Source organism: Pseudomonas sp. GW456-E7, assembly GCF_059424105.1.
This window is the reverse complement of record NZ_JBWKZB010000002.1, coordinates 230,687-285,819: the sequence shown is the minus strand read 5'-3', so window position 1 is coordinate 285,819 and position 55,133 is coordinate 230,687. Positions and strand designations below refer to the sequence as shown.

Annotated in this window: 52 protein-coding genes, 1 tRNA gene, 1 pseudogene and 1 riboswitch (2 of these 55 running past the window's edge); of the genes and pseudogenes, 21 read left to right on the top strand and 33 right to left on the bottom strand. The window is 58.9% G+C overall.

Going from position 1 to position 55,133, the window contains the following annotated elements; translation table 11 throughout:
- Positions 1-719, top strand: partial view of a LysR family transcriptional regulator gene (locus AC07YV_RS02790; protein ID WP_102699026.1) — the 3' portion only. 217 nt of this gene lie to the left of the window's left edge; only the last 719 of its 936 coding nucleotides appear in the window; the start codon falls outside the window, past its left edge; it ends in the stop codon at positions 717-719.
- On the opposite strand, the gene AC07YV_RS02785 is transcribed toward AC07YV_RS02790, so the two are convergent.
- Together AC07YV_RS02785 and AC07YV_RS02780 are read right to left on the bottom strand one after the other, a co-directional pair.
- Positions 720-1,004: a type II toxin-antitoxin system RelE/ParE family toxin gene (locus AC07YV_RS02785; protein ID WP_102699025.1), complete on the bottom strand. Its 285-nt coding sequence runs from the start codon at positions 1,002-1,004 to the stop codon at positions 720-722.
- A complete protein-coding gene (locus AC07YV_RS02780) occupies positions 994-1,233 on the bottom strand; it encodes a CopG family ribbon-helix-helix protein (RefSeq protein ID WP_095966249.1) in 240 nt (79 codons plus the stop codon). The genes AC07YV_RS02785 and AC07YV_RS02780 overlap by 11 nt, the downstream gene beginning before the upstream one ends.
- A gap of 203 nt (positions 1,234-1,436) precedes the next feature.
- Between AC07YV_RS02780 and fos the strand changes: the two genes are divergently transcribed.
- From fos to AC07YV_RS02755, 5 genes are all read left to right on the top strand, one after another.
- Complete coding sequence (gene fos / locus AC07YV_RS02775; protein WP_102699024.1) at positions 1,437-1,853, top strand: fosfomycin resistance glutathione transferase; 417 nt, start codon at positions 1,437-1,439, stop codon at positions 1,851-1,853.
- A gap of 64 nt (positions 1,854-1,917) precedes the next feature.
- Complete coding sequence (locus AC07YV_RS02770; RefSeq protein ID WP_102699023.1) at positions 1,918-2,556, top strand: LysE family translocator; 639 nt, start codon at positions 1,918-1,920, stop codon at positions 2,554-2,556.
- Positions 2,557-2,635: 79 nt separating this feature from the next.
- On the top strand, positions 2,636-3,982 hold the full coding sequence (locus tag AC07YV_RS02765; RefSeq protein WP_102699022.1) for a sensor domain-containing protein: 1,347 nt from the start codon (positions 2,636-2,638) through the stop codon (positions 3,980-3,982).
- A 118-nt stretch (positions 3,983-4,100) separates the two neighbouring features.
- Positions 4,101-4,259, top strand: coding sequence for a KGG domain-containing protein (locus tag AC07YV_RS02760; RefSeq protein WP_007976786.1), 159 nt, complete (start codon positions 4,101-4,103; stop codon positions 4,257-4,259).
- A gap of 73 nt (positions 4,260-4,332) precedes the next feature.
- On the top strand, positions 4,333-4,836 hold the full coding sequence (locus tag AC07YV_RS02755) for a DUF4142 domain-containing protein (RefSeq protein WP_102699021.1): 504 nt from the start codon (positions 4,333-4,335) through the stop codon (positions 4,834-4,836).
- 3 nt (positions 4,837-4,839) lie between these two features.
- Here AC07YV_RS02755 and AC07YV_RS02750 read toward each other — a convergent pair whose 3' ends face one another.
- Positions 4,840-5,250 carry a low affinity iron permease family protein gene (locus AC07YV_RS02750; RefSeq protein WP_102699020.1) on the bottom strand — a complete coding sequence of 137 codons (411 nt, stop codon included), beginning with the start codon at positions 5,248-5,250 and terminating at the stop codon, positions 4,840-4,842.
- Positions 5,251-5,404: 154 nt separating this feature from the next.
- On the opposite strand from AC07YV_RS02750, the gene tam reads away from it, so the two are divergent.
- The gene (gene tam / locus AC07YV_RS02745) at positions 5,405-6,175 is read left to right on the top strand and encodes a trans-aconitate 2-methyltransferase (RefSeq protein ID WP_102699019.1); all 771 of its coding nucleotides are present in this window, start codon (positions 5,405-5,407) and stop codon (positions 6,173-6,175) included.
- A gap of 291 nt (positions 6,176-6,466) precedes the next feature.
- On the opposite strand, the gene AC07YV_RS02740 is transcribed toward tam, so the two are convergent.
- The 4 genes and pseudogenes from AC07YV_RS02740 to AC07YV_RS02725 form a co-directional block, all read right to left on the bottom strand.
- Positions 6,467-7,195: a class I SAM-dependent methyltransferase gene (locus AC07YV_RS02740; RefSeq protein ID WP_102699018.1), complete on the bottom strand. Its 729-nt coding sequence runs from the start codon at positions 7,193-7,195 to the stop codon at positions 6,467-6,469.
- A 24-nt stretch (positions 7,196-7,219) separates the two neighbouring features.
- Positions 7,220-7,480, bottom strand: a pseudogene (locus AC07YV_RS02735) (type II toxin-antitoxin system HicB family antitoxin); the annotation flags it as partial.
- Positions 7,481-7,554: 74 nt separating this feature from the next.
- Entirely contained in the window at positions 7,555-7,824 is a 270-nt protein-coding gene (locus tag AC07YV_RS02730; RefSeq protein WP_102699017.1) for a short-chain dehydrogenase, read from the bottom strand.
- Positions 7,825-8,286: 462 nt separating this feature from the next.
- A complete protein-coding gene (locus tag AC07YV_RS02725; protein ID WP_102699016.1) occupies positions 8,287-9,831 on the bottom strand; it encodes a Fic family protein in 1,545 nt (514 codons plus the stop codon).
- A gap of 725 nt (positions 9,832-10,556) precedes the next feature.
- On the opposite strand from AC07YV_RS02725, the gene AC07YV_RS02720 reads away from it, so the two are divergent.
- On the top strand, positions 10,557-11,414 hold the full coding sequence (locus tag AC07YV_RS02720; protein ID WP_146025342.1) for a hypothetical protein: 858 nt from the start codon (positions 10,557-10,559) through the stop codon (positions 11,412-11,414).
- A gap of 222 nt (positions 11,415-11,636) precedes the next feature.
- Here the strand turns inward: AC07YV_RS02720 and AC07YV_RS02715 are convergent, their stop codons facing one another.
- The 4 genes from AC07YV_RS02715 to AC07YV_RS02700 form a co-directional block, all read right to left on the bottom strand.
- Complete coding sequence (locus AC07YV_RS02715; RefSeq protein ID WP_102699014.1) at positions 11,637-12,941, bottom strand: SIR2 family NAD-dependent protein deacylase; 1,305 nt, start codon at positions 12,939-12,941, stop codon at positions 11,637-11,639.
- A 284-nt stretch (positions 12,942-13,225) separates the two neighbouring features.
- Positions 13,226-13,597, bottom strand: coding sequence for a 4-fold beta flower protein (locus AC07YV_RS02710; protein ID WP_102699013.1), 372 nt, complete (start codon positions 13,595-13,597; stop codon positions 13,226-13,228).
- Between the two features lie 57 nt (positions 13,598-13,654).
- Entirely contained in the window at positions 13,655-15,043 is a 1,389-nt protein-coding gene (locus AC07YV_RS02705; protein WP_102699012.1) for a UvrD-helicase domain-containing protein, read from the bottom strand.
- A complete protein-coding gene (locus AC07YV_RS02700) occupies positions 15,030-16,748 on the bottom strand; it encodes an ATP-dependent nuclease (RefSeq protein WP_102699011.1) in 1,719 nt (572 codons plus the stop codon). The genes AC07YV_RS02705 and AC07YV_RS02700 overlap by 14 nt, the downstream gene beginning before the upstream one ends.
- Positions 16,749-17,304: 556 nt before the next feature.
- On the opposite strand from AC07YV_RS02700, the gene AC07YV_RS02695 reads away from it, so the two are divergent.
- A complete protein-coding gene (locus AC07YV_RS02695) occupies positions 17,305-18,648 on the top strand; it encodes an RES family NAD+ phosphorylase (RefSeq protein ID WP_102699010.1) in 1,344 nt (447 codons plus the stop codon).
- A 349-nt stretch (positions 18,649-18,997) separates the two neighbouring features.
- Here AC07YV_RS02695 and AC07YV_RS02690 read toward each other — a convergent pair whose 3' ends face one another.
- Positions 18,998-19,645: a TetR/AcrR family transcriptional regulator gene (locus tag AC07YV_RS02690; RefSeq protein WP_019692559.1), complete on the bottom strand. Its 648-nt coding sequence runs from the start codon at positions 19,643-19,645 to the stop codon at positions 18,998-19,000.
- A gap of 349 nt (positions 19,646-19,994) precedes the next feature.
- On the opposite strand from AC07YV_RS02690, the gene AC07YV_RS02685 reads away from it, so the two are divergent.
- Positions 19,995-20,801 carry a hypothetical protein gene (locus tag AC07YV_RS02685; RefSeq protein ID WP_102699009.1) on the top strand — a complete coding sequence of 269 codons (807 nt, stop codon included), beginning with the start codon at positions 19,995-19,997 and terminating at the stop codon, positions 20,799-20,801.
- 409 nt (positions 20,802-21,210) lie between these two features.
- On the opposite strand, the gene AC07YV_RS02680 is transcribed toward AC07YV_RS02685, so the two are convergent.
- The 12 genes from AC07YV_RS02680 to AC07YV_RS02625 all read right to left on the bottom strand — a co-directional run bounded on the left by AC07YV_RS02680 (position 21,211) and on the right by AC07YV_RS02625 (position 35,224).
- Positions 21,211-21,284: transfer RNA gene (locus AC07YV_RS02680), tRNA-Gly, on the bottom strand.
- A 277-nt stretch (positions 21,285-21,561) separates the two neighbouring features.
- Positions 21,562-22,446, bottom strand: coding sequence for an alpha/beta fold hydrolase (locus tag AC07YV_RS02675; RefSeq protein WP_007979844.1), 885 nt, complete (start codon positions 22,444-22,446; stop codon positions 21,562-21,564).
- 312 nt (positions 22,447-22,758) lie between these two features.
- Positions 22,759-23,451 (bottom strand): pseudouridine synthase, encoded by a 693-nt coding sequence (locus AC07YV_RS02670; protein WP_102699008.1) that lies wholly within the window; start codon positions 23,449-23,451, stop codon positions 22,759-22,761.
- 34 nt (positions 23,452-23,485) lie between these two features.
- The gene (locus tag AC07YV_RS02665) at positions 23,486-23,704 is read right to left on the bottom strand and encodes a cysteine-rich CWC family protein (protein WP_007979840.1); all 219 of its coding nucleotides are present in this window, start codon (positions 23,702-23,704) and stop codon (positions 23,486-23,488) included.
- Positions 23,691-25,184: a sensor domain-containing diguanylate cyclase gene (locus AC07YV_RS02660; RefSeq protein ID WP_102699007.1), complete on the bottom strand. Its 1,494-nt coding sequence runs from the start codon at positions 25,182-25,184 to the stop codon at positions 23,691-23,693. Before AC07YV_RS02660 ends, AC07YV_RS02665 begins: the two co-directional genes overlap by 14 nt.
- A 211-nt stretch (positions 25,185-25,395) precedes the next feature.
- Positions 25,396-27,174, bottom strand: a complete 1,779-nt coding sequence (atzF, locus tag AC07YV_RS02655; protein WP_102699006.1) for an allophanate hydrolase — start codon at positions 27,172-27,174, stop codon at positions 25,396-25,398.
- 25 nt (positions 27,175-27,199) lie between these two features.
- Positions 27,200-30,844: an urea carboxylase gene (gene uca, locus AC07YV_RS02650; protein WP_102699005.1), complete on the bottom strand. Its 3,645-nt coding sequence runs from the start codon at positions 30,842-30,844 to the stop codon at positions 27,200-27,202.
- Positions 30,845-31,148: 304 nt separating this feature from the next.
- Positions 31,149-31,790 carry an urea amidolyase associated protein UAAP2 gene (locus AC07YV_RS02645; protein ID WP_102675317.1) on the bottom strand — a complete coding sequence of 214 codons (642 nt, stop codon included), beginning with the start codon at positions 31,788-31,790 and terminating at the stop codon, positions 31,149-31,151.
- Positions 31,791-31,801: 11 nt separating this feature from the next.
- Positions 31,802-32,527, bottom strand: coding sequence for an urea amidolyase associated protein UAAP1 (locus tag AC07YV_RS02640; RefSeq protein ID WP_015093897.1), 726 nt, complete (start codon positions 32,525-32,527; stop codon positions 31,802-31,804).
- Between the two features lie 13 nt (positions 32,528-32,540).
- Positions 32,541-33,329, bottom strand: coding sequence for an ABC transporter ATP-binding protein (locus AC07YV_RS02635; protein WP_102699004.1), 789 nt, complete (start codon positions 33,327-33,329; stop codon positions 32,541-32,543).
- Positions 33,326-34,141 (bottom strand): ABC transporter permease, encoded by an 816-nt coding sequence (locus AC07YV_RS02630; protein ID WP_102699003.1) that lies wholly within the window; start codon positions 34,139-34,141, stop codon positions 33,326-33,328. The genes AC07YV_RS02635 and AC07YV_RS02630 overlap by 4 nt, the downstream gene beginning before the upstream one ends.
- A gap of 15 nt (positions 34,142-34,156) precedes the next feature.
- Positions 34,157-35,224: a putative urea ABC transporter substrate-binding protein gene (locus AC07YV_RS02625; RefSeq protein WP_102699002.1), complete on the bottom strand. Its 1,068-nt coding sequence runs from the start codon at positions 35,222-35,224 to the stop codon at positions 34,157-34,159.
- A 60-nt stretch (positions 35,225-35,284) separates the two neighbouring features.
- Positions 35,285-35,385, bottom strand: a riboswitch (guanidine-I (ykkC/yxkD leader).
- A 283-nt stretch (positions 35,386-35,668) separates the two neighbouring features.
- Here AC07YV_RS02625 and AC07YV_RS02620 point away from each other — a divergent pair.
- Together AC07YV_RS02620 and AC07YV_RS02615 are read left to right on the top strand one after the other, a co-directional pair.
- Positions 35,669-35,920 carry a hypothetical protein gene (locus AC07YV_RS02620; protein ID WP_102699000.1) on the top strand — a complete coding sequence of 84 codons (252 nt, stop codon included), beginning with the start codon at positions 35,669-35,671 and terminating at the stop codon, positions 35,918-35,920.
- Between the two features lie 167 nt (positions 35,921-36,087).
- Positions 36,088-36,555, top strand: coding sequence for a hypothetical protein (locus tag AC07YV_RS02615; RefSeq protein WP_102698999.1), 468 nt, complete (start codon positions 36,088-36,090; stop codon positions 36,553-36,555).
- 121 nt (positions 36,556-36,676) lie between these two features.
- Here AC07YV_RS02615 and dspII read toward each other — a convergent pair whose 3' ends face one another.
- Positions 36,677-37,789 (bottom strand): enoyl-CoA hydratase/isomerase DspII, encoded by a 1,113-nt coding sequence (gene dspII, locus AC07YV_RS02610; RefSeq protein ID WP_102698998.1) that lies wholly within the window; start codon positions 37,787-37,789, stop codon positions 36,677-36,679.
- A gap of 132 nt (positions 37,790-37,921) precedes the next feature.
- Here dspII and ung point away from each other — a divergent pair, with 132 nt between their 5' ends.
- Positions 37,922-38,614 (top strand): uracil-DNA glycosylase, encoded by a 693-nt coding sequence (gene ung, locus AC07YV_RS02605; RefSeq protein ID WP_008050720.1) that lies wholly within the window; start codon positions 37,922-37,924, stop codon positions 38,612-38,614.
- 100 nt (positions 38,615-38,714) lie between these two features.
- Here ung and AC07YV_RS02600 read toward each other — a convergent pair whose 3' ends face one another.
- Genes AC07YV_RS02600 through AC07YV_RS02585 form a run of 4 tightly spaced genes read right to left on the bottom strand, consistent with a single transcriptional unit; the run spans position 38,715 to position 42,752 of the window.
- Positions 38,715-39,749 (bottom strand): AbrB family transcriptional regulator, encoded by a 1,035-nt coding sequence (locus AC07YV_RS02600; protein ID WP_102698997.1) that lies wholly within the window; start codon positions 39,747-39,749, stop codon positions 38,715-38,717.
- Positions 39,742-41,256: a tripartite tricarboxylate transporter permease gene (locus AC07YV_RS02595; protein WP_008050724.1), complete on the bottom strand. Its 1,515-nt coding sequence runs from the start codon at positions 41,254-41,256 to the stop codon at positions 39,742-39,744. Before AC07YV_RS02595 ends, AC07YV_RS02600 begins: the two co-directional genes overlap by 8 nt.
- A 1-nt stretch (position 41,257) precedes the next feature.
- Positions 41,258-41,716: a tripartite tricarboxylate transporter TctB family protein gene (locus AC07YV_RS02590; RefSeq protein ID WP_102698996.1), complete on the bottom strand. Its 459-nt coding sequence runs from the start codon at positions 41,714-41,716 to the stop codon at positions 41,258-41,260.
- 58 nt (positions 41,717-41,774) lie between these two features.
- Complete coding sequence (locus AC07YV_RS02585) at positions 41,775-42,752, bottom strand: Bug family tripartite tricarboxylate transporter substrate binding protein (protein WP_007979806.1); 978 nt, start codon at positions 42,750-42,752, stop codon at positions 41,775-41,777.
- Between the two features lie 442 nt (positions 42,753-43,194).
- On the opposite strand from AC07YV_RS02585, the gene AC07YV_RS02580 reads away from it, so the two are divergent.
- Positions 43,195-43,866, top strand: coding sequence for a response regulator (locus tag AC07YV_RS02580; protein WP_007979804.1), 672 nt, complete (start codon positions 43,195-43,197; stop codon positions 43,864-43,866).
- Positions 43,859-45,247, top strand: coding sequence for a sensor histidine kinase (locus tag AC07YV_RS02575; protein ID WP_102698995.1), 1,389 nt, complete (start codon positions 43,859-43,861; stop codon positions 45,245-45,247). Before AC07YV_RS02580 ends, AC07YV_RS02575 begins: the two co-directional genes overlap by 8 nt.
- Positions 45,248-45,363: 116 nt before the next feature.
- On the opposite strand, the gene AC07YV_RS02570 is transcribed toward AC07YV_RS02575, so the two are convergent.
- Positions 45,364-46,185 carry an HDOD domain-containing protein gene (locus AC07YV_RS02570; RefSeq protein ID WP_102698994.1) on the bottom strand — a complete coding sequence of 274 codons (822 nt, stop codon included), beginning with the start codon at positions 46,183-46,185 and terminating at the stop codon, positions 45,364-45,366.
- Positions 46,186-46,219: 34 nt separating this feature from the next.
- Positions 46,220-47,161 carry a CAF17-like 4Fe-4S cluster assembly/insertion protein YgfZ gene (gene ygfZ / locus AC07YV_RS02565; protein ID WP_102698993.1) on the bottom strand — a complete coding sequence of 314 codons (942 nt, stop codon included), beginning with the start codon at positions 47,159-47,161 and terminating at the stop codon, positions 46,220-46,222.
- 149 nt (positions 47,162-47,310) lie between these two features.
- Here ygfZ and AC07YV_RS02560 point away from each other — a divergent pair, with 149 nt between their 5' ends.
- Together AC07YV_RS02560 and AC07YV_RS02555 are read left to right on the top strand one after the other, a co-directional pair.
- Positions 47,311-47,565 (top strand): FAD assembly factor SdhE, encoded by a 255-nt coding sequence (locus tag AC07YV_RS02560; RefSeq protein ID WP_007979797.1) that lies wholly within the window; start codon positions 47,311-47,313, stop codon positions 47,563-47,565.
- The gene (locus AC07YV_RS02555; RefSeq protein ID WP_102698992.1) at positions 47,549-48,001 is read left to right on the top strand and encodes a protein YgfX; all 453 of its coding nucleotides are present in this window, start codon (positions 47,549-47,551) and stop codon (positions 47,999-48,001) included. The genes AC07YV_RS02560 and AC07YV_RS02555 overlap by 17 nt, the downstream gene beginning before the upstream one ends.
- Here the strand turns inward: AC07YV_RS02555 and nadB are convergent.
- Positions 47,970-49,586, bottom strand: a complete 1,617-nt coding sequence (gene nadB / locus AC07YV_RS02550) for an L-aspartate oxidase (RefSeq protein ID WP_102698991.1) — start codon at positions 49,584-49,586, stop codon at positions 47,970-47,972. The genes AC07YV_RS02555 and nadB overlap by 32 nt on opposite strands.
- Before the next feature lie 552 nt (positions 49,587-50,138).
- Here nadB and rpoE point away from each other — a divergent pair.
- The 4 genes from rpoE (at position 50,139) to AC07YV_RS02530 (ending at position 53,910) form a co-directional block, all read left to right on the top strand.
- Entirely contained in the window at positions 50,139-50,720 is a 582-nt protein-coding gene (gene rpoE / locus AC07YV_RS02545; protein WP_003172477.1) for an RNA polymerase sigma factor RpoE/AlgU, read from the top strand.
- Positions 50,721-50,751: 31 nt separating this feature from the next.
- Positions 50,752-51,339, top strand: a complete 588-nt coding sequence (locus AC07YV_RS02540) for a sigma-E factor negative regulatory protein (protein ID WP_102698990.1) — start codon at positions 50,752-50,754, stop codon at positions 51,337-51,339.
- Between the two features lie 8 nt (positions 51,340-51,347).
- Positions 51,348-52,307, top strand: coding sequence for a MucB/RseB C-terminal domain-containing protein (locus tag AC07YV_RS02535; RefSeq protein ID WP_102698989.1), 960 nt, complete (start codon positions 51,348-51,350; stop codon positions 52,305-52,307).
- Positions 52,308-52,485: 178 nt separating this feature from the next.
- The gene (locus AC07YV_RS02530; RefSeq protein WP_102698988.1) at positions 52,486-53,910 is read left to right on the top strand and encodes a DegQ family serine endoprotease; all 1,425 of its coding nucleotides are present in this window, start codon (positions 52,486-52,488) and stop codon (positions 53,908-53,910) included.
- A gap of 77 nt (positions 53,911-53,987) precedes the next feature.
- Here the strand turns inward: AC07YV_RS02530 and AC07YV_RS02525 are convergent, their stop codons facing one another.
- Positions 53,988-55,133, bottom strand: the 3' portion of a protein-coding gene (locus AC07YV_RS02525; RefSeq protein ID WP_102698987.1) for a M48 family metalloprotease. It continues 288 nt past the right edge of the window; 1,146 of the gene's 1,434 nt are visible here — the last part of the coding sequence; the start codon falls outside the window, past its right edge; the stop codon is at positions 53,988-53,990.

Below are 55,133 nucleotides of genomic sequence, written 5' to 3'. Positions count from 1 at the left end.
TGGTGGCACCGCTGGCCGAAATCCTGGCCCAGGTGCAAGCGCTGCTGGCGCCGAACGCCTTTGATCCGGCTACCGCCAGGCGCACCTTTCGCCTGGCGATGTCCGACTATGGCGCCGCCATTGTCCTGCCGGGACTGATCCGGACGTTGCGCCGCGATGCGCCGGGTATCGACCTGCAAATCAGCCATGGCAGCCGCGAAAGCATGCTTGACGGCGTGCTCAACGGTGATATTGACGTCGCCATCGGTGTGTTCCCGGAAATGCCCAACGAATTGCGCAGCACCCTGCTGTTCGAAGAGCACTACGCCTGCCTGGTGGACCGCAGAAGCCTGCCCGCCGACGGTGTGCTCGACCTGCCCACCTACCTGGCTCGACCCCATGTGCTGCTGGAAATGCGCGGCAGCGGCACCCCGGAAATCGAGCGGGCGCTGACGGCATTGCGTGAACGTCGTCGTGTGGCAGTCAGCCTGCCGCACTGGAGCGTGGCCCCGGAATGCATCAGCGGTACTGATCTTATTCTGACGGTGGCCTCGCGTGGTCTGCGCGATATTGATGAACAGTCGTTGATCGTCGTGCCGCCACCGTTTGATATTCCTTCGTTCACCTTTGTGTTGGCGTGGCATAAACGGCGGGGCGCAGACCAAGCGTTGAACTGGCTGAATGAGCGGATTGGTGCAGGTGCAGACGGGGTTTGTTTTCGGGGGGATGATTCGCTGTAATCACCAATGGATGGGGGGAAGGCGACGAGTGTGGAAGACCCTGAGCACTTGCAGACGACCTTGGCGAACTCGATACGGAATCAGATAGGGGCGGTCGGGCAAAATCCATTCACGAGTACCGGGCAATCGACCTTCCCGACCTGTCGCCGGAAAGCGCGCAAGGTGATCGACACTGGCGAGAATGGCTTGTACGAAATCTGCTGCTGCCTTTGGATTCTCTATCGCAATGTAAGCGGCTTCTTCATCAAGGTTCTTGAGTGCAGTACGCAGCCACTCAACGCGCATTGCTTACCCACTTATCAGCAATCGCACTGACCTCGTCTGACGAGGCGAAGTCGCCGGCATCGGCTTCTTTCAGCGCTTTCTGAATTTCTTCGATTTGCCATGCTTCCCTGGCGAGATACTCGCGCAAGGCATCGACTGCGAGGAACGACTTGCTGCGGCCAGTGGCCTTGGAAAGACTGGCGAGGGTATCGGCGATTTCGTCTGGCAGGCGCAAGGACATGGTGGACATGGCGGTCTCGATGTAGTGGTTTGTAATACAACATACTACAGTGTCGTGCAGGGGGGAGGCCGCCCCGTTCGTCTGTCGTAACAAATGGTCTTGCGGTGGTGTTGAATCTTTCCATCTGTCGCGTGCAGATTCAGGCGTTTTCGCTGCCAACCTCATAGGTGAAACCTGCGTCGCACCTGAAAACCTCAAAGGTCTTTAACCCCATGCTCACAGGCCTCAACCACCTGACCTTCGCCGTCACCGACCTGAACCGCAGCGTGGCGTTCTACCGGAACCTCCTGCAACTGCACCTCGACGCCACCTGGGATACCGGCGCCTACCTGTCGCTGCCGGGGTTGTGGTTGTGCCTCTCCCTCGACCCGCAACGCGATCCCGAGCCCGCCGCCGAGTACACCCATTACGCTTTCAGCCTCGATGCGGCGGATTTTCCGCGTTTCGTCGAGCGCCTGCGATCCGCCGGGGTGCAGGAATGGCGCGACAATCGCAGCGAGGGCGCATCGTTCTACTTCCTCGACCCGGATGGCCACAAGCTGGAAGTCCACGTGGGTGATCTGGCATCGCGCCTGATGGCCTGCCGACAGCGGCCGTATGCGGGGATGAAGTTCTTCGACGATCTGTAAGTCGATGTTGCGGGACCTGATATAGACTGGCCACCATTCCCCCAGCAGTACAAAAGGACTCCCCATGACCCCATCGTTGCTAATGGCCGTGCTTGCCTCGGGTTTTATCTACGGCATCACCCCGGGACCGGGCGTGCTGGCGGTGTTTGGCATTGGCGCGGCCCATGGGCGACGGGCCGGGGCGGGGTTTCTGTGCGGGCATTTGCTCGGCGATGTGGTGTGGTGCAGCACGGCGTTGATCGCGATTGTCGGTGCGCGGGAGATCGGCAGTACCGCGTTCGACGTGCTGGGTGTGCTCAGCGGCCTGTACCTGTTCTGGCTCGGCTGGCGTGCGGTGCGCGCCCGGCGCAGCAATGGCGATACGCCACAGGGGGCGGCGCGGCAGCCGTTCTGGCATGGCATTCTGTTCGGTCTGACCAATCCCAAGGCTTATCCGGTGGCGGTGGCGACATTTACAGCGCTGTTGTCGAGCCGCGCGGAACTGCTCAACTGGTCAATGCTGCCAGCACTGATCGGCCTGAGCTTTGTCGGTGGATTGCTCGCTTACGCTATTCTCATCGGCATCGTTGGGGCGCGGCGGGTGCGCACTTTGTATCAACGTCATGAACTGGCGATCACCCGGTTGTGCGGGGTAATGTTCATCGGCTTTGCCATCAACGCGCTGGTCCATGCGTTGCCGGGGCTGATGCCGAACAAGGCTTGAATGTGATCACAAGGAAGCAAGGCCGACCGGGCAGGGATGATTGATGAGCGCTGCATTATCGGGACACCCACGCTGAACCATGGAAAACCGGAACTCCGCGCCACTGGCGAGCTATATCGATCTGTTGCTGGACGCCGTTTGTGCGGTGGACAAGCAAGGCCGCTTCGTCTTTGTCAGTGCGGCGTGCGAGCGCATTTTCGGCTACAGCGCCGATGAAATGATCGGTCAGCTGATGATCGACATGGTGCACCCCGCAGATCGCTTGCGCACACTCGATGCCGCCCGGGAAATCATGGGCGGCGAGCCCAAGCTCAACTTCGAAAACCGCTACCTGCGCAAGGATGGCCAGGTGGTGCACATCCTCTGGTCGGCTCGTTGGTCCGAGGTCGACCAGTTGCGCATTGCCGTGGCGCGCGACATCACCGAGCGCAAGCAGGCCGAATCCCGGCAGGCCGCGTTGTATGCGATATCCGAAGCGGCCCACGCGGCGGAGGATCTGCTGGCGTTGTTCAGGCGCATCCACATGATCATCGGCGAGTGGCTGCCGGCGCTGAATTTTTCCGTGGCGCTGTACGACGAGCACTGTGCGCAGTTGAATTTCCCTTATCACGTCGATGACCAGGAGCCACAACCCGAACTGCCCGGGACCATGACCGGGCGGGTGTGCACCGAAGTGATCCGCACGGGGCAGCCGATCCTGTTGACCCCGGACCTGTGCACGCCGCCTGTCGGCTTCGAAGCGCTGATGGCCGGGCAGAACGCACCGTGCTGGCTGGGTGTGCCGCTGAACTCGCAGAACGGCACCATCGGCGCGTTGATCGTCAAAAGCGTTCCGGGTGGCGAGCGCTACACCGAGCAAGACAAGGAATTGCTGCAGTACGTCTGCGCCCAGGTCGCGACGGCCATCGAGCGCAAGCAGCTGCATGCCCGCCTGCAACACATGGCCCAGTACGACCAACTGACCCAGTTACCCAACCGTGAACTGTTGCGCGACCGCCTCAAGGCGTCACTGCAATTGGCCCGCATGGACGGCGGGCGCATGGCCCTGCTGTACGTCGACCTCGACCGTTTCAAGCAAGTCAATGACACCCATGGCCATGCGGTCGGCGACATGCTGCTGCAATCGGTGGCCAACCGGCTCAAGGGCTGCGTGCGGGAAACCGACACCGTGGCCCGCATTGGCGGCGATGAATTCGTGGTGTTGCTGCACCGCATCCATGCCGCAGACGATACCGACATCGTGGTCGGAAAAATCCGTCAGGTCCTGGCCCGGCCCCTGCGTCTGGACGGGCACAACCTGAGCATCCATCCAAGCATCGGCGTCGCCCGATACCCCGATCACGGCACCGAAGAGAAACAGTTGTTCCGGCATGCCGACGAGGCGATGTACTGCGCCAAACGTGAGCATCACCTGGGAATGGCCTGATAGTCCGTACACCGTTCGTCGTACTGTCCACGCATTTTTCTAAACCTTTTGGCATGCGCAAATTCAGATTCTATGCGGGCGCCAGCTCGCCGCGACTACCACCAAGAGGAAGAGAATCATGCCTAATTCAAGAAACTCGAACTCGGGAAACTTCGCCAACGATCGAACGAAGGCGTCTGAAGCCGGTCGCAAGGGTGGGAAAACCACCACCACGACTGTCGATAAAGAACCTGCGAAACCCGATATGGGCCGCAAACCCGGACAGAAATCCAAGTAATGGATGCAGGTGGTTTTGATTGAGAAGCGGGGGCGCAAGCTCCCGTTTGAATTTGAAAAAGGAGGGCGCGACCATGAAACGGATGGCCACCCGATTATGTAATGCCAGTTTTGCCACGTTACTGGGCCTGTTTGCCAGCAACGTCTTCGCCCAGTCCCCTGCTGAATTCATCGACGATGCGTCGGCCCAGGGCATGGCTGACATCGAGGCCAGTCGCCTGGCACACCAGAAGTCCGAGTCCAAAGAGGTCAAGGACTACACCATCGTTGTCATCAACGACCGCACCACGGCGAACCAGCACCTGGCGAAAATCGCCAGACAACTGGATCTGCCGGTAGCGCCGCGGGAAGAAATTGTCGAAAAGGCCAAAGCCCTGATGCCACAAGTCATGGATGGGGCGACCTTCGATGAGGCCTATACGGCCAGCCAGGTGAAGACCACACAGCAAGCCATCGAACGGTTGCAGCAGGAGGCGCAGAGCACCGACGTGCCGCAAATCAAGGCGTTCGCCGAAGAAACCCTGCCCAAATTGCAAAATCATCTGCAAATGGCCAAGGCCCTGCAAGCCAAAAGCTGATCATCAGCAATTCTTCAGGTTTTGCTGACCTTTTTCCTGGACGACGGTGCCGTCCAGGTCAATGGTCAGGCCTTCGCCAAGGCTGCGGTAGTGCTTCCTCAGCTTCTCCAGCTCCTTGAGGTCCAGCGCTTCAAGCCCGAGCATCGCGTTCTGCGCCTCTTTCGTCACCCTAAGCAACTCATCGACCTTCAAATGCAAAATGTCCGTGTCACGGTTCTGTGTGTTCTGGATCAGGAACACCATCAGGAACGTGATGATCGTGGTCGAGGTATTGATGATCAGCTGCCACGTATCGTTGAAATGAAAAATCGGCCCGCTCAGCCCCCACAGACAAATCAGAGTGATCGCCCCCAGGAACGTCTTGGGGCTACCGGCCCAGAGGGCGAGTTTCTGCGCGATTTTTGCGAACTTCATGACCGTGTTCCTTATAGGGAGGACGCCTGAATTTGTGACAGCGACGGTGGGATGAAAATTCGACATGATTGAAAAGGTGAATTTCTGAAACCTTTGGCGGTGCTCGCCGCGGTATCGTAGCGACCCGAGGACAACGCACCGACAGGAGAACGCAATGAGTTGGTCCGCCAAACAGTACGTCGCTTTTGAAGATGAACGCACCCGTCCCGCCCGTGACCTGCTGGCGGCCATCCCCGCCGGGGATGTGCGTTCGGCCATCGATATCGGTTGTGGCCCCGGTAACTCCACAGAGTTGCTGGTCGAGCGTTTTGCCAGCGCCACGGTCCGAGGGCTGGACAGTTCGACCGACATGATCGAGGCCGCGCGCAAGCGCTTGCCGCAGGTGCAGTTCGACATCGCCGACATCGACACCTGGAACGACGCAGGCCCCTTCGATGTGATTTTCGCCAACGCTGTATTGCAGTGGGTTCCGGATCACGCAAGCTTGCTGCCGTCGCTGGTGAGCAGGCTGGCGCCCGGAGGCAGCCTGGCCGTCCAGATGCCTGACAACATCAATGAGCACTCGCACCGTTTGATGCGTGAAGTCGCCGCTGATGGTCCATGGGCCGGCAAGCTGGCAGGCGCCGCCGGGCAGCGGACCGAGATATCCGATGCCAGTGGTTATTACTCGATACTCAAGGCCTGTTGCTCGCGCGTCGATGTGTGGCGCACCACCTACCATCATCCGCTCGCAGGCGGCGCATCTGGCGTGGTGGAGTGGTTCAAGGGCAGTGGCTTGCGGCCGTTTCTCGATCCGCTGGACGAGGCGGAGCGGGCGCAGTATCTGAAGCAATATCAGGCGGCAATCGAGCAGGCGTATCCTGCATTGGCCGACGGTTCGGTGCTGTTGCCGTTCCCGCGACTGTTTATCGTCGCGACGCGCTGATGTGAAAAAGGGACAGTTGATGAGCGTCACCTGTCCCTTTTATCGCTTGGAACAATCACGGCAGTTTGTTTTTTTTCGAGCGTCGGGCGCTCAAGTATTCAAAAGCAAACGAGGCAAAGCCGAACAACCCGATCAATGAAATGATCATGATTCCCAACTCTGAATTGTGCATGTCGATCTCGGGGCGATGGATGAGCCGGGAGAATAAGGGATCTATTTCCGGGCTCAACGCCGCGCTACGGTTTCTTTATTCCCGTGCCGGGATCTATACGCAAAAGATACGCGCGTGGCTCAGCGCTGAACGCCGACCAACATCATCATCGGCCGCTCGCGCTCTTCGGCCAGCGCCGGTTGCGCCGCCACCTCGGCATCGCTCGGCCCCCATTCATTGACATGGCGGATGCTGAAACCCGCTGCAATCAGCAGGTTGAACAAGGTACCAAGGGTGCGATGCTGCTTGATCACACCGTCGGCCAGCCAGTGGGTCACGCGCTCGCCTTCACGCTGATAACCGTCCACCGGCCAACCCTTGCGGCCCTCGGCATCGATGATCCAGCCAGGATTACGCGGTGCCATGAAGATCGGGTGCTCGATGGAAAACACGAACGGCGAACCGGGCTTGAGCGCCGCGTGGACATTGGCGAACAACCCCGGCAAGTCCTTGATGTAGTGCAGCGCCAGGGAGCTGTAGGCCAGGTCGAAACCGCCGGCCGGCAGATCGAGGGCTTCCAGGTCGGTGCGCTCATAACGGATGTTTGATGCGGCGGTGGTTTTGCGTGCCTGCTCCAGCATCTTTTGCGAAACATCCAGCCCGAGCACGCTGTCAGCGCCTTGCTCACTGGCCCAACGACAAAACCAGCCGTAACCGCAGCCGAGATCCACCACCTTCAAGCCCTGCATGGGCGGCAGCATGGCCTTCAGCGCCGACCATTCCGGCGCGGCATCGAGACCGCCGATGGAGCGGGCCATCTGGCTGTAGCCGTGGAAGAATTGAGGGTCGTCGTAGATGTTTTGGGTCATTTTCCGGCTGCTCCGGTGATGTCACTTGTCCAAATTGATTTCCAGCAGCACCCAAGTACAACCGGCGTACTTTGGATTGGTAGTGTGCAGGGCAACGCTGTTGGCTGAAGGGAGGGGCGCACCATCCTCGATGAGCATCTCGAAATGCCCCTCAATGGCTTGTTGAGCCATGGTTATTGCATCTTCCAGATCTTCACCGGCGCTAAAACAACCTGGAACATCCGGGACTTCCACTCCCCACGCATGTTCGTCGTCGCCCATGGAAATCGCAATCGGGTAAAGCATATTCATCGTCCTCCATGGAAAGTCTGATGGGGTATGAAACGCAATGGGCGCCTTGAAAGGCGCCCGATGGGCTATCAGGAAGGCTCGGCATCCATGCGTCGAGCGATAACATCCAACACATCGCAACCGTCGCGCAACGGCACGCAGCACAGTAATGCGAAGTCACTGAGTACAACTGTGTCAGAGGTTAGGTCACCGCGCATCGCGAGGTTTTCAAGTAGCTGCGTCACGGCGCGAATTCTGTAGCTGGCGGTGCTGAGTAGGGAGTGCAGGGGTTGGGTTGTGTTGACGTAGAGGGAGGGAAGATCGTCGGCGTTGCTGGTTAAAGCCATGAACTCTTTCATGAGTATTGCTCCACTTAGTTGAGGTCTACCAGCCGATCGTCGCCAAACGAAAGGGTGGCAACTGTACGCAGGTTGGCGAACCGGAGTGGAAGCCGGCAGACCCGAAGGTCTCCCGCGCACAGCTGCCAAAAAACGACAACTCTACAGATGCAATAACGCCTGCAAGCAAGCCAGTGCGCTTTTGCATTCCACTTCAGGTCGCCAAACCCGATACGCCATTTTTGGCGCGCTCGGACTATAGGCCTCGTGGCAAAAGCACAGCAATGCGCAAGTGTACGGACATTTCCCAGTGTCGTGTAGGACGTTGCTTTTTCTAGCGTTGATGTCGGTTTGGCCCTTAAAAGTGGGACCTTAACGATAGTGTTGGCAGGGGCATCACTAAATTCCGCATACAAAAAAACCGGCCACTCGGACCGGTCTTCTTTTCAGCTGCAGTTGCACGCCATCCAGTTCTACCGAAGATCACTCTTCAACAGCTCCCATCACTCGATCCTCAAACGCGGAGCGCACTGCATTCACAACACGTTGCGCCATGCCTTCATCTTCAAGCTGCGGGTATCCTTTCTTCAGCTTTCCGGACACCACCCAGCCATTCTCCTTGATCGAACGGATGATGCGGTTGGCATCCTGATCCGGCATTTCGAGCACTTCTTTGAGTTGTTCCTGCGCTCGCTGAAAGATCATTAAAACTCGTGCTTCATCCGCCATTTCCGTACGAATCGTGTGCTCGACGACGCGAGCGGTGTACAGGACGTGTTCGGTCAGGTCTGGGTAGCGCCAGGCAAAGCCTGCGTCTTTGTATTCATCGAAGATGAAGTTGCTGGGAGTGCCGTCTTCGTAAGTCACGAGTTCACCAAACCCATAGGCCGCCGCGTAACGGCGCATAAACGGTCGTGAAAACACCTCGAGCGTACGGTCGTAGCCTGCCCTGAAATCGATCGAACTGGTGATAGTAGCTGACACGGGCAGGATCACGCCGTCGGGCACTGCCTTGTCCCTGATCAAGGTGTCGTTGATCAGGAAGCGATGAATCCGGCCGTTGCCGTCACGCATGGGATGGATGTACACGAAGCCGAATGCAAGCACTGCGGCGCGTGCCACGGACTCGGCACCCCGCGTTGCGATCTCGAACTCGTTGAGGCCTTCCAGTAGAGGGGCAAGTTCTTCAAAGTGCGGGGCAATGTAATGCACGATGTCCTCGCGCATTGTGGCCTGACCTACAAATACCGGGGAGCGCCGCAAGCCGAGCCCAATGGCATCTCGCCCCAGAATGCCGGCTTGCAGGGAACGCAGGCTGTCATTGCTCAATGGGGCTTCGATATGGCCGCAGTGCTGGGCAATGACATGCGCAAAGCGCTGGATGCGATCAGCCTGGTCGGCCTCTTTTTCGATGAGAAAGCTGGCTCGTGACTCCTTGAACGTCAACCAACTGGCCGTACGCATCAAGATATCGGCACCAAAGGTTCGATCCAACTCCTTCAACGCCGCGCCGAGATCGAATTGCAGAGCCTCTTTGACTGCCGTCGTACGACGAACCAAAGGGCAAAAGCCGGGTGTACCGGGCAGGTTGTTTTTGACTCGCCAACGTCGAACTCGTGGTGGTTCACTACGGGTGAGGTAGTCCTGCGCAGAAAGTGCATCGACATAGCCACCGTTGGTTACGTCTGGCACATCCAGACTTTGCCCTGTCAGCCATTCGTAGAGAAACCCCGTGCGGCGAGCATATTGGCCAAAAGGCTCTCGCCGGCACCAGGCTTCGACAGGGTCGGGGCCGGTCTTTGCAAACAAGCGAGCAAAGAATTCGAGATGGATCTCTTCGTACTTGAGGCCGAATTCGAAATGCCCTGAGAAATCGTCGGCAGGCCGGTAGCTCGGGGGATACTGATTCTGCGTATGCCCGCTGCTTTCGCGACTGACACGTGTCGTGCCAATCGTCGATTCGACGCGCAGTGGCTGTGCCAGAACGATGTCGTACTGGTTTGCGAGTGCCTTTAAACCGACCTGCATTCACGAAATCCTTACTGAGGCGATAAAAACGCTAACAAATAACTGATCTTACGCGAAAACGTTAATTTCTCGGGGAGTGAAAGGGCTAACGGTCTCCGAAATTCGCTAACAAATCACCATCATGTGAAAAAAACGCTAACGGGACTTTTATAGTAGCCGCTTCTGCACAGGAGCGCTTTGCGTATGGGGGGCGCCAGGTAAGTTCGGATGAGGAGGAGTCCCTATACCAGCGATTCCCCCCAAATCGCGGGCATAAAAAAACCGGCCACTTGGACCGGTTTTTCTGTCTCTGCATCCCCCGTCAAAACCATCCTGACGTGAGACAAAAATTCGATTGGAGCGGGTGAAGGGAATCGAACTCTTATTGGTCAAAAAACCTCGAAAGCGTGTATTCGTGTAGTCCCTTTTGGATCCCGAATCCTCGTAATCTGCGGCAATCCGGCCAGATCCTTGCGGTGCACCAAGGTGCACGACGTTCCCACAACCTCTCTGAGCCACCGCTGAGAGGAAGCATCTATTCACACCCTCGTGTTGAGCTGCGACCTCACCAAAATTGATGATATGGGCCCTCGCCACTCACCCTCCCGGCAGAAGCAGCGTCCTCTCGAACCGAGCCAGCGAGCTAGGCCGATGGGTAGTCCCATCACAACCATGCAACGAGATGTGATGGTAGAATGATGGCGTTTCAGTGGCTTAAGATACACCGTCTATATAAGGGATTTAGCATGGGCCCAGATGTAACTACAACATACGAACGGATTGAACAGCTCCCCGGTGACATTAATTTTATATATACCGAATTTGATAAGGAGATCAGGCCGAATTCGGATTTGCATAGATATCTTGAGTTGTGTTGCAACGTAGTTGAAAGAAAAACTTCTCTAACGTTATCCGAAAGCCTTGAATTGCATCATGCTCAACGGATACTCGTTGCTATTGTGGATTGTTATAAACTGCTCGCGGATGCCAAGGAAAGATCAGCATTCAAGGGGTTGATTGCCCAGATCGAAGCTACTCCACTTGCCCCGAAAACGCTGGGTGGTTCTCATGGGCTAAATGCGGTATTTGAGCTAGAGTTTCTTCAGTATCTGCGGCATAGAAACGTTAAGGCTAGGCTTGGAGAGCCTGACATTGTAGTTTCAACTCCCCTAGGTGAATATTATATTGCTTGTAAGTCTATAAATTCGCTGAATAATATAGAGGCGAATTTAGAGAAGGCAGCTTCTCAAATTGCAAAGAGAGGGGTGGGGGTTGTTGCATTGAATTTTGAACCTCATGTTTATTATGATGGTGTGATGACTGTTAATGACCCTGCTGAAGTTGTGGTGGCTCTCGATGGGAATGCGAGTGACGTATATAAAGATTATGAGCCACTTTTTAATCGTAAGCTTTCGGCAGGCTGCTTTGATGGTATTACCATTCAAGTGTGTTGCGTTGCGAATGTAGTGGGTGAGCTCACAGATCTGAATACTATGATTCATAATGTGTACTATTTAAGGTCTAGTATTCAGTCTCAAGACGCCGTAGCAAGGTTTACGTCCTTTTGGTCGGCTATGAGAGGCGTGAACAGCTATTCTCGCTAATTTAACTAGGGTCGATCGAGTCGGCCCTAGTTAAAAATACAGTTGTCATTAAGTTTTTTGGGCTTGGGTCTAGTTCTGTGGTGGTTAACATTCTCTTTGTTGGGCGATGGATAATGTGCTCTTCAAATGTATAAAGTATATTGTTTAAGGTATTTCTTTGGTCGGAGTTACGTTGATCCAAATTAACTGATATTTAATATTCGTATCGACAGGGTTTAGTCGTCAGGTTGCAGAATTAACAATGCTCTGCGCATCTGCATCCAAGCTTTGATCTTCTACAAAGGTCTTTATCAAGGCTCTGTTGCTCGCATTGATTGACGACCATCCTGCTTGCCAAAGCTCGTAAGCTTTCCATGAGTAACCAAAGTATTTATCTTTGCTCATGGTTTCCATGGAGCGTTTAACAGCCCTCAGATATATTGACTTTATGGAGGTGTCGCGGATTTCAAAAAAAGAACCAAGGTATATCAGCCAGCTTGCAAGATGCTCATACTGTTCCCATGCCCCACTTTCCAAAGTCATTTCTTTTTTTCGTTTTAATATTTCGCCAATCACTTCAACTACGCGCTTATTATCAAGGCTTAATCCTTTGGCAGAAAGCGATGATATAAAGCGGAAGAAAGAGTCTTCCAGTTTGACGAATGAGTCCTTAAATGAATGCCTTTGGTGAATAACTTTGTCAATTGATCTGTGTGAGCGTGCAATTATATTTTTTACGGTAGGTATGCTCCGATTGAGTTTTCCAAAGAAGTGCTCAATTTCGATCTCGTCGATAACTCTAATTCCAAAGCAGTGGAAATAAAAATCCTTTATGTTCTGTTCGATGGGGCTCCTGGATACGAAGAATAGGTTTGAACCGATAACGTGGTTTTTTGAAAAGTTTTTATAGTCGCTTATGATGCGTTTTAGATTGGTGTCAGCTAATGAATAGCCAAGGATTACAACGGTATTCTCATGTAGGATAGTGCTTAGCTTTCTAGAAAAGTAGGAGTCGCCATTCATGAATTTGAAGTAGTCGTCGGAGGTTACTACCATGTTTTGTGGTGAGTCTATGGAGCCGTGTACATGGTAGATTTTGACTTCTGCAGATGATCTTGGTATAGGGAGTCCTGGGGTAATGCTTTGAACTCTCGTCTCTCCAGCCAATAGTTCAGCTAACTTATCATAGTTCGTCGTAATGACTCTGAAAGAATGCTCTTCAAAAAATTTTTGAGTCTCTTCAATGTCTCCGTCAATATCAAGTGATTCGATTATTTTTGCTATTTCAAGGTTTATGTCACGTTTTTCTTGAGTGAGTTTTAGCGAAATAACTTGCGCTGCTTCTTCCAGGCTTAGTGGTGAATTTTTTGGTGGAAATAGAGCCGGTTTAGGGTTGTTTATTGGGGGTAATAGATCGCAGAGATCTTCCAGGAGGTTCTTCCAGCCCGGAGCATTACCATCGGAAACCGATTTGGAGAAGCCCGTTCCCGTGAATAAGCATAGGCGATTGCTCGCTGCGGCGTAAGCAATTTCATACATGCTGCTCATGTCGTCTATCCTTGAGGTTTAAGTTTTTGAAAGAAGTATGTGTGATTTATATAGGGTGAATAGCTGGGTATTGATTTAATCTGCAATTATTTTTTGGTTGGGGCTTTGGTGTAGTTTACCTCAGAGGGTGTGAGCTCTCTCCGACCGGCAAGCTCCCAACCCGCGCACGTCACTGCCGCGCCTCTGAGGAAGTCTTCGCCCTGAAAGCGGGGGGAGTGCCTGCGTCGTCCAAAGCTGTGCATCAGTGCCCAGCGTACCGCCCATGGATTGCAATCTTGATCGGCCTACACCCGCCCAACAGCCCCACTTTTTAAGAAATCCTCCAAGGGTTCCTGGCTATAGCTACTGCTGAGACCTGGACGAGCGTAAGCAGCATAGCGAGCGTATTTGGCATATTTCGCGTACTTGGCATACTTTGCAGGAGCAGCATACAGCGCGTAAGGGCACTGGCCGCCGATCGATCCCGCCCGTTGCCCTCGTCGGTTATAAAGCACTCCATTAACGAACCAGCCGATGTGCTGGCCGTTCCAGCCGTAAAGGTTTTCTTCAGCAACATATGCCACGGCATGGCCTGACCAAAGATAAATAGACATCTCGTTGTCGTCGGCAATGTACGCTACTGGTCGACCCCGACCGTCATAAAGTGTTTCTTCCATATTACTCCCCTACATGTCATGTGCAGCGCTAATAAATAGCGCTAATGGTTTCATCCGCTAAAGGTTCGGCAGAGGGAATTCCAGAATGGGAGCTTTGCTAGAGATCGTGAGGGTGTGCCTGGCTCTGGAAATGGCAACGTAGAAGGACTTGGCAGCTGCAGATTTTTGCCTTGTGTAGTGGATCGCGTCGGGAATCAACACGTGGTCGAACTCAAGCCCTTTGAGGAGCAGGGGAGTTGAAATTGTCCTAGCCACCGGTGCTCTTCCTGTCTTGCTTAGGCGCTGCCTTACTGCTTCCGACGCAGCGACAAGGCTCTGATGCCTGCCATCCATGATTTCACTTAATGCCCGCCTAGTATCACCGATGAGCTCCCCTCGGAATGTTCTCGATAGGGGGTGACTCCTTTCCAGCTTCAACACCTCCAGAGCACTTTCAGCTGAACCATTAATCGACAGTATCGCCCAGGCGGCAGATATTTCGATATCGAGGATGGCATCGGATGGATGCCCTGGCGCTGCCGGAGCGCGAGTGATCGCATCATCAATTAGTGATCTCAACCCATCGGCGCGTGCTTGTGGCGCAAATACTGACATATCCCAAATTTCTGCAAAATCCATCAAACGCTTCGCCGCTATTTCTTCAATCGATTGAAAAGCGCCTTTGGTGCTCTTGGCCAACTCATTGCAGGTGTTTCTCCAGCAGTTTATCGCTGCCGTGGAGCCGGCTCTGGAGTTGAACTCATCAAAGAACAACGACATATCAAATGCGTTATTGCTCTGGATGTATTTAATGGGCCCCTCTCGCAGATCGATTGGTTCCCCTGTCATCAGCCTCTGCCGAGTTTCCGCAATCCACTTACCCAGCTCGGTATTTGCTGTGGCCCAACGGTGGGGTATTTGAAGTTCATAAGCGTGCGTGAAGTAACTGGCGACGGAGTCGTTCCAGCCGATTTTGGTTTCGACGAATTCAAAGATGCCCTGCATGGGATCCCCGAAAATAACGGTCGGAACGATGCAGGAGAGCCAGCCAGCAATCAAATGCTGGTACTGCTCGCAGTCTTGATATTCGTCTATCAGCACGCGGTCGTAGGAGGCCTTGATGACCTCTTGGACGACAGGGCTTTGCAGGATCGAAGCCGCCCCACGGTATACGTCATCCCAATTGGGCTTGTTGGGATGAAGTGCAGGCCCTCCTGAACGACCGGGGAACGCCTGGACGTACTGGCGAGCCCACGATGCAATGGTGTCTACGACAACCTTGTCGCTGGGCACGTGCATTCGCTGGAGGCGAGCCCGGATTGCATGAACGCCTGCATGCGTGTGAGTCAGTACTAAGGTTCGGCGCCCTAGGGCGGCCACCTTGGCGATCAGTTCCGTTTTCCCATGGCCTGCTGGAGCCACGACGGCCCGACGGCTGAGCGTGAGAATGGACTCAGGCGTTACCATAAAGCCAGCTCTCTACGGTGTGGAGGCATATGCCTATGGGCGACGCATGTGGGTTGTCGATAATTTGCATCACGAGAGCGGACATAGCGCGACCGCGCTCAGCATTTTTGAACCAGCTTTTTTCGGCGGCTAGATCGCTTAGGCGTAGCCGAGGGTTTGGGCAGACGCCGACCAGATCCCAATCACAAAAACAGGCGTCGACATCAAGGCCTTCAAAGGTCTTTTCTAGGTGATCCACTAATGTGGGCACGCTGATGAAGTCAGCTACCAGGTCGAGCAAGCCGTCAATTTGGGCATCAGTGGCTGATTGGAACACCGCCCGCTCCGTATTCAGACCACCCCCATACTCGATGACGCGCACGCCTTGAACTTGTAGTTTGGTAGCAAAGTGAGCGTCCAGTTTTCGATCTGAATCTCTGAACAGACCCACTTCGTATCCGAGTGCTCGGAGCGCGAGTGCCAAGGGTGGGCCTGCTGATCCTCCTCCATCAACAATGGCCGCGCCGAGTTGCTCGATCGGAACTCCATCGTGTCTGTCGGGGTAGCGCTCCCTCAATCCAAGCATCATTCCCAGTTCTGTTGCACCTTCACAGAGCAAAATTTTCCGGGCGAATAGAGCCCGTGGGGCCCCCTTCAAAACTCGGGAAATATCTCCGCTTGCCAGGGCATGTTTGATGTCTGCAACCGCCTCGGGCGAGCGGGAAACAATGAACAGAGAAGGTGGAGGCAGCTCAGCCAGGACGACATCGGAGTGAGTGGTCATGAGAATTTGGCCTTTCGCCAGATGCGCCTTCTCTGCCTCCTGTTGCCATTTTTTGAGCTGCGCCATTGCGCCAAGGACGCGGTGTGGCTCTAGGCCTTGCTCCAGCTCATCAACGAGCACAATGGCGCCTTCGCTGATAGCTGAACGCTGAACAGCCAATGTCGCCAACCGCCTGGTTCCAAGGCCTGCCAATCGCAATGGTACCGAGCCGTCATGCAACGCGATCGAGCTGGAGTTGAATCCACCTCGCCCAAGCTCAAGGTCGGGGCAGTAGGCTTGGTTGATGTACGCGCCGAGTGAGCGGGCAGCCGTTTCGGCAGAGGCCGCAGCTTGGGCTAACTCTGGGATGGAGCCCAGGTTGGCACTTTGACGAGCAGAACGATAAGCATGAGCCAGCATCTGCGCGGTCTCATCGTTGGCCTCAGTCATCTTGGAAAGCACTGAGCCTTGGGCCCAGGTCAGATGGCGTGCTTCGTCACCGGCCAGTCTGACAAGGCAAAACATTGCCCTGTCCCTGTTCGAAAGGATTCTTGGAACTGGATAGCGATCGCAGACCAGAGACCAAACGGGTTCCATGGTCGCATCGACCGAAAGTCTTACAGTCAGGACTGGGGTGTCGGCGTCCTCGGGCTCATCGTTGAGCTCTCCCGTTGGGGAGAGGCCACGAAGATACAGGCCGAAGCGACCATCAGAGAGCAGGGCGCGGGACAATTCGCCGATAGTGACTTCCACTTCGATGTCTTCAGCGGTGTTCGCGTGGTGAAAGTCGGCCTCGTTGAAGGTCATCCATCGTGGGGATAAGGCTGCCTCCACAGCGTCCAGCACGGTTGTTTTCGCGCTGTCACCGACGCCGATTAGGCAACAAATGGACTGTCCCATCAGCTTCCATTCGAGATGCTTGATGCCCCTGAAATTCTTTACAGTCAACTGCTCAACGCGCATCCATCACCCGAGAAGTGGCCTAGTGCGATCAAGGTTAGCTGAGGTCAAACATAACTCAATGTTTGGCTTATTGTTTTTCAGAGTCGCATGCCACCAGAGTCGGGTGCCGCTCCGTGGCCAAAGCGACTATGGTTGATCGTGTCTTGGTGGAGGCTGCAACGGCAGTCTAGGGATAGCCCAATCAAGCGTCACTCAACCAGCGGCACAATCCGCTGCAAAGTCCCAGGACTCGAAAGCCTCGGAGAGCCCTCAATCTCATACACGCAGTGCTCAATCACGCGAACTCCTTGCGCCTGCAGGTTCCTGACGAAGGCAGCCCCCGGCCTTTCAGGTCGAACTCGATCAGCATGTCGATTCCTTGAGTGGGCTCAGTATTCGAAGATGGCAGCATCCGGATCGGGTATCTGGCAGACGCAATGGAGGGCATCCTGTCCCCTGTGGAGGCAGAGCTTATTCCTGAGCAATCTGGGTCTTGAGCCGTTTGGATGGTATTCCAATCGTGGTACTTCAGCCATCATGCCCGTCTTTCTGAACAGGCTCAGGTATTGCCAGCACCATGCGAGAGGAAAAGTTGAAGTACAGCGATGCCACCAAGGTGGTGTGTTATGAGTGCGTGCACGATATCTACCTAGGTCGGCAGATTCGGCGCAATGGAACGTCTTCCCAGTGCAGTCTGTGCGACTCGAAGCGCAAGTGTGTACCTCTCGCTGAGATCGTCGAGCGGGTTAATGAAATCCTTGGCACCTATATCACTGAAGGTGAGCACGTTTGGCGTTGGAGCGAAGGGCGCATCCAATACCAGGAAGGGGATAGCATCGACTATTGGGTCAGCGAAATCTTTGGCTGTGAAGACCACGAGCCCATCGTTGATGCGGTGTGCAGTCGCCTGACGTCCTACAGCGACGACATCCAGTATTCCAGACAACGTTTCAGCTTGGATGACATCGGCCACCAATGGTGTGAGTTTCAGGAAGGGATGAAGCATGGAATCCGCTTCTTCAACGAGAGTGCAAAGGCGTTCCTAGGCTGGATCTTCAAAGATTTGGACAAGTACTCAGCGTCATCTGATGAGCATGCTGTGGTGCGATTGCTCACACCTGAAGATTCTCCATCGATCTACCGCGCCCGAACCTGCATGAGCTCCGAAAGCGTCTCCGAGATCACAGCTGATCCTGCGCGTAATCTCGGTGCGCCTCCGAAGGAGCGAGCAGGTGAAGGCAGGATGAACCCCGCAGGTGTTCCGGCTTTCTACGGCGCCTTCGAGCGCAAGACCTGTGTCGCTGAGCTACGCCCCCCGGTTGGCGGCACTGTCGTGAGCGGTGAGTTCAGGTTGGTCAGGGAGGTCAAGGTTTTGGATTTCGGGCGCTTCGAGAAGGCAGACCTTGGGCCCACGCCAAGCTTATTTGACTCCAAATACCATTCCAAATTGGGGCGACGGGATTTCCTGAGGTATCTGCATGACGCAATCACGGTGCCGGTGCTCCCTGGAGCAGAGCGCGACTATCTGACCACTCAAGTCATCGCTGAGTACCTGGCGACCCATTGTAAGCCCCGTATTGACGGTGTGATCTTCAAATCGGTGCAGGAGAGCGCCGGCAGCAACATCGTGCTGTTCTCGCACGTTGCCTGCGCTGCCACCGCTTCGATGGGAAGGGTTCGGAACGGCTATATGGTCAGAGGCCCCAAGGAGTCCAATGGGCCTTGCATCGAGTATGTCAGTGACAGCCTCGTCTACCACGGGATCAGGCAGGTGAAGTACGACACAGATGATCAGGCGCTGCCGGAGGACAAGCCGTTGCCGTTGCCGTTGCCGTTGCCAGTGCAAGGCGCGCTGACTCCACCAAGTGGCGCGCATTCGCTTCCGGCAGGTATGGAGGGGCTGCTGGAAGGGGATTTCTGATTGTATCTAGGTCTGTGGTCTGAGGGTTCGGGGGAGCCGGGCCTTAGGAGCCTCTATCGTCGTTGCTGCGTATGCCGTTAGCTCTGGACTGGTCTTGTAGACGTTCATGGCTTGGCGGTTCTCCTGTAGCCATAAGCGATCTTCTGCCTGGAGTAAGAGCTGCGTGGGTTGTGTGGGCTGTGTGGTTTGTTACGGGTTGTGTGGCCTAGGTGGGTTGTACGGGCCTAGAGGTGGGCTGAGCGGCTTGGCTTCAGGGGGGGAGGCTCTCGGCAGGGCCGGAGGGCATGGGTAGGCCTGCGGTGTATGGACTGATCGTGCGCTTGCAGGCCTTTTGCTGATCCGTAGGATTTCAGTGCCGGAGCGATCGCAGGAAGGCGTCCACGGTGCGCTCCACGATCTGCTCGATCTCCTCTCGGGCAAGCGGCTCGCTGTTGGCTCTGATCTGTTTCAAGAGAACCCCGCCATTGAGCGTCTCCATGAAGTAGCGGGCGTCAGTCTCAGGCACTTGAACTGCCAGGATGCCTCGGCGTGCCAGTTCGGCGAGATAGTCGCTAATGACAGTCATAGCTGGCCCCTGGATAACCTCGTCAAAGCGGTAGGCAAGCACGGGGAACCGTCGACCTTCCATGAAGACCATACGCAGGAAGTCGGCTGCCGTCGGGCCAGACCAGAAGCACGCAAACTCTGTAGCGATCTGCATCAGTCCATTCCTAGGGTCGGCCAGCGCGCGCTCATCGGTCGGCACGTGCATAACCGGGAAGGCCTTCCACATCCGCTCTGCAACCGCCACGAACAGCGACTCCTTGCCCTCGGGGAATCGGTTGTACAGGGTCTGGCGGGTCACCGCTGCAGCTTTGGCAATCTCCTCCATACTGGCTCCCTCGTACCCGTGCTCGATGAACATTCTGCCCGCAGCAGCGAGAATTCTGACAGGGCGTGATGCGCTTTCGCCTGGGTTGAGCAAGTCGTCGACGGGGGAGGAAGTGGCCACGTTCATTTCGGATACCTGTGCAGAGTACGTTAAGTGTTACTGAAAGAGATGCGATTCGCCACCCATGTTTTGTGTGATTAGCTTTACTGGGTTGTAAAGTAAAGCTGATTGGGCTGCGGGGTTTGGTGGGTGGTGTTAGTTGTTGTTGGATTATTTGGACAGGAGCGCTGTTTGATCATCTGCCGCTTCGGGTTTGGTTTCGGCTTGATGCTTGGGCTTGACGCTCTGCTCGGGCTTGAAGGTTGGTGGATCGCGCTGAGGGTACCCGTAACGGAGAGATTTTTTTTCGGATAGGTACCGACACCTCACGGCTGAGGCCTTATCATCGGCTTATCAATTAATTGAGGTTTTGAAAATGGATGTTAAAGCTCGCGCCGCTGCAATCGATGTGTGTGAAGACATATTGCGTGAGGACTTTAAATATAACGAGGAACACGGTACCTGGTGCAGTATCAATCGGATCATCGAGAGTCTGCTGGGACGCACCACTGAGCTTGCTGATGTCTACGTCGAGCTGTATGCCGAGCTGGCTGAACAGCCCAGGGCGCTGAAGTCATTCTTCGACGTCTTCACAACCACGGTGTACTCCTGGAATCCTAAAAAAATCAAAGAAGCTCGTGAGGATCGCGAGAAACTCAGTGAGTTGAATGTTCGAATTGCAAAAGTTTCAGAGTTACTCTCGGAGTTGCTCTCGCGGCGCACCGAGGTTAAAGAGATGTCCAGTTTTAGTAGTGATACCTACTACCATATTATGGATGTCGTTGAAGAAGCTTCTGAGGATAATGGGCTTTTCAGGTCTCATGTGAAGAGCAAGTTGGATAAATTGACCTATCAGTATGATCTCAAATATTGGCCTTCCATAACTAAGGTGGTGGCGCAAATTGGTATCAATGCGGCCAATGCAGTAACAGTTGCTGATGACTCCGCTGCAAGTGCAGCAACAGAAGCTCGTCGCCCTGGACTGGCTGACTTCTTGAAAGCGTTTGAAGCAGAACTCGATAGGAACACGGTGAAGAATATCGGCTTTATTCCCGATAATTTTTCACTGACCGATAGTTCTATGGCTTCGTTGGTAAACTGCGGGCTTAGATTGGGAGTCGAAGAACTGATCGAAGCCAGCTTTGTAAAGCGCTACCGCCAACGTGAGCGTGAGCGTGGTTAGGAGCGCGATCGGAAGGTGGGGAGCGACTGAACATTGGAATGGATGCTGCTGGTCGTTTGGAGCCCTGTCGACGTCCAGGTAATTTTTGAGGGGGGAGGGCTGGCCATTCCGCTCGCTGACTTTCGGAATTCTGGGTCGGCTTCCGGACGGCATTCTGGGACGCACGATGATGAGCTGGTTGCCGATCCAGGCTTGGTACGGAAATGAGCTTTTTAGGGTTTATTGGGTGACCCGAGGAGGGCGATGGTTTGTCGATTCGTCATTTTGGACGGAGTCGACGGTGCACCAGATTTTGGTGTCTCTAGGGGGGATGCTGGGGAGTTGGGATCGAGGCGCTGCAATGAGGCTTCGAGGGGCTTCCTGATTGGGGGGTAGTCTCCTGGAAGGCCCGGAAACACTGGCTGGAAGGTGGAGCGGGTAGAGGGAATCGAACCCTCACCGATAGCTTGGGAAGCTATAGTTGTACCATTCAACTATACCCGCTTTTTCTTGCCTTCACGGTGCACTAAAACGGCATGTCCAATAAGAACCCTCGTTATCAGCATGGGAAGCTGGAGTAATGCCATTATACGACACCCGCTCAGAGCGCTGACTTTGTACCAGATACGGCCGGCGATTTGAAGTTTTTCTTTACGTGGGGCGGGTTTAACGCGATGTACCGACAAGGCATGGTGCGCATGGCGGTCGATCGCGGGCAAGCCTCGCGCCAGCAGAATACGTTTGATTCAGCAGGGCGGGGCTTGCTCGCGATGACTCTGTTTCAGAGTGCCAATGCATGGTGGTCCTGGACGTAGTGGTAACGCGGTCGGCTATCGTGCTGGGCCGGTTTCAGGAACCCCATCAGTGCGTTGCGGCTGTCTCGGCAGGCGGCTTTGTGCTCCATGTCGAGAAAGTGGCCGGTGGCCTGAAGGGTCGTGAAGGTGGCGTGCTGCACGTGGTTGGCGAACAACCGTGCGCCATCGGCGGCGGTGTATTCGTCCCATTCGCCGTTCATGAACAGCACCGGCACGTTGATTTTTTCCGCCGCTTTGAAAAAGCATTGGCGATCGCTGTGCAGCAGGTCGCTGATGTGGAAGTGCATCTGCCCGTATTCATGATCGGCCAGGCTGCTGACGTGCCGATAGTTGAAGCGCTTGAACAGGGTCGGCAGGTGTTTGCCGATGGTGCTGTTCACCAGGTTGCCGACCCGGTCGCCATCCCGGCTGCCGAGGTAATCGACGCCGCGCTCGAGGTAGTCGAGCATGTGCGCGTTGATCTCCGGGGAGAACGAGCTGATCACGGCTTTTTCGATGCGCCGTGGCCGTTGGGCCAAGGCGACCAGGGTCGCGGCGCCACCCCAGGAAAACGACAGCACGTGTTCGGCGGCGAAGTGGTCGATCAGCTCCAGGAGGATCTGCCCTTCGACTTCCTTGGTCAGCAATTTCTCGTGCAGGTTGTGGGCTTTTGACCGGCCCGCGTAGGGCTGGTCGTAGCAGACGACGTTGAACTGCGGATGGAGGTTTTTCACGGTTTGTGCAAACGACGCAGTCGTGGCCATCGAGCCGTTGACCAGGATAATGGTCTTCTCTGCGGCGTCTGCGCGATAGAACTCCGTGTAAACCCGATACTGACCCTGTATATCCAACACAGCGATTTCTGGCCTCATGTCATAAGACTCCTGGCAAGCGGGTATGCGCGCAATAGAGATTGCACGAGCTTTGTGACAGGTAGGCATACGCCTGGAATTTGAGAGGCCCATGTCGATCCATTGCAGTCCGGTCGACGGGTATTGTTATTGGCGGGCAGTCTGCCGGGTGAGGCCGGAACCCTTGGGTTCCTACCGGCAAAAAGTTTCTTAGAAGTATGGGGTGACTCATCGGTCACATTTCGGCCGACGTCCTGATTCAAGCAGGGGTCACGTCATCGCGCAAGTGCCTTTGGTAAATTGTTCGACAACTTCTGCTCAGCGGTCGCCTGCTTAGATCAATCCGATCTCTTCAGCGCTCAGTGGGCGGTATTCGCCCGGTTTCAACCTGTCGTCGAGCACCAGCGGGCCCATGCGTTCGCGGTGCAGGCGCATCACCTTGTTGTTGAAGTGGCCGAACATGCGCTTGACCTGGTGATACCGGCCTTCGACGATGCTCAGGCGTGCGCTTTTCGGCCCGAGCAGTTCCAGCCCGGCGGGTTGGGTGGTGAGGTCTTCGAAGGCGAAGTACAACCCTTCATTGAACTTGATCGCGTATTCGGGGCCGATGTCCTGTTCGGTTTCGACGTAATAGACCTTGGGCAGTTTGGTCTGCGGTTGGGTCAGGCGCCGCGACCAGCTGCCGTCGTTGGTGATCAGCATCAGGCCGGTGGTGTTGAAGTCCAGGCGCCCGGCGATGTGCAGCTCGTCCTTGTCCGGCTCATGGATCAAATCGAGCACGGTCGGGTGCTGCGGATCCCGGGTGGCGCTGACGCATCCGGCGGGTTTGTGCAGCATGAAATGGCGCAGGGGTTTACCGACTTGCAGCACGTCGCTGTCGACTTCGACGCGGCTGAACTCGCGGACTTCACTGTGTGGGTCGCTGACGACTTTTCCGTCGATCCTGACGCGTTTTTCCACCAGCAACAGGCGCACCTGCTTACGGTTGAAGCACGGCAGGTTGCTGAGGAATCGGTCGACACGCATGACTTAGGGATCAGTGAAGAAAGGGCCGCGCATCTTACTTGATCGATTCGGATGCTGCTTGCAACTGCGCCTCGACCTCGGCGCAGCGCGGGCACAGGCACGAGGCGTTGCGCAGTTGCGCCGGCAGCGCCTGGAGCACGGCCGGGTCGATGCTGACGCCGTAGCACCAGCAGGCGCGGTCGGCGGTTCGCGGGTCGGCCAGGGTGCAGTCGTTGGGTGCGCCGCAGGCGGGGCAGAGGTCAGGCTGGTTCATGGATAGAGTGAGACATTTCCACGCAGGTTCGGTTACGGCCACTTTGCTTGGCCCGGTACATCGCATGATCCGCCCGTGACAGCAGGCTGTGCAAGGTGTCATCGGGCTGCAGGGTGGTCAGGCCGATGCTGACGCTCACCTGCAAGGCCTGACCGTTGTAGGCATAGCGCTGTTGTTCCACGTGCTGACGAATTTTCTCGGCAATCATCAGGCCGGTCTTGCCGTCGGTGTCCTTGAGCAGCACGATGAACTCTTCACCGCCCCAGCGGCAGACGATGTCGGAGTGCCGCAGGCAGCTTTCCAGGTCCCGGGCGAAACCGATCAGCACCTGGTCGCCGGCCAGGTGGCCGTAGGTGTCGTTCAACGCCTTGAAGTGGTCGAGGTCCAGCAGCAAGGCGGTCAGCGGTTTGGGCTCGCGCCGGGCTTCGTGCATGGCCTGCACGGCCAGCAGGTCGAAGCCGCGACGGTTGGGCAGTTCGGTCAGGCTGTCGAGGGTGGCCTGGGCCTGGATCTTTTCCTGAAAGCGCTTGATGACCTGGTTGAGCAGGACTAGCACGATCAGCGTGACCAACAAGCAGATCAGCAGGTTGAGGTACAGCGACTGGCGGATTTCACCCAGGGCGCTGTCCTCGCGTTTGTCGACGAACAGGTACCAGTTCAGTTCCGGGATGAACCGCACATTGAGGAAATGTCCCTGGCCCTGCACAGAATATTCATAGCTGCCGCTGTGGGGTTTGGGCAGCCGATTGACCAGGTCCTTCATGCTGTCCAGCTCACCGAGTTTCTGCCCGATGCGCGCACCCTGCGGACCGCCTTCGGCGCCTGTCAGCACGAGGCGTCCGAAGTTGTCGACGAAGTACACGCTGCGCTGATAACGCTGCTGGTACTTGTCGATGAGCTTGATCACGGCGTCGACGGTCAGGCCAACCCCGGCCGCGCCGATAAACCGGTCGTTGTAGTCGTGAACCTTGTAGTTGATGAAAAAGGTCAGGTTGTCCTTGTTGGCGAGGTCCGGGTCGACGTTGATCTCGTACGGATCCTTCATGTCCCGCACGCGGAAATACCAGGCGTCGCGGGGCTCGGTGGCCTTGACCTGCTTGAGCACACCCTTGGCGTGGTAGTAAGTCAGGCTGGTGTTGGAGACGAAGAACGCGGTGTAGGCGCCGTAGTGGGTCATGACCTCGTTGAGGTAACGGGTCATCTGGTCGGAATCCTTTTCACCATTGACCACCCAGTCGCGCATGAAGGTGTCGCGGGCCATCATCGAGGAGATCAGGATCGGCCTGACCAGGTCTTTCTGGATTTCCGAGTAGACCGTGTCCGACGTCAGCGGCAGCTCGGTGTTGACGATGTTGTCGCGGATCGAAGCCCGGGAGGCGTAGTAACTGAGAAAGGAGGTAGCGAGGAAGCCTGCACCCAGCAATGCGACCAGCGTGAGCACCAACGAGCGTTGAGAATACAGCGGCGAGCGAAGCGGCATGGCAGTTCCATTGGCAGTCATCCGATGGCAAGCATTCTAAGGGTACTGCCGGGAAATAACTGCTCCTTGTGCGCCGCGAATGGTCGTAAATCTTGTACGGACTTTGTGGGAGCGAGCTTGCTCGCGATGGCGGCGTGTCTGCCACATCAAGGCTGAATGTCACACCGCTATCGCGAGCAAGCTCGCTCCCACAGGGTTATGATTCTGGTGTTTAGCCCAGTGTTTTCAGGTACATCCGCCAGCCGCCGAAATGACTGATGTTCACCGCGCCTTCCAGTCCATACGCCTCGCAGATAAACCCGCTCTCCCAGCGGCCGTCCGCCAGTTGCACCTTGCCCAATCCCAGCGGTGCCGGAATCCCGGTCAGGAACGAGCCCAGTTCTCGGCTGGGCAACTCCCAGACCTCCACGGCAATCGCCACGCCGCCATCCTTCACGCGCACCATGCCTGGACGCAACGGCGGGCCGCCGGCCAAGGCATAGAGTTGATAATCCGGTGAGCTGAAGGTCGTTTCCAGCAATCGGGCGCCGCGCTGCTTCAGTTGCCAGTTCAACGCCAGCCCGTCCAGGTGCGCGCCGCAGACCACCAGCCGCGCCCGATCATGGCGTGCAACCGGTGCCGGTGCGGGAGCGGCCAGGCCTTGCTGGCGCTGCAAGGCATCGGCCACGCTCAACAGATACTGATCGGTGAAGGCCCGGCCAAACACTGTCACGCCCCATGGCAGGCCGTTGTCCATGAAGGCGCTGGGCACGGCGACGGCGGCGTAGTCGAGCAGGTTCATGAAGTTGGTGTAGTAACCGAGGTCCGAATTACGCAGCACCGGTTCGGCCTTGAGTTCCGCCAGCGACACCGGGCGGCCGATGGTGGGCGTGACGACACAATCCAGGCCTTCCAGCGCCGTGTCGCACAGGGCTTTGAGCGCTTGCAGCCGGTATTGGGCGCGGAAGGTCTGCACGCCGTCGACGGCGGGTGCCTTGGCCAAGACAGCGCGAATCACCGACAACACGGCCTCGGGGTTTTGTGCCATCAACTCCCCGGCCACGCTGTAGCGCTCGGCCACCCACGGGCCTTCATAGAGCAAACGTGCGGCCTCCAGAAACGGCGATAGATCAAGCTCCACCGCTTCGCCGCCCAAGGCCTTGAGACGGTCGATGGCATCACCGAACAACAACGGGCCTTCAGGGCAACCAAAGAATTGCAGGTCCTGCGCGCGTGGCACGCCGAACCGGAACGGCCGTGGCGTACCGAACGCCGAGCCGTCATTCCACAGCGGGTTGCTGCGGCTGTATTCGTCCCGTGGGTCGAGGCGTGCGGTGAGCGCCAGCAACCGGCTGGCCTCCCGCGCGGTGGCGGTGAACGTAGTGACGCAATCGAGCGTACGACAGGCCGGTACCACGCCGGCCGTCGAGATCAGGCCCTTGGTGGCTTTCATGCCGACCAGGTTGTTCAACGCCGCCGGCACGCGCCCCGAGCCGGCGGTGTCGGTCCCCAGGGAAAAACTCGCGACCCCGAGTGCCACCGCCAGCGCCGAACCGGCGCTGGAGCCGCCCGACGGATATTCCGGCAACACGCTGTTGGGGCACACGCCATAGGGTGAGCGGCTGCCGTTGAGCCCGGTGGCGAACTGGTCGAGATTGGTCTTGCCCAACGGAATCGCACCCAGGGCCAGCAGTTGTTCGACGATGGTCGCAGAACGCTCCGGCACGTAGGCAAATGCCGGGCACGCCGCCGTGGTTGGAATGCCCGCCAGGTCGATGTTGTCCTTGATCGCGAATGGCACGCCGTACAGCGGCAGGCTGTCGAGGTCGCGACCGTCCAGGGCGGCGAGGTACGGCTCCAGTTCCTCGGCGCTGAGCAAGTGGATGAACAGGTGATAGTCCGGATTCAGCGCGGCGGCTTTGTCCCGCAGGTTCGTCAGCAATTGCCGGGGGGTGAGGCTGCCGTCGCGGTAGGCGCTGCGCAGGGCGTCGAGTTGCAGGTTGATATTCATGGTGTCAGTCCTTTTCAAAATGGGTTCAGTCAAGTTCCAGCACCACGACGCGCTGTCCGGCGCGCACCGCCGAACCCGGTTGCACGCGCACCTCGCGCACCACGCCGGCCATGGGGGCGAGCAGGGGGATTTCCATCTTCATCGACTCCAGGATTACCAGCACATCACCAGCCGCGACGCGCTTGCCGGTCTCGACCTGAACCTGCCAGAGGTTGCCGGCGATGTGGCTGTCGACGCTCTGTTGACCGCTGGCCAGCGGCGCCTCTTCGGTCGTCTCCGGGGCCGGTTCTTCGCTGTCGAAATGCGCCTGGCCGCTGGCGATCCAGCGTTCACGCTCGGCATTGAACGCGCCTTTTTGCTGCTCGCGAAACGCGCCGATGGTCTCGGCTTCCTGCGTCAGAAACGCCTGGTAATCCGCCAGGTTCAACTGACTGTGTTCGATGCTCAGGTTGAAGCGCCCGAGGGGGAAGTCCTGGCGAATGCGCAGCAATTCATCGGCGCTGACCGGGTAGAAACGGATCTGGTCGAAGAAACGCAGCAACCATGGCTTGCCATCGAACGCGGCGACTTCGCGGTAGCGGTTCCACATCTGTAGGGTGCGCCCGACAAACTGATAACCGCCGGGACCTTCCATGCCGTAGACGCACATGTACGCACCACCGATGCCCACCGAGTTTTCCGCGGTCCAGGTGCGCGCCGGGTTGTACTTGGTGGTGACCAGGCGATGACGCGGATCGAGCGGGGTGGCGACCGGCGCGCCGAGGTAAACATCGCCCAGGCCCATCACCAGGTAACTGGCGTCGAACACCGTGCGTTGCACTTCGTCGAGGTTCGGCAGGTCGTTGATGCGGCGGATGAACTCCAGGTTGCTCGGGCACCAGGGCGCATCCTTGCGCACCGTGGTCATGTATTTCTCGATGGCCAACTGGCACGCGGGGTCGTCCCAGGACAGTGGCAGATGGACGATGCGCGAGGGCACTTGCAGGTCTTTGGCGGCGCACACGGCGTCCCATTCGCCGGCGACGATGCCGAGCAGGTCGGCCAGTGGCAGTTGTTCGGGTTGATAGTGGACTTGCAGTGAGCGGATGCCTGGCGTCAGGTCGATCACGCCGTGCAGGTGTTGGCTTTCCAGGGCTTGCATGAGGGCGTGGGCGCGGAAGCGCAGGACGAGGTCGAGTTCGGGGGCGCCGATTTCGAGCAGTAGGTGAGTATCGCCCGACAGCCTCGCGACCAGTTGCGTGTCTTCCTGACCCAACTCCAAAACAACAGGCGACTTAATACCCTGTGGGAGCGGGCTTGCTCGCGAAAGCGGTGCTTCAGACACATCAATGTTGACTGACACGCCCTCTTCGCGAGCAAGCCCGCTCCCACATTGATCCCATTTCAGGGCCAGGGTGCGGGCGGTCTTGAGGTCGATGGGGGAGAACTGCACCTTGTCCCCGGCCTTCAGTTGACCTAGCTGCCAAAGATCCGCCTCGATCACCGTCACCGGGCACACGAACCCGCCAAGGCTTGGGCCATCCGGGCCGAGGATGACCGGCATGTCCCCGGTGAAATCCACCGCACCAATCGCATACGGATTGTCGTGAATGTTCGACGGATGCAAACCCGCCTCCCCACCGTCGGAGCGCACCCATTCAGGCTTCGGCCCGATCAGCCGCACACCGGTGCGGCTGGAGTTGAAATGCACTTCCCACTGGGTGGCGAAGAAGGTGCCGATGTAGTTTTCGGTGAAGTATTCCGGCGCACCGTGGGGGCCGTAGATCACGCGAATCTGCCGAACCGCCGGCAACTCGGTGACCTGCTCTTCAGCCAGTTGCTGACCGGCGCTGCGGTCATTCAGCGCGGGCAGGTGCAACACGTCGCCGGCTCGCAAGGCGCGACCACCGTGCCCGCCAAATTGCCCCAGGGTGAAGGTGCTTTTGCTGCCCAGATAGTCCGGTACCTGCAGGCCGCCACGCAGGCACAGATAACTGCGGGCGCCCGCGCCGGCAATGGTGCCGAGGCTCAAGCTGGCGCCTGCCGGAACCACCAGCGCAGTGTTCATCGGCACGCTTTGACCGTCGAGCAGCAATGGAATCACTGCGCCGGTCACCGCCACCACCGCCTCGCAATTGAAGCGCAGCAACGGCCCGCTCATGGTGATTTCCAGCGCCGCCGCGCCTTCGTCGTTGCCCAGCAAACGGTTACCCAGGCGCAGCGCCCGACTGTCCATCGGCCCTGAAGGCGGCACGCCGACCGCCCAGTAACCGAGGCGCCCCGGATAATCCTGAACACTGGTTTGCGTACCGGCGCTGAGTACCTCGAACGTGTTGGCCTGATAGACCAGGCCTTCCAGGCAACGGGTCCACGGCTGGCCGCTGGCGAAAGGCGCATCCAGGAGGATCTGCCGCAGGTAATCGCGGTTGGTTTCCACGCCGTAGAGCAAGCTGGCACCCAGTGCCTGATGCAGGTCCGCAACGGCCTCTTCGCGCGTCGGCGCCCAACTGATGACCTTGGCGATCATTGGATCGAAGTAGGGCGGGATCTCGCAACCCGCTTCGACCCAGGTGTCGATGCGCAGTCGTTTGCCATCGGCGTCAGGGAAATTCACCGCCGTGAGCAAACCGGGGCTTGGCTGGAAATCGCGCCCCGGATCCTCGGCATACAACCGCGCCTGAATCGCATGACCCTGCGGCTTCAAGCCCTGTAGCAGATCCCTCAGCGGCGGCAGCTCACCGGCGGCCAGTTGCACCATCCAGCGCACCAGGTCGACGCCCCACACCTGTTCGGTGACGCCGTGCTCCACCTGCAAACGGGTGTTCACTTCCAGGAAATAGAAGCGCTGGGCTTCGCTGTCGAAGACGAACTCCACGGTGCCGGCGCTGCGGTAGTTCACCGCTTTGGCCAGTTTGATCGCGGCCGCGCACAGTTCATCGGCCATGCCCGCGGGCAGGTTCGGTGCCGGGGTTTCCTCAAGGACTTTCTGGTTGCGCCGCTGCACCGAACAGTCGCGTACGCCAAGGGCGATCACTTCGCCGTGACCGTCGCCGAACACCTGCACTTCCAGGTGACGGGCGCGCTGGATGTACTTCTCGATGAATACCCCGGCGTCGCTGAAATTGTTCTGGCCCAGGCGTTTGACCGCTTCGAAGGATTCGCTCAACTCGGCCGCGCTGCGGCACACGCGCATGCCGATGCCGCCACCGCCGGCGGTGCTCTTGAGCATCACCGGGTAGCCGACCTGTTCGCCGGCGATCAATGCTGCGTCGAGGCTCTCGAGCAACTCGGTGCCTTCAAGCATGGGCACACCCTGTTGCCTGGCCAGGGCGCGGGCGGTGTGCTTGAGGCCGAACACCCGCAGTTGTTCCGGTGTCGGGCCGATGAAGGCGATGTCGGCGGCTTCGCAGGCTTCGGCGAATGTGGCGTTTTCCGAGAGGAAGCCGTAACCGGGATGGATCGCGGTGGCGCCGCTGGCTTTGGCGATGGCGAGGATTTTATCGACCGCCAGGTACGTGCCGGCGGCCGCGCCTTCCCCGAGGCTGTGCGCCTCGTCGGCCTGCAGGATGTGCAGGCTGGCGGCGTCGGCTTCGGAGTAAACGGCGACCCCCTGCACGTGCAGTTCACGCAAGGACCGCAGGATGCGGCAGGCAATGGCGCCACGGTTGGCAATCAGGACTTTTTCGAACATGGCATAACCCCCGGAGGCGATTGCGCATCAGCCTCGACTGGGATGCGGGCCGTCCCGCAGTTTTTCGACAGGCGCCGGGGTCGTCCCCGACGGCAGAATCACAAATTTCAAAACCACCGCCGCCCCCTGTGGGAGCGAGCTTGCTCGCGATGGCGGAGTGTCAGTCGACTTCAAAGGAACCTGTGTCGACGCAATCGCGAGCAAGCTCGCTCCCACAGGGTTAATCAGTGTTCTTGCTGTTTGATGCACTGCCCTGAACGGGCCTGGCACAGGGTGAACAGCCAGCGGCGCAAACGCGCGAGTTTCAGTTCCATACCAGTAGCTCCGCCGGTGTCGGGTTGTAGGCGTTACACGGGTTGTTCAGTTGCGGGCAGTTGGAGATCAGCACGATCACGTCCATCTCGGCGCGCAGGTCGACGTACTTGCCCGGCGCGGAAATTCCGTCTTCGAAGGTCAGGCCGCCGTCGGCGGTGACCGGCACGTTCATGAAGAAGTTGATGTTCGGCCCAATGTCGCCCTTGCCCAGACGTCCGTCGTGGACACAGGCGCGCAGGTAGTTGTCGCGGCAGCTGTGCATGTAGCGCTTCTCCAGGGCGTAGCGCACGGTATTGCTCTCTTGCGCACAGGCGCCGCCGAGGGTGTCGTGACGTCCGCAAGTGTCGGCGACGATGGTCAGCATCGGTTTGCCGAGGTTGGAATACAGCACGCTGCCGGTGCTCAGGTACACGCTGTTCTGCCGGCGCAACGTGCGCTGCACGTCGTAGCGTTCCTTGGGATTGGCGACACTGTAGAACAAGGTGTCGACGGCCTGATTGCCTTCCAGATCGAGGATGCGCAGGGTCTGGCCGGCCTTGACCTCCATCAGCCAGGGTTCGCCGGCGGGGATGGTGGCGCGGTAGATCGCGGTTTCCGGCTGCTTTTCAGGGGTGACGATGGCGAGTGACATGGCAGCGATCCTCAGGCAAACAAACGGTCGGTGTTGATGAAGCCGCGCTCGTTTTCCGGGCGCGAGGTGCGGCAGTGTTCGGCGACGCTGGCGTCGGCGTTCATCCAGCTGAGCTTCAGCGGTTTCGGTGCATATTCCGGCGATGGGTCCATCGGGTGTTGCAGGGCGGTGAGCACCACCAGGGTGTCCATCGGTGCGTACAACTCGATGTAGTCGCCAGCCTTGGAGTTGCCCTCGACGAAATGGAAGCGCCCGGCGTCATCGACGTTCACGCGGCTGAACAGGTTGAGCGTCATCAGCAGGTCGGACAGGCCCAGCCCCCACTTGCCCAGTTCCACCAGCAGGTTGTCGGTGCCGTTGCGGAAGAAGCCGTTGCGCAGTTCCTGATAGCGGCCCGCGCCGTACTTTTCTGCCACTTCTTCAGCGCAAAGCACACCGCCCAGGCTGTCGCTCCAGCCGCAGGTGTCGGCGGTGATGGCGGCCAGCACGCGGCCCATGTCCGAGTACAGGCAATGGCCGGCGGTGAGCTTGGCGGTGTGTTGGCATTTGAGGCTGTCGGGCAGGTTCAGGCGCTCGGTTTTTTCGTTGGCGTTGAGCAGTGTCAAGCTGACGTTGGCGCCGCCGCGCAGGTCGGTCAGGCGCAGCAATTGGCCGCGCTTGAGCACGAAGGAACGATGGCCGCCGCCGGGGAGCATTTCTTCGGCGAAGGGCGGGAACAGTTGGGTCGAATCAGTCATTGTGAAAAATCCTCTAAGCGATACGAAGCGTGCCCGCCACCGGCAGCGGCAGGGCGTCGACGGCTTTGCTCTGGGCGCGGCGGTCGCTGTTCAAAGGGATGTCGTAGGTGATGCGTGCGCCATAGCGACCGGGCGCATGGGGGTCGAGACGGACCTTGTCGAATACCAGCAGGCGCGTGCCGAGGCTGAAGCCTTCGGAGAGGTCATGGGTGACCATGAACACCGTCAGCCGGGTCTCGCGCCACAGCTCCAGGAGCAAAGCGTGCATGTCTTTGCGGATGCCAGGATCGAGGGCGCCGAAGGGTTCGTCGAGCAGCAACACCCGCGGCTTCATGATCAGCGCCTGGGCGATGGCCAGTCGTTGTTGCATGCCGCCGGAGAGTTGCGCCGGGTACTTGTCCAGCGAATGACCGAGGCCGACCTTGTGCAGCAGCACCGAGGCCTGTTCGCGGGCCTCTTTTTTCGCACAGCCGAACAGACGCCCGAGCAAGGGCGAGCGCGGCAGTTCGAGGCCGAGGGCGACGTTGTCCAGCACACTCAGGTGCGGGAACACCGAGTAGCGCTGGAACACCACGCCACGGCTGGCATCCGGTTCACCGGCCAAGGGCTGGCCATCGAGCAGGATCTCGCCGCGACTGGCGCGTTCCTGGCCGAGCAGCAGGCGCAGGAAGGTCGATTTGCCGCAGCCGGACGCACCCACCAGAGTGCAGAACTCACCCTCGTTGACGTCCAGGTTGAGGCCTTCGAGTACCACCTGGTCGGCGTATTGTTGCCAGACGTTTTTAACGGTGATGAAGCTCATTTGGCGGCCCCCTCATACCAGGGGAACGCCCGCCGGGTCAGGTGTTTGAGCCCCCAATCCATCAGCCAGGCGAGCAGGGTGATCCACACCACGTAGGGCAAGATCACGTCCATCGCCAGGTAGCGACGCACCAGGAAGATCCGATAGCCGAGGCCATCAGTGGAGGCAATGGCTTCGGCGGCGATCAGGAACAGCCATGCCGAGCCGAGCATCAAGCGCAGCGAGATCAACAACCGTGGAAGCAGTTGTGGCAGCACCACCCGCAACATCAGGGTCCAGGTCGAGGCACCGAGGGTCTGGGCCTTGATCAGCAGCTCCACGGGAATTTCCCGGGCGCGCTGTTCCAGGTCCCGGGCCAGCGCCGGGGTGATGCCGATGACGATCAGCATCACTTTCGACAATTCCCCCAGGCCGAAGACGATGAACAGGATCGGCAGGATCGCCAGCGGCGGCACCATCGACAACACCGTCAGCAGCGGTGACAACGGCGCACCGAACAGCGGCAGGGTGCCGGCGGCGATGCCCAGGCACAGCCCGGCCAGGGCGCTGATGCCAAGGCCGATGGCCAGGCGTTGCAGACTGGATGCCGTGTCCTGCCAGAGCAGGTAGTCGCCGGTGCGGGTATCGGCCACGAAGGCCAGGCGTTTCACCGCATCGGTCATCTGCATGGCGCTGGGCAGCAGCTTGTCGTTGGGGTTGTCCGCCAGCCGCTCGGCCGAGCCCATGAAGTAGGCGAACAGCACCAGGGCGAACGGCAGGATCACCAACAACAGGCGACTCGGGCGGTCCGGGTGGCGATTGATCAGGCGCATGGCCAAGTCCTCTGTTTACAACTTGGCGTCGGCAGCCAACTGCACGTAGCTCGGGTCGAAGCGCAGCTTGAGGTTGCCTTTGTCGCCGCTGGTCACGCCGTTGGCGAAGGCCATGCCGACGGCGCTGGTGTCCTTGGCGCCTTCACCCAGCAAGCCGTGCTGGAAGGAGAACTCGGCGACTTTGCGCATGGTTTCCGGCAGTTGCTTGCTGGTGCTGAAGGCCAGGGCTTCCTTGGGCGTGGCGAACAATCGGGTAGTGTCCAGTTGCGCCTGGAAACCCGCCAGATCAGTGCCCGAAGCCTTGGCCATGTGTTCCAGTGCGGCTTTACCGGCGGCGTTTTTCGCGTTCATCAACTCGACCACTTCAAACCAGGCTCCGGTCAGTGCCTTGCCGAGGGCCGGGTTGTCTTTGAGGGTGGCGCTGTTGACCACCATCATGTCCATGATTTCGCCGGGGATCTGGCTCGAATTGAACACTTCGGTCACCGCGGGCTTGGCCTTGATGTCCGAGAGCATCGGGTTCCAGGTGGTGACGGCGTTGACCTGTTCGGTGTTGAAGGCGGCCGAGATGTCGGCGTCGGAGGTGTTGACCACTTTCAGGTCTTTCTCGGTGAGATCCACCGAATCCAGGGCGCGGGCCAGCAGGTAGTGGGAAACCGAGAGTTCGACCAGATTGACGTCCATGCCCTTGAGGTCGGCGACCTTCTTGCCTTCGCCCTTGAGCACGATGCCGTCGTTGCCGTTGGAGAAATCGCTGACGATCAGTGCGGTGCTGTCGACGCCGCCGGCGGCCGGAATGGTCAGCGCGTCCATGTTGGTCATGGTGCAGCCGTCGAACTGGCCGGCGGTGTACTGGTTGATCGATTCGACATAGTCATTGAGCTGCACCACATCGATCTGGATGCCGTACTTCTTCGCCCATTTGTCGACGATGCCCTGGCTGCCGGCGTACTCCCACGGCATCCAGCCGGCGTAAATGGTCCAGCACACGCTGAAGTGGTCTTTCTGGGCGGCCTGGGACGAGAAGCTCACGAGGGCGGCGAACGCAGCGGCGAGCAGGGCGGGTAAACGAAGCTGGGACATGGTGGTTCTCCAGTTGATCAAGGACGCACAGGACGGCAGCGGCACCGCTAACGGTGGCTTGTCTCCCGGGCTTTTGTCCCGCCGTGTAACCTCAACTGGAGGTCGCCAACTCTCGGACCAGTCACTCGCGATTGCGAGCCGGAACCCTAGTCAGCCATTTGCAAATTGTGGTGCCGCGAACCTGTAGTGACTCCTGCATGGGGTTGTTAAAGCGAGAGGCGTGCCAAGTTGGCCCGAGCGCTCTAGCGTGGGGGACAGGGAGGTCGACGGTACTGATCGGAGGGGCGCGCTGCCTTGTGATGGTGCGCCGGTGCACCGCATTGGAACCTGTCTGCCGCTGATCAGAAGGTGGGTGCAACGTCGCACTTGGCAGGGGATTGCCAGTCAAAACAGGTGTCAGCCGGTGTGTGCCGACTGCTGTCACAGGTCTTTACGGAGGCCGCCATGTTACGTCGATTGTTGTTGGGTGCAGTGCTTGGTCTCGGACTGTCTGGCTGCTACTACTACGACGGTCCTGTCGACGTCTACGGGGGATCTTATTACTACCCCGGTTACTACTCGCCTTATTACTACGGTTACTACGGTCCGCGTTATTACGGTGGTTATCGCGCCTTTTACTACGGTGGGCATGGTTACTACCGTGGCCACGGTGGTGGACATCATGGCGGTGGACATCACGGCGGTGGACACCGTTGATCAGGGCGTGAATGGATGAAAAACCTTTCATCGGGCAGATGTTTCTACTTATTTCAAGGACGCACCAGATCCCGAATTCGGTGTCTGATCTTTCGACAGTCACCGAACATTTGACTGTCGCCTGCCAGCGTCGCTGGTGTGGCTCATCCGCGGTCCAGGAGGCCGCCATGCTCTGTCAAAACAAGCTGCGCCGAATTCTACTGCTTGCAGTGTTGGGATTGTCCCTTGGTGGGTGCGTGCCTTACTACGATGAAGGAGGCAGTTACTACAGTTCCGAGGTCTATACCTCGCCATCGCCAACCTATTACGCCGGGGGGAGTTCCTACTACTCCAATGGTGGCGGTTACTACACACCGCCACCCCGGTACTACGTGCCTCCAGCGCGGTATTACCAGCCGACACCGCGCTATTACTCACAACCGCGGGTGTATCAACCGTCGCGCCATTACTCGCCGCCGCGGATGTATCAATCGTCGCGCCATTCCCAGTCGGCCCCTCGTTATTATCAACCGTCGCGGGGCGACTACCGCACGCATCAGAACCATGGCTGGGACGGCCGTAACCGCGGGAACTGGAACAACGACTATCGCGGTAACGGTCGCGGCTATCGTAACGGGCGGGGCGGCCACCGATAGCCAATCGCAGTTCTAATGTGGGAGCGGGCTTGCTCGCGAAGGCGGAGTGTCAGTCAACATCAATGTTGCTGAAATGACGCCTTCGCGAGCAAGCCCGCTCCCACAGTGTTGTGTGCAGTTTTCAGTATTCGGACAAATCCGCCAGCGGATGCCGACCTTCCCAGGCCTTGTGAAAATGCGCCTCGACCACAGCGTCCGGCACGTTGTTGATGTCCGGCCAGTGCCAGTGCGGCTTCTGGTCCTTGTCGATCAACCGCGCACGCACGCCTTCACTGAATTCCGGATGACGGCAGCAGTTGAGGCTCAGGGTGTATTCCATCTGGAAGACTTCGGCCAGCGACAGGTGCCGGGCCCGGATGATCTGTTCCCATACCAGATGCGCGGTCAGCGGCGCGCCTTCACTCAGGGTCCTGGCCGCGCGACTGAGCAACAGGTCGCTGTGATCGCGCAGGGCGCTGATGGCCTTCCAGGCGCAACGCACATCGCTGACATCCAGTAGTTCGTCGATCTGCCGGCGGCGCGGCAACCACTGGGCTTCGGGCATCTGCGCCAAGGCTTCCTGCTGCAAGGCCTTGAGCAGGCTGTTGAGCTGCATGGGTGTCTGTTCCTGCCAGTTCAGTTGCAGCAGGCCTTCGATCAACTCCGGTTGCTGCTCATCGAGCAGAAAACGATCCGCCAGGTCCAGATCGATGGCATCGCGGCCGTTCATGTGCGCGCCGGTCAGGCCCAGGAACAACCCGAGCCTGCCGGGCAGGCGTGACAGGAACCAGCTGGCGCCAACATCCGGGTACAGGCCGATGCTGATCTCCGGCATGGCCAGGCGGCTGCTCGGGGTGACGATACGGGTGCTCGCTCCTTGCAACAGTCCCATGCCGCCGCCAAGCACATAGCCGTGCCCCCAGCAGATCAACGGCTTGGGGTAGGTGTGCAGTTTGAAGTCCAGGCGATATTCCGCCGCAAAAAACTGCGCAGCCAGTGGCGGTACTTCACCCGGATGGACGCGACAGGCTTCCACCAGGCTGCGCACTTCACCGCCGGCACAAAAGGCCTTGGCGCCATTGCCGCGTAACAGGACGCAGACGATCTGCGGGTCCTTGGCCCAGGCTTCCAGGCGATCGCGCAGGGCGTTGATCATCGGCAGGGACAGGGCGTTCAGGGATTTTTCGGCATCCAGGCTGGCGATGCCGATGCGCGCGCCGTCGGTGCCGGTGAGTTCTTCGAAGTGCAGATTCATCGTGACCTCGATCGGGAATTTGAGGGTTAAGTATGATCGCTGTGTGGGAAAGTGCCGGATCTGAATCAGATCAATTGACAAGCGTGGTGAGCTTTCCTAGGGTTCGCCCCATTGTTTTTGCCGGATGTAACCATGACTGCTGACGACCGTATCAAACTCGAACCGGGCTGGAAGGAGGCACTGCGTGCCGAATTCGACCAGCCTTACATGGCAGAGTTGCGAAACTTCCTGCAACAGGAGCGGGCGGCCGGCAAGGAGATCTATCCGCCGGGGCCGATGATTTTCAACGCGCTCAATTCCACGCCGCTGGACAAGGTCAAGGTGGTGATCCTCGGTCAGGATCCCTATCACGGCCCGGGCCAGGCCCACGGTTTGTGTTTCTCGGTGCAACCCGGCGTGCCGGCGCCACCGTCGCTGGTGAACATCTATAAAGAGCTCAAGCGCGACCTGAACATCGACATCCCCAACCATGGCTATTTGCAGAGCTGGGCCGATCAGGGCGTGCTGATGCTCAATACCACCATGACCGTCGAGCGCGCCAACGCCAATGCCCACAAGGACAAGGGTTGGCAGTTTTTCACCGATCGGGTCATTGAAGTGGTCAGCCAACAGCAGCCGCACCTGGTGTTCATGCTGTGGGGCGCCCATGCCCAGAGCAAGCAGAAGCTGATCGATGCGACCAAGCACCTGGTGTTGACCTCGGTACACCCGTCACCGCTGTCCGCCTATCGCGGCTTCCTCGGTTGCGGGCACTTCAGCCGGACCAACAAGTTTCTGGAGCAGAATGGCGAGACGCCGATCGAGTGGCGGTTGCCGCCGGTTTGATGTGTTGAAGGGGCTGGCCCCTTCGCGAGCAGGCTCGCTCCCACAGAGATCACGCGAACCCTGTGGGAGCGAGCCTGCTCGCGATGAAGTCGACTCGGTCTTACTCCGGATTGCGGTTCCAATACTTGAACAACGGCTCCGCCAGAAACAGCACAAACAACAACCTCATCACCTGCATCGCCGTCACCAGCGGCACCGACAATTGCAGGGTCTCCGCCGTCAGGCTCATCTCGGCAATACCGCCCGGCATCATGCCCAATGTCAGTGAACGCAGATCCAGGTGGGTCAGCGCACTCAAGCCCAGTGCTGCGGCAGTCGCAATCAGCATGGTCAGCACCGTGCCGATCAAGGTGCGGCCCATGAACGATGGTGCACGCCGGAAAAACTGCCGGTTGAAGTGACAGCCCAGACCACTGCCGATCAACCACTGGCCGATCTGGCTGCCGCCGTTGGGCAAGCCGATGTGCAGATCCCAGCCGATGCTGACCGCCGCACTGACCAGCAACGGCCCGAACAGCCAGGGGTTGGGTTGATGCAGGCGTTCCCAGATCCAGGCCGCCAATGCGCCAGCAGGAAACAGCACCGCCAGCCAGCGCCAATCGATGCTGCCCGCGTGGGCAATCGGCGCACCGTCACCCAGCAGATACTTGAAGGCTGCCGGTACGCATAGCACCACCACCAACACCCGCAAACTTTGCCCCGCCGCCACACGGCTGAGCACCGCACCATTGCGCGCGCCGAGGTTGACCATTTCCCCGGAACCGCCGGGCATGCTGGAAAAGAACGCGGTGGCGCGATCTTCACCGGTGCGGCGCATCAGCCACACGCCGACCACGGCGGACAGGCTGGTGACCAACGCACCGAAGAAGATCAGACCGAAATGACTCAGCACCTGCTCCATCACCAGCGGGGTGAAGTGCAGGCCGATACCTATGCCGACGATCCACTGGCCGCACTTGCGGCCGCCAGGGATTTCGGCCAATTGCCAGGGGGTCAGGCAGCGCACGAGGATGATCGCCAGCAACGAGCCGACCATCCATGGCAAAGGCCAGCCGACCTGGCTGGCGAGGTAACCGCCCAGCAGGCCGACCAGCGGGGTTCCCCACCAGGCTTTGAACGGTGTTCGATCAGACATCGGCGATAACGCGCCGGGTAACCGAACGTTTACGCCAGATGCGCACAATGGGCACCAGCAACATGACCACGATCAACCCCCAGACACCGACGGTGATACCGCTCGACCAGAGAATATCCAGCGAACCGTTGGAAATCGACAGCGCCCGACGCAGGTTCTGCTCCATCAAGCCACCGAGGATGAAACCCAGCAACACCGGGGACAACGGGAAGTCCAGCTTGCGCAGGATGTAACCGAAGATGCCGATGCCGATCATCAGGAACAGATCGAAGGTCGTGGCATGCACGGCGTACACGCCAATGGCGGTGATGATCGCGATCATCGGCACCAGCGCCCAGTTCGGTACGGCAAGGATCTTGGTGAAGATCCGGATCATCGGAATGTTGAGGATCACCAGCATGATGTTGGCGATGAACAACGAAGCGATCAGGCCCCAGACGATGTCCGGTTGCTGTTGAAACAGCAGTGGGCCCGGCGTGATGTTGTACAGCGACAACGCGCCGATCATCACGGCCGTGGTGCCCGAGCCGGGAACGCCGAGGGTCAGCATCGGCACCAGTGCACCGCACGCTTCGGCGCCGATGGCGGTTTCCGGTGCAGCCAGGCCACGCTTGTCGCCTTGTCCGAATTTTCCGCTTGGGCCGGCGATACGTTTCTCGGTCATGTAGGCCACGGCGCTGGCCAGTGTGGCGCCCGCACCCGGCAACACGCCCATGATGAAACCGAGCACACCGCAACGCATGTTCACCCAGAACACCGAAGCGGCTTCCTTGAAGTTGAACAGCATCCGGCCGGTGGCCTGGAAGGCTTCCTGGCCACGGTGGGTTTTTTCCAGCAGCAGGAGGATTTCGCTGATGGAAAACAGGCCCAGCACCAAGACCACGAATTGAATGCCGTCGGTGAGGTGGATGTTGTCCCCGGTGAAACGGTAAACGCCGCTGTTGGCATCAATGCCGACAGTCGACAGGAACAAGCCGATCAGCGCCGCGATGAACGTCTTGAGCGGCCGGTCACCCGCCATGCCGCCGAGGCAGACAATGGCGAACACCATCAGGACGAAATACTCCGCCGGACCGAAGGCAATCGCCCATTTCGCCAGCATCGGCGCGAACACGACCATCCCGCAGGTCGCAATGAAGGCGCCGATGAACGAACTCCACGCCGACAACGACAACGCCACACCGGCCAGGCCCTGGCGGGCCATCGGGTAGCCGTCGAGGGTGGTCATGACGGTGGAGGCTTCGCCCGGAATGTTCAGCAGGATCGAACTGATGCGACCGCCGTACTCGCAACCCAGGTAAACCGCGGCCAGCAGGATCAGCGCCGACTCCGGTGGCAGGCCGAGGGCGAAAGCGATCGGGATCAACAGCGCCACGCCATTGATCGGACCCAGCCCCGGAAGCAGGCCGACGACCGTACCGATCAGCGTACCGCTGAGTGCGGTCACCAGGTTGTAAGGGGTGAGTGCGACGCCGAAGCCGTGACTCAAGTAACCAAGCGTATCCATATCAGTTCTCCAGAACGTCGAGCAGGCCCAGAGGCAGTGGCACGTCCATGACTTTGTCGAACAGCAGGTACAGGCCGACGCTCATCAGGCTGATGATGATCGCGCCCGGCAGCCAGCGCCCGCCGTACAAGCGAGCCATTGGAATGCCGACCAGCATGCTGCTGAGGATGAAACCCAGCGGTTCGAACAGCCCGGCGAAGACCAGCAGCAACAGCACGCAAACACCAATTTTGGTCAGGGTCTCGCGATCCATCGGCGGATCTTCATCGGTGTGCTTGATGGGCGAGGGCCGATACACCATGTAAACCAGCGCCAGGCCCATCAGCCCCAGCATCAACAGGGGGAACGCGCGGGGGCCGATCGGTTCGTAGGAAAAAGGTGCCTGGTAGGGCAAGGCCATCAGCACCAGGCTGAGACAGGCCAGCAACAGCACCGAAGCAAAAATGCGTTGTAAGAGCATGGGGAACTCCTGTGCTGCGACTCCGCCAAACGGAGTCGCAGCCGCTAGACAGGGGCGATCACTGGATCAGGCCGAACTCTTTGGCCAGCACTTTGTAGTCAGCGACCTGCTTCTTCACATAGGTGTCCAGCTCCGGGCCGGTCATGGCGAACGGGAACAGTTCACGCTGGTCGCGCAACTTGGCGAACTCCGGTGAAGCCAGCAGTTTGTCGAAGGAGTCCTTCCACCAGGCGTAGTCTTCGTCGCTGACCTTCGGCCCCAGGTAGAAACCGCGAACCACCGGCCAGACGATGTCGTAGCCTTGTTCGCGGGCGGTCGGTATGTCCTTCATTTCCGGCTCGTCCAGACGCTTGTCGGAGAACACCGCCAGCAGGCGCATGTCACCGCTCTGGATGTGCGGCATGGAGTCGGAAATGTCAGTGCTGCCAACCTGGATATGACCGCCGAGCAGGGCCGTGGCGATTTCGCCGCCACCTTCGAGGGCCACATAACGCAGGTCACGCGGGTTGATCCCGGCGGCCTTGGCGATCAGCGCGGTCTGCATCCAGTCCTGGCTGCCGACGGTGCCGCCGGAACCAATCACCACTTTGCTCGGATCTTTCTTCAGGGCCTGGACCAGATCGTCGAGGGTCTTGTAGGGCGAATCGCTCTTCACCGCGATCGCGCCGTAGCTGGTGCCGACGGCGGCCAGCCAGCGCACATTGCTTTCATCGAAACGACCGAACTTGCCTTGGGCCAGGTTCAGCAGCGAACCACTGGACCAGGCCACCAACGTACCGGCATCGGCCGGACGCTGGGCGACCACCGCGTTGTACGCCACCGCGCCGACACCGCCGGGCATGTAGGTCACCCGCATCGGTTTGGTCAGCAGCTTTTCGTTGACCAGCGCGCTTTGCGCCAGTTTGCAGGTCAGGTCGAAACCACCACCGGGCGAGGCCGGGGCGATGCATTCCGGGCGTTTAGGCTCGGCCATGAGTTGGCCGGCGAACAGCACACAGCTGGCGGCGAGGGCGAAACGGCGCATTGAACGATTCATTTTTGTCTCCAGTGGAGTTTTTGTTTTTCGGGATGATTCAGGTGCGACGATTTCGCGCGGTGCCGGCGTGTTCCAATCCGCACGGATCGAACGACGGGCAGCCGGCTTCGGCGCTGGCAAGCGTAAACATCGGGGAGCAAGAGAAAGGGCGGGGCGGGCAAGCCTGAAGCTGTGTGGACAGCATGGTGCAGTACCTCGTTTATTGTTCTTATTGACGAAAACGCTTCGAGGCGTTTTTCGGTAGTTACATGTCAAAGCACGTTTTCAAACTACGATTCGATGGTTAGCAGTCGAAACCATCCGTGGGGTGACTCTAACGACCCAACCTTTCGCTAACCTTTCAGCGGGCTTTCACGGTTTTTCGGGCTTCACAGCGGTGATTGCGGCTGTAAACTCCGCGCCAAAGAATGGCGTCGGCCATCCCTGAACGAGGTATAGATCCATGCGTGTCCTGCTCGTCGAAGACCATTTGCAGCTCGCCGAAAGTGTCGCCCAGGCGCTCAAGAGCACCGGGCTGACCGTGGACGTCCTGCACGATGGCGTGGCCGCCGACCTGGCGCTGGGCAGCGAGGAATACGCCATGGCGATCCTCGATGTCGGCTTGCCGCGCATGGATGGTTTCGAAGTGCTGGCGCGCCTGCGGGCGCGGGGCAAGAACCTGCCGGTACTGATGCTGACCGCCCGCAGCGACGTCAAGGATCGGGTCCATGGCCTGAACCTCGGCGCCGACGATTACCTGGCCAAGCCGTTCGAACTGACCGAACTCGAAGCCCGGGTCAAGGCGTTGCTGCGCCGCAGTGTGCTGGGTGGTGAACGTATCCAGCGTTGTGGTGTGCTGGCCTATGACCTGGAAACCCGGCGTTTCACCCTCGGTGAAGAATTGCTGACCCTGACCTCCCGCGAGCAAGCGGTACTCGAAGCCCTGATCGCACGCCCCGGTCGGGTGATGAGCAAGGAGCAACTGGCGTCACAAGTGTTCGGTCTGGATGAAGAGGCCAGTCCCGATGCGATCGAAATCTACGTGCACCGCCTGCGCAAGAAACTGGATGGCCAGCCGGTCGCCATCGTGACCTTCCGCGGCCTCGGTTACTTGCTGGAAAGCCGCGATGCATAAGCCCAGCAGCTTGCGCTGGCGGTTGTTGTGGAACCTGGCGCTGTTGCTGGTGGTGTTGATGCTGGCCAGCGGGTTGAGCGCCTACTGGAACGGTCGTGAAGCCGCCGACACGGCCTATGACCGGACCTTGCTGGCCTCGGCGCGCACCATCGCTGCCGGCGTCTCCCAGCGCGACGGCACCCTGAGTGCCGACGTGCCCTACGTGGCCCTCGATACCTTTGCCTACGACAGTGCCGGGCGAATTTTCTACCTGGTCAACGACATCAACCAGAAGCTGATTTCCGGTTACGAAAACCTGCCCGCGCCACCGCCGGGAACGCCGCGCACCGACGACTATCCGGCGCTGGCGCGTTTCTACAACGCCCAGTACCGCGGGCAGAACGTGCGCGTGGTGAGCCTGCTCAAGCCCGTGAGCGAGCCCAACATGAACGGCATGGCGGAAATCCGCGTGGCCGAAACCGATGAAGCGCGCGTCAGCATGGCCCGCAGTCTGGCGGCGGATACGTTGCTGCGCCTGGGCATGCTGGCAATCGGTGCGTTGATGCTGGTGTGGTTTGCGGTGAGTGCCGCGTTGCGCCCGCTGGAACGCTTGCGCACGGCGGTGGAAGAGCGCCAGCCGGACGATCTGCGCCCCTTGCCGTTGGTGGAAGTGCAGCGCGAATTGTGGCCGCTGGTGCGCGCCCTCAATCACTTTACCGAGCGTCTACGTGGACAGTTCGAGAAGCAGGCGCAATTCATTGCCGACGCCGCCCACGAGCTGCGCACGCCATTGGCAGCCCTCAAGGCGCGACTGGAACTGGGCATGCGCTCGGCCGAGCCCGATACCTGGCGCAGCACGCTGGAGACCGCCGCCCAGGGCACGGACCGCTTGACCCATCTGGCCAATCAGTTGCTTTCCCTGGCACGGGTCGAAAATGGCGCCCGGGCGATTGCCGAGGGGGGCGCGCAGTTGCTCGACCTCAGTCAACTGGCTCGGGAACTGGGCATGGCCATGGCGCCGTTGGCCCACAAGCGCGGCATCGCGCTGGCGCTGGAAGCGGATGAACCCGTCTGGTTGCGGGGCGAGCCGACGCTGTTGAACGAACTGCTGAGCAATCTGGTGGACAACGCACTGGCTCACACGCCGCCGGGCGGCAATGTGATTCTGCGGGTCTCGGCTCCCGCCGTGCTGGAAGTCGAAGATGATGGCCCCGGCATTCCTCTTGAGGAGCGCGACCGGGTATTCGAACGCTTTTACCGGCGCAATCAGCACGTGGCCGGTTCTGGGTTGGGGTTGGCGATTGTCGGCGAGATCTGCCGCGCGCATCTGGCGCAGATCAGCCTGCATGATGGAGAGCGGGCGGGGTTGAAGGTGCGGGTGAGTTTTGTTGCAGGGGAGTGATGCGGTGTCTGTTCTGGCCTCTTCGCGAGCAAGCCCGCTCCCACATTGGATCTATGCAGCACCACAAAACCCTGTGGGAGCGGGCTTGCTCGCGAAGGGGGCGAAGCAGTCCTTGATCAGTAAAACATCGACCGTGTTTCTTCCAGGTCGGCGCACATCGCCTCATCGTCGATGTCGATGCCAAGCGCATTGAAGGCCGGCACGCTCAACGGGTCAATACGAGCGAACGGATGGTCGGTGTCCTTGTGGCAATACAGGCTGGCCACCTGCACCAGGTCCACATAGTCGATCTGCGCCGACTGGCGTTTGAAATTCAGGTAGAGCTGCGGCACCTGCACCAGCATGTCGGGAAAGTCCCAGACCTTGAGCAGTTTTTCGCCGATCAGGGGATGAATCCGCTCGATTACATGGTTGAGGCTGACCGGGTCGGACAGCAGTTCATAGTGATCTTCGGCGTAGGTCAGGATCGGCAGTACGCCGATCTGATGCACCAACCCGCCAAGGGCGGCCTGGTCGGGCTTGAGCCGGGTGTAACTGCGGCACAGGGCATAGCTGACGCCGGCTATTTCCAGGCTTTTGCGCCAGACTTCGCGCATTTTCTGTTCCACCACGTCGGAGCGGGCGTGGAAAATCTGCTCCATGACCAGGCCGATCGCCAGATTGCAGCTGTAGTTGATGCCCAGGCGAGTGATCGCGGTGTGCAGGTCGGTCACTTCCTGGGTCGCGCGCAACAGCGGGCTGTTGACCACTTTGATCAGGCGCGCCGACAGCGCGGTATCACGGCCGATCACTTTGCTCAGGGTACTGACGCTGACTTCCGGGTTTTCCGCGGCCTTGCGAATTTGCAGGGCCACTTCCGGTAACGTTGGCAGAACCAGGTCATCGTTATTGATGGCCTCAACCAAATCCTGTTGGACCTTTTCCGCCAGCTCGCTCATTGAGTCTCTCTAGGTGTCGCGCTAATTGCTGCCGTTATTGCTGGATTTCGCGATCGCGGTCCAGTTCATAAGGCAGGTCGAGCAGCTGCAAGGACGGCCCTTCGAGCGCGCCCAGGTGGATGTCTCCACTGTCTGCTGCTTCGGCTTGCAACACCGCCAGGAGCTCGATGCCTTGCCCGGCGCGGGCAGCCAGCACCACTTCGCCGATGGAGCTGCCATGGGTCGGGGAAAACAGCGGGGTACCCGGTTCAGGCAGCTCGCCGGCAGCCAGTTGCAGGCGATACAGGCGACGCTTGAGCTTGCCCAGGTACTGCATGCGCGCGACGATTTCCTGGCCGGTGTAGCAACCTTTCTTGAAACTCACGCCACCGACCGCTTGCAGGTTGAGCATCTGCGGGATGAACAACTCGCGGGTACCGGGCATGACCTGGCCAATCCCGGCACGGACCTGGCCCAGCAACCATTGATTCAGGTCACCTTCGCTCAGCACCGCCGACAGCTTGCCTTTGACCGCATCGGCAAGACTTGCGGCGACCCACAACTCGGCGCGTTGCGGCGAAACACGGATGGCGATCAGTCCATCGCTGCGCACGACGCTGTCGGTTTCTGCCGGCAGGTCCAAGCCGAGGCTGGCCAGTGCGGCGTCGCCATGGTCAATGCCGAAGCGGACCCAGGCGGCACTCTCGTCGGTCAGTTTCGATTTGGAAAACACCGCATATTTTTTCAGGTCCGCCAGTTGCGGTTCGAGCAATTCGCTGGCCATGGCCAGGACCACGCCGTCACCCTCGAGCAGGATGCGGAAACTCGATTGCATCCGGCCTTTCTGCGTGCAGCGCGCACCGAGGCTGGCCCGGGAATCGCTCAGGTAGTTGAGATTGCAGGTCAGTTGGCCTTGCAGGAATTTGCTGGCGTCCGCGCCGCGGACCGCGAGAACGCCTTCATGAGAAAGAGTGCAGAAAAAAGCAGAATCGGCCATGGGTCATCGCAGGGTAAAAAGTCTGGAGGACATCATAAGGGGCTGCCTTGGAAATGGGTAGTTAACAAAGGTTCGTCGGTGCCCGACCAAAGCCGACTGTTCGACGGTGCGCGGGCCTGTATACTTGCGGCCTATTTGAGGAGCGCTCCATGGTCGAAGATGTTGAACTGAACCGCCTCTTTTGGCACAGCCGCCGTGGCATGCTTGAGCTTGACGTGTTGCTGGTACCGTTCACGAAAGAGGTTTACGCAACGCTCAACGAGGTGGATCGCGCGTTGTACGTCCGACTGCTGACGTGTGAGGATCAGGACATGTTCGGCTGGTTCATGGAGCGCAGCGAATCGGAAGATCCCGAGCTGCAACGCATGGTCCGCATGATCCTGGACCGTGTCCAGCCCAAGTAACGTGTTCGAATGCCGCTGGCATGCCTCACGGCAGTTGCTGGCGGCGTATCTCCTGGCCCAGCTGTTCGCGTTGGGTTCGTTGTTTCTATTGTCGATTCCGCTCTGGGCCAGCTCGCTCGGCGTCGTGCTGTGCGTGGCTCACGGCGCATGGCTGCTGCCCCGGCAAATCCTGCTGACGCACCCGCAAGCCTTTTGCGGCTTGCGGCGCGATGCCGATGGCTGGCAGTTGTGGAGTCGGGCCAAGGGTTGGCAGCCCGTGCAATTGAGGCCGGACAGCCTGGCGCTGCCGTTGGTGGTGGTCTTGCGTTTCCGTCTGCGGGGCGAGCGCCGGGTCAGGGCCATTTGCGTGCCCCGGGATGCGCAGGCGGCGGATGTGCACCGACGCCTGCGGGTCCGGCTCAAGTTCAGCCGACGTAGGTGGGCGGCACCAGAATAGTGTCCAGCGCGACCGGCAACATGTCCGGGTAATCGAGGGTGTAATGCAGGCCACGGCTTTCCTTGCGCTCCATGGCTGACAGAATCATCAGCTCGGCCACCTGGGCCAGGTTGCGCAATTCGATCAGATCCCGGCTGACCTTGTAGTTGCTGTAGAACTCGTCGATTTCATCCAGCAACAGTTGCACGCGGTGTTGTGCCCGTTGCAGGCGCTTGTTGGTGCGCACGATGCCAACGTAGTCCCACATGAACCGCCGCAGCTCATCCCAGTTATGCGCAATGATCACGTCTTCATCGGAATCGGTGACCTGGCTCGCATCCCAGGCGGGGAGGGGGGCGGGCATCGGAATCCGGGGCAACTGTTCGAGAATGTCCGCGGCCGCCGAGCGGGCATAAACGAAACATTCAAGCAGCGAGTTGCTGGCCATGCGGTTGGCGCCGTGCAGGCCGGTGAAACTGGTTTCGCCAATGGCGTACAGCCCCGGCACGTCGGTGCGGCCCTGTTGATCGACCATTACGCCACCGCAGGTGTAGTGCGCCGCCGGGACCACCGGAATCGGTTGTCTGGTGATGTCGATGGAAAATTCCAGGCAGCGTTCGTACACCGTCGGGAAGTGCGTCTTGATGAAGGCTTCGGGCTTGTGGCTGATGTCCAGATAGACGCAATCGATACCCAGGCGTTTCATTTCATGGTCGATGGCCCGGGCGACGATGTCCCGTGGCGCCAGCTCTGCCCGTGGATCGAAGCGCTGCATGAAGCGCTCGCCGTTGGGTAGCTTCAGGTGGGCACCCTCGCCGCGCAGGGCTTCGGTGATCAGGAAGCTCTTGGCCTGCGGGTGATACAGGCAGGTGGGGTGAAACTGGTTGAATTCCAGGTTCGCCACCCGGCAGCCCGAGCGCCAGGCCATGGCGATGCCATCGCCGCAGGCACCGTCGGGGTTACTGGTGTACAGGTAAACCTTGGCCGCTCCCCCGGAGGCGAGGATCACAAAGCGTGCGCCATAGGTATCGACTTCGCCGGTGCCGCGATTGAGTACATAAGCACCGAGGCAGCGGTCGCCTTCGAGTCCCAGGCGTTTCTCGGTGATCAGGTCTACCGCAACCCGCTGTTCCAGCAGTTCGATGTTCGGTCGTTTCCTGGCCTGCTCGAGCAGGGTGGTGAAAATGGCAGCGCCCGTGGCATCGGCGGCGTGGATGATGCGCCGATGGCTGTGACCGCCTTCGCGGGTCAGGTGGAATTCGAACCCGCCATCTTCATTGCTCGACTGTTCATCGCGGGTAAAGGGCACGCCCTGGTCGATCAGCCATTGAATCGCTTCCTTGCTGTGCTCGACGGTAAAGCGCACCGCATCTTCATGGCACAGGCCGCCGCCGGCATTGAGGGTGTCATCGACATGGGATTCAACGGTATCGGTGTCGTCCAGCACGGCGGCAACGCCACCCTGGGCCCAGAACGTCGAGCCATTGGCGAGGTTGCCTTTGCTCAATACGGCAATGCGCAAATGACCGGGCAAGGTCAGCGCAAGGCTCAAGCCGGCAGCACCGCTGCCAATTACCAGAACATCGTGTTGAAACTGTTGGCTCATTTCAGGATTCCGCTCAAAGCGACCCGGGTCGGGGGTGGCGCAGCTGGACTGGCGAGTCGAGTCAGCCGCACAGCCCACTAGTATATAGAGGGGGGGGACGGCACAATACCCGAGCCAGCATGGCATTGTGAAACTACTGTGACGCAAAATGTCGGGCGCTTCGTCGGATGTTTTTCTGCCCGTTGCGCGCGAGAATGACTGTATCGCCGATTTAACAGTCTTTTTCGCTTCACGGTTGCACAATGTCGGTTCGGTGCAGCTATAAATATTTGGAACTTTTGCCAAAGGGCCAAGATCAATAGACCGTTGCCTGAAACAAGGGACAGCGTCGGATTCAGTACAGGATTGCAGTTCGATCCCTGGCGAAGAATCCGATGACAAGATTATTCGCGCAGCCGGGCCCACTCGCGCTGCGCTTTTCGTGCGTGCCAAATCAGAGCCCGCAGGAAACTTGCCTGGAGGGGGAGAACTTTTGCGAAAAGCCCGAGTCTATGTTTGCAAGTCTGGTGGTTTACTTCTGCAAGCCTCCTCCGAGCTCATCGAGGAGTGTTCATGCTAACCCAGGAAGAGGATCAGCAACTGGTCGAACGCGTTCAGCGCGGCGACAAGCGTGCTTTCGATCTGCTAGTGCTGAAATACCAGCACAAAATTCTCGGGTTGATCGTGCGTTTTGTGCACGACACCCATGAAGCCCAGGATGTGGCACAAGAAGCCTTTATCAAGGCGTACCGTGCACTTGGAAATTTTCGCGGAGACAGCGCGTTTTATACGTGGCTTTACCGCATCGCCATCAACACGGCGAAAAACTATCTGGTTTCACGCGGCCGTCGGCCGCCGGATAGCGATGTCAGTTCTGAAGATGCAGAGTTCTACGATGGCGATCATGGCCTCAAGGATCTCGAGTCGCCAGAACGGGCTTTGCTGCGGGATGAGATCGAAGGCACCGTCCATCGAACCATTCAGCAACTGCCGGAAGATTTGCGTACGGCTTTAACTTTACGTGAGTTTGATGGTCTGAGTTACGAGGACATTGCGAGCGTCATGCAATGTCCGGTAGGCACCGTGCGCTCCCGGATTTTCCGCGCCCGGGAGGCCATCGACAAAGCCCTGCAGCCGTTGTTGCAGGAAAACTAAAGACAGCGGCGACAGCCAAGAGAGGAACGCCATGAGTCGTGAAGCCCTGCAGGAATCGCTGTCCGCAGTGATGGATAACGAAGCGGACGAATTGGAATTGCGTCGGGTATTGAATGCCTGCGACGATGTTGAAACCCGTGACACCTGGGCTCGTTATCAGATCGCTCGGGCAGTGATGCACAAGGATCTGCTGCTTCCACGCCTGGACATCGCTGCGGCTGTTTCTGCTGCCCTGGCTGACGAAGCCTCACCGGCAAAAGCGTCCCGCGGTCCATGGCGCAACCTGGGTCGTCTGGCGGTCGCAGCTTCTGTGACCCTGGCGGTACTGGCCGGTGTGCGTCTGTACAACCAGGATGAGATCGCCGGTGCCGAACTGGCCCAGCAATCCAGTCAACCCGCCCTGGCCGTTCCTCAAGTAAAAGGCCCTGCTGTTCTGGCAGGCTACAATGAGAGTTCGGAAGCTACAGGCCCAATGGCCAATGGCGTTTTGCAAGGTCAGCCAGGCTGGCACGATCAGCGTCTGCCAGGCTACTTGCGCCAACATGCACAACAGGCTGCACTGAAAGGTACTGAGAGCGCTCTGCCTTACGCTCGTGCGGCAAGTCTGGAAAACCGTTAAGGAGGATCATGCGCGCCATACCTCTACTTTCGCTTCTGCTCAGCGGCTGGTTCATCGTTCCAGCCCAAGCTGATGATGCCCAGGACTGGTTGACCCGCCTGGGCCAGGCAGAGCAGCAGCAAAGCTTTCAGGGTACTTTCGTCTACGAGCGTAACGGTAGTTTTTCTACCCATAACATCTGGCACCTGGTCCAGGATGGAAAGGTCCGCGAGCGATTGATCCAGCTCGACGGCTCCGCTCAGGAAGTCGTTCGCATTGATGGGCATACTCAATGCGTCAGCGGCACACTGATAGCAGGGCTGGGGGACTCTCCCAACTCCGCTGCCCGTGCACTCGATCCTCAAAAGCTCAAGAATTGGTATGACCTCGCCGTCATCGGCAAGTCGCGTGTTGCCGGGCGTTCGGCAGTGATCGTATCGCTGAAACCCCGGGATCAGCACCGCTACGGTTTTGAGCTGCATCTGGACAAGGAAACCGGCCTGCCTCTGAAGTCTTTGTTGTTGGACGACAAGGGGCGGTTGCTGGAGCGCTTCCAGTTCACGCAACTGGATACGGCCGATGTTCCTTCCGAAAAGGATCTGCAGGCCAGTAATGATTGCAAGCCAGTCAACCTCGAAGGTGACAAGGCTTCTGCCGTCAAGGCTGCACAGGTCTGGCATTCCGACTGGTTGCCACCCGGCTTCGAGCTGACCAGCAGTACCGCTCGCAAGGATCCGCAGACCAAGACCCAAGTCAATAGCCTGATGTACGACGATGGCCTGGCGCGTTTTTCGGTATTCCTCGAGCCGTTGAATGGCGCAGCCGTCACCGACACCCGTACTCAGTTGGGGCCGACCGTTGCGGTTTCCCGGCGCTTGACCACGGCACAGGGTGACATGATGGTGACCGTCGTCGGCGAGATACCGGTCGGTACTGCTGAACGGATAGCGCTTTCAATGCGCACCGACGCCACTGCAACCAAGCAGTGAGCTGAATTCGAAATGTTTCGTGAGCATTTCAATTTGCAAAAATCCCTTAAATTTCTTATAGGTCAGAGCCCCTCGGCTCTGGCCTTGTTTGTTGTTCCCGGAACAAAAATACCGGCGTATTGTTCCCGGTGTTCCTTGCTCCATATTGCTTAACCCTGCTCGTCGTAACGGGAGCCGTATGTCGATACCACGCTTGAAGTCCTACCTTTCCATTATTGCCACCGTGCTGGTGCTCGGTCAGGCGGTCACCGCCCAAGCGGTCGAATTGCCTGACTTTACGCAACTGGTCGAACAGGCCTCGCCCGCGGTCGTGAACATCAGTACCACGCAAAAGCTGCCGGATCGCAAAGTCAGCCAGCAAATGCCCGACCTCGAAGGCCTGCCGCCAATGCTGCGCGAATTCTTCGAGCGGGGCATGCCGCCGCAATCGCGTTCTCCTCGCGACCGTCAGCGCGAGGCAACCTCCCTGGGCTCGGGTTTTATCATCTCGTCTGACGGCTACATCCTGACCAATAACCACGTGATCGCCGACGCAGACGAAATCCTCGTCCGTCTGGCCGATCGCAGCGAAATGAAGGCCAAGCTGGTCGGTACCGATCCACGTTCCGACGTGGCGCTGCTGAAAATCGAAGGCAAGGATCTGCCGGTGCTCAAGCTCGGTAAATCCCAGGACCTGAAGGCCGGCCAGTGGGTGGTTGCTATCGGTTCTCCATTTGGCTTTGACCATACGGTGACCCAGGGCATCGTCAGCGCCGTCGGTCGCAGCCTGCCGAACGAAAACTATGTGCCGTTCATCCAGACCGACGTGCCGATCAACCCGGGTAACTCGGGCGGCCCGCTGTTCAACCTCAACGGTGAAGTGGTCGGGATCAACTCGCAGATCTATACCCGTTCCGGTGGCTTCATGGGCGTGTCGTTTGCAATCCCGATCGACGTGGCCATGGATGTTTCCAATCAGCTGAAATCCGGTGGCAAGGTTAGCCGTGGCTGGCTGGGCGTGGTGATTCAGGAAGTGAGCAAGGACCTCGCCGAGTCGTTCGGCCTGGAGAAACCGGCGGGTGCGCTGGTTGCCCAGATCCAGGATGATGGCCCGGCTGCCAAGGGTGGCCTGCAAGTGGGCGACGTGATCCTGAGCATGAACGGTCAGCCAATCGTCATGTCGGCCGACCTGCCGCACCTCGTTGGCGCATTGAAGGCTGGCGCCAAGGCCGATCTGGAAGTGATTCGTGACGGCAAGCGCAAAAATGTCGAGCTGACCGTTGGTGCCATTCCGGATGACGACAAGGAAATGGGCGCCGAGCCAAAATCCAGCATCGAACGCAGCAGCAATCGCCTCGGTGTTTCCGTGGTCGAACTGACTGACGACCAGAAAAAAACCTACGACCTCAAAGGTGGTGTGGTGATCAAGGAAGTGCAGGACGGTCCTGCCGCCATGATCGGCCTGCAGCCGGGTGATGTGATCACCCACCTGAACAACCAGGCCATCGGTTCCGCCAAGGAGTTCGCGGACATCGCCAAGGCGCTACCGAAGAACCGCTCGGTGTCGATGCGGGTACTGCGTCAGGGTCGTGCGAGCTTCATCACCTTCAAACTGGCTGAATAAACCGGTTGATGGCTGAATAAAAAACCGCCTCGAAAGAGGCGGTTTTTTTGTGTCCGGACTTATTGTCTGCGAGGGCGTCAGCCCATCATGTCCTTGATCAAGCGCTCCTGTTCCATCAGCTCGCGTTGCCGCGCGTCGATCCGCGAAGACAGCGGGAAGTTGCTGCCGGCCTTGCGTTTGGCGAAGTCCAGTTGCTGAATGGCCTGCTTGTAGTCCCCGACCAGGGCAAAATATTCGGCGCGCGCCTGATGCAGGCCGATGATATTGCCCGACAGGCCACGCGTCTCGGCAACCTGATACCACACGTCCGGGTCATCCGGCCGTGACTTGAGCAGGCCTTCGAGGGCTTTCTCCGCATCTGCGGTGCGGTTTTGCTTGAGCAGCAGGTCGACGCGCACCTGGTTCAGCGGGTAGTTGCCGGGGTACTGGGTCATCAAGCGGTCAACCCGGGACTGGGCATCCGCCAGGCGATTGTTGGTGATATCCAGGTCGACCTGAGCCAGGTTGTAGATGATTTCGTTGGGTGACTTGGCCAGCAACTGCTTGAGGTTTTCCCGTGCTTCGTTCAGTTGGCCGCCCTTGATCTGGGCGATCGCCAGGCCGTAGCGTGCCACGTCGTTTTTCGGGTTCTCGTCGAGCTGGGCGCGGAAGCGCTTGGCGCCGAGTCCCGGGGTTTCTTCATAGATCAGCTGTACGCGTGCGCGGATCAGTTGGTAGCGCATGCTGTCTTCAATGCCGCCCGTTGGAAACTGCTCGGCGCGGTTGCGGGTGTCGGCGATACGCGATTCGGTGACCGGGTGAGTCAGCAGGAACTCCGGTGGCTTGGCATCGTAGCGATACTGACGCCCCAGGCGCTCGAACATGGTGGGCATCGAGCGGGGATCGTAACCGGCCTTTTCCAGATTGAGGAGGCCGATACGGTCGGCTTCCTGTTCGTTCTGGCGGGAGAATCGCCGCTGTTCCTGAATAGCTGCTGCCTGTGTGCCGGCAATGGCTGCGATCCCGGCGTCACCGCCACCTGCGGCCGCTACCACGATACCCGCCAGCAATGCCGCCATCATGGGGACTTGCATGCGTTGTTGCGCTTCGATACCTCGGGCAAAGTGGCGCTGCGACAAGTGAGCCAGTTCGTGCGCCAGTACCGAGGCATATTCGCCTTCGGTCTGGGCGTTGAGGAACAAGCCACCGTTGACCCCGACGATCCCGCCCGGCGCCGCAAAGGC

What these genes read in the sequence shown, in the direction of transcription:
- AC07YV_RS02785 (WP_102699025.1), bottom strand. Translation starts at nt 1,004, where the DNA reads ATGCGCGTTGAGTGGCTGCGTACTGCACTCAAGAACCTTGATGAAGAA.
- AC07YV_RS02780 (WP_095966249.1), bottom strand. Translation starts at nt 1,233, where the DNA reads ATGTCCACCATGTCCTTGCGCCTGCCAGACGAAATCGCCGATACCCTC.
- fos (WP_102699024.1), top strand. Translation starts at nt 1,437, where the DNA reads ATGCTCACAGGCCTCAACCACCTGACCTTCGCCGTCACCGACCTGAAC.
- AC07YV_RS02770 (WP_102699023.1), top strand. Translation starts at nt 1,918, where the DNA reads ATGACCCCATCGTTGCTAATGGCCGTGCTTGCCTCGGGTTTTATCTAC.
- AC07YV_RS02765 (WP_102699022.1), top strand. Translation starts at nt 2,636, where the DNA reads ATGGAAAACCGGAACTCCGCGCCACTGGCGAGCTATATCGATCTGTTG.
- AC07YV_RS02760 (WP_007976786.1), top strand. Translation starts at nt 4,101, where the DNA reads ATGCCTAATTCAAGAAACTCGAACTCGGGAAACTTCGCCAACGATCGA.
- AC07YV_RS02755 (WP_102699021.1), top strand. Translation starts at nt 4,333, where the DNA reads ATGAAACGGATGGCCACCCGATTATGTAATGCCAGTTTTGCCACGTTA.
- AC07YV_RS02750 (WP_102699020.1), bottom strand. Translation starts at nt 5,250, where the DNA reads ATGAAGTTCGCAAAAATCGCGCAGAAACTCGCCCTCTGGGCCGGTAGC.
- tam (WP_102699019.1), top strand. Translation starts at nt 5,405, where the DNA reads ATGAGTTGGTCCGCCAAACAGTACGTCGCTTTTGAAGATGAACGCACC.
- AC07YV_RS02740 (WP_102699018.1), bottom strand. Translation starts at nt 7,195, where the DNA reads ATGACCCAAAACATCTACGACGACCCTCAATTCTTCCACGGCTACAGC.
- AC07YV_RS02730 (WP_102699017.1), bottom strand. Translation starts at nt 7,824, where the DNA reads ATGAAAGAGTTCATGGCTTTAACCAGCAACGCCGACGATCTTCCCTCC.
- AC07YV_RS02725 (WP_102699016.1), bottom strand. Translation starts at nt 9,831, where the DNA reads ATGCAGGTCGGTTTAAAGGCACTCGCAAACCAGTACGACATCGTTCTG.
- AC07YV_RS02720 (WP_146025342.1), top strand. Translation starts at nt 10,557, where the DNA reads ATGGGCCCAGATGTAACTACAACATACGAACGGATTGAACAGCTCCCC.
- AC07YV_RS02715 (WP_102699014.1), bottom strand. Translation starts at nt 12,941, where the DNA reads ATGAGCAGCATGTATGAAATTGCTTACGCCGCAGCGAGCAATCGCCTA.
- AC07YV_RS02710 (WP_102699013.1), bottom strand. Translation starts at nt 13,597, where the DNA reads ATGGAAGAAACACTTTATGACGGTCGGGGTCGACCAGTAGCGTACATT.
- AC07YV_RS02705 (WP_102699012.1), bottom strand. Translation starts at nt 15,043, where the DNA reads ATGGTAACGCCTGAGTCCATTCTCACGCTCAGCCGTCGGGCCGTCGTG.
- AC07YV_RS02700 (WP_102699011.1), bottom strand. Translation starts at nt 16,748, where the DNA reads ATGCGCGTTGAGCAGTTGACTGTAAAGAATTTCAGGGGCATCAAGCAT.
- AC07YV_RS02695 (WP_102699010.1), top strand. Translation starts at nt 17,305, where the DNA reads ATGCGAGAGGAAAAGTTGAAGTACAGCGATGCCACCAAGGTGGTGTGT.
- AC07YV_RS02690 (WP_019692559.1), bottom strand. Translation starts at nt 19,645, where the DNA reads ATGAACGTGGCCACTTCCTCCCCCGTCGACGACTTGCTCAACCCAGGC.
- AC07YV_RS02685 (WP_102699009.1), top strand. Translation starts at nt 19,995, where the DNA reads ATGGATGTTAAAGCTCGCGCCGCTGCAATCGATGTGTGTGAAGACATA.
- AC07YV_RS02675 (WP_007979844.1), bottom strand. Translation starts at nt 22,446, where the DNA reads ATGAGGCCAGAAATCGCTGTGTTGGATATACAGGGTCAGTATCGGGTT.
- AC07YV_RS02670 (WP_102699008.1), bottom strand. Translation starts at nt 23,451, where the DNA reads ATGCGTGTCGACCGATTCCTCAGCAACCTGCCGTGCTTCAACCGTAAG.
- AC07YV_RS02665 (WP_007979840.1), bottom strand. Translation starts at nt 23,704, where the DNA reads ATGAACCAGCCTGACCTCTGCCCCGCCTGCGGCGCACCCAACGACTGC.
- AC07YV_RS02660 (WP_102699007.1), bottom strand. Translation starts at nt 25,184, where the DNA reads ATGCCGCTTCGCTCGCCGCTGTATTCTCAACGCTCGTTGGTGCTCACG.
- atzF (WP_102699006.1), bottom strand. Translation starts at nt 27,174, where the DNA reads ATGAATATCAACCTGCAACTCGACGCCCTGCGCAGCGCCTACCGCGAC.
- uca (WP_102699005.1), bottom strand. Translation starts at nt 30,844, where the DNA reads ATGTTCGAAAAAGTCCTGATTGCCAACCGTGGCGCCATTGCCTGCCGC.
- AC07YV_RS02645 (WP_102675317.1), bottom strand. Translation starts at nt 31,790, where the DNA reads ATGTCACTCGCCATCGTCACCCCTGAAAAGCAGCCGGAAACCGCGATC.
- AC07YV_RS02640 (WP_015093897.1), bottom strand. Translation starts at nt 32,527, where the DNA reads ATGACTGATTCGACCCAACTGTTCCCGCCCTTCGCCGAAGAAATGCTC.
- AC07YV_RS02635 (WP_102699004.1), bottom strand. Translation starts at nt 33,329, where the DNA reads ATGAGCTTCATCACCGTTAAAAACGTCTGGCAACAATACGCCGACCAG.
- AC07YV_RS02630 (WP_102699003.1), bottom strand. Translation starts at nt 34,141, where the DNA reads ATGCGCCTGATCAATCGCCACCCGGACCGCCCGAGTCGCCTGTTGTTG.
- AC07YV_RS02625 (WP_102699002.1), bottom strand. Translation starts at nt 35,224, where the DNA reads ATGTCCCAGCTTCGTTTACCCGCCCTGCTCGCCGCTGCGTTCGCCGCC.
- AC07YV_RS02620 (WP_102699000.1), top strand. Translation starts at nt 35,669, where the DNA reads ATGTTACGTCGATTGTTGTTGGGTGCAGTGCTTGGTCTCGGACTGTCT.
- AC07YV_RS02615 (WP_102698999.1), top strand. Translation starts at nt 36,088, where the DNA reads ATGCTCTGTCAAAACAAGCTGCGCCGAATTCTACTGCTTGCAGTGTTG.
- dspII (WP_102698998.1), bottom strand. Translation starts at nt 37,789, where the DNA reads ATGAATCTGCACTTCGAAGAACTCACCGGCACCGACGGCGCGCGCATC.
- ung (WP_008050720.1), top strand. Translation starts at nt 37,922, where the DNA reads ATGACTGCTGACGACCGTATCAAACTCGAACCGGGCTGGAAGGAGGCA.
- AC07YV_RS02600 (WP_102698997.1), bottom strand. Translation starts at nt 39,749, where the DNA reads ATGTCTGATCGAACACCGTTCAAAGCCTGGTGGGGAACCCCGCTGGTC.
- AC07YV_RS02595 (WP_008050724.1), bottom strand. Translation starts at nt 41,256, where the DNA reads ATGGATACGCTTGGTTACTTGAGTCACGGCTTCGGCGTCGCACTCACC.
- AC07YV_RS02590 (WP_102698996.1), bottom strand. Translation starts at nt 41,716, where the DNA reads ATGCTCTTACAACGCATTTTTGCTTCGGTGCTGTTGCTGGCCTGTCTC.
- AC07YV_RS02585 (WP_007979806.1), bottom strand. Translation starts at nt 42,752, where the DNA reads ATGAATCGTTCAATGCGCCGTTTCGCCCTCGCCGCCAGCTGTGTGCTG.
- AC07YV_RS02580 (WP_007979804.1), top strand. Translation starts at nt 43,195, where the DNA reads ATGCGTGTCCTGCTCGTCGAAGACCATTTGCAGCTCGCCGAAAGTGTC.
- AC07YV_RS02575 (WP_102698995.1), top strand. Translation starts at nt 43,859, where the DNA reads ATGCATAAGCCCAGCAGCTTGCGCTGGCGGTTGTTGTGGAACCTGGCG.
- AC07YV_RS02570 (WP_102698994.1), bottom strand. Translation starts at nt 46,185, where the DNA reads ATGAGCGAGCTGGCGGAAAAGGTCCAACAGGATTTGGTTGAGGCCATC.
- ygfZ (WP_102698993.1), bottom strand. Translation starts at nt 47,161, where the DNA reads ATGGCCGATTCTGCTTTTTTCTGCACTCTTTCTCATGAAGGCGTTCTC.
- AC07YV_RS02560 (WP_007979797.1), top strand. Translation starts at nt 47,311, where the DNA reads ATGGTCGAAGATGTTGAACTGAACCGCCTCTTTTGGCACAGCCGCCGT.
- nadB (WP_102698991.1), bottom strand. Translation starts at nt 49,586, where the DNA reads ATGAGCCAACAGTTTCAACACGATGTTCTGGTAATTGGCAGCGGTGCT.
- rpoE (WP_003172477.1), top strand. Translation starts at nt 50,139, where the DNA reads ATGCTAACCCAGGAAGAGGATCAGCAACTGGTCGAACGCGTTCAGCGC.
- AC07YV_RS02540 (WP_102698990.1), top strand. Translation starts at nt 50,752, where the DNA reads ATGAGTCGTGAAGCCCTGCAGGAATCGCTGTCCGCAGTGATGGATAAC.
- AC07YV_RS02535 (WP_102698989.1), top strand. Translation starts at nt 51,348, where the DNA reads ATGCGCGCCATACCTCTACTTTCGCTTCTGCTCAGCGGCTGGTTCATC.
- AC07YV_RS02530 (WP_102698988.1), top strand. Translation starts at nt 52,486, where the DNA reads ATGTCGATACCACGCTTGAAGTCCTACCTTTCCATTATTGCCACCGTG.